This window comes from Trichocoleus sp. FACHB-6, from assembly GCF_014695815.1.
In the GTDB taxonomy this organism is placed as follows: Bacteria; Cyanobacteriota; Cyanobacteriia; order Cyanobacteriales; family FACHB-T130; genus Funiculus; species Funiculus sociatus.
Genome location: NZ_JACJOY010000075.1, coordinates 1 through 57444, shown reverse-complemented (window position 1 = coordinate 57444; position 57444 = coordinate 1). Strand labels below are relative to the sequence as shown.

Below are 57444 nucleotides of genomic sequence, written 5' to 3'. Positions count from 1 at the left end.
TTATGAGTTATTGCCAGAAACATCGGAGACTTTTATTTATCTGGCAATGATCCGTATCATGGTCAGGCGGTTGGCATAATATTTAACCCCTCACCACTTTTCAAACATCCTCTTAGACAAGGAGAGGGGGTTGTTCTTTGGAGCTACTATATATCTTTAAAATAACAGTAAAATCGAAAAGGCCCAGATTTTCTAATTCTTAGTAAGCAATTACACTTAATTATTATTAAGCTTAAGCCTTGTACTCTAAAGGATATTAAAATTGATAAAGGTACGTTAAAGAAAATGCTTTAATGTTTTGGCTCTAATTATTTTTATATCTATGGTCAAGGTAAAAAATTTTTTGTTACTACACAAATATAATTAAACTACAAATTTTCTTAAGAAAGGGCTAGAAAGAGCCATAGCTGAGTAGAGACAAAAGTTATTCATTTTTATGTCCTTTGCGTTCTCTAGCGGATGAGCATGAAGATATTTATATTTTTGAGGTTGGAGCAGTATTGACTAGGTTATAAATTGTGAGGAATCCTACGAATTATTTTAATCTTTCTACGCATTTTCACCGATATGATTAGTTCAAGAAAACCTATGATGACTAACCTGAATCAAGGGCAACGCACTCTGAAGCTGAACCGAGTAACTCAGATCGGGTTTAGTGCTGTTTTGGCAACAATGGTGGGAGTCGGAATCATTTCTAAACTCAGTATGGGCAGCCTAGTTGATGCTCTCAACTGGGTCAGCCACACCTATGAAGTGGAAGCCGAATTGAGAGCGTTAGAAAAAGTCTTGCTGGACGCTGAAACTGGAGAGCGAGGCTTTCTATTTACTAACAAAGAGGAATTCTTGGAACCTTACAATAGTTCCATTAAAGAACTTAAAGCTCATTTTTCCAAGCTAGAAATCCTGATCCGAGACAATCCAGAGCAATTAAAACGACTGGATCGCATAGAAGATTTGGCACAGCAAAAAATGGATAATCTGGCGCAGACCATTGCCCTCAAGAAAGCAGGCAAGGAGCAGATACTAAGAGAGCTAGTAGTATCTGGCACAGGTAAACAGATCATGGATCAAATCCGGGTGCGGCTTGATGAAATGATTGATGTAGAGGACGAACTACTCAATAAACGCAAGGAGGATGCGAGCCGGACTGAGCAACTCACAACACTCGTTTCTCTGGGTGGAACTGCTCTGGCAATTTTGCTAGGTATCCTGTGTTTATTGTTTATCGCCCGCAAAGTTATTCGGCCAATTAATCAGGTGGCGAATATCATTGCCAGTTCTTCGAGCGAAATCGCTGCGATGACTACCCAGCAGGAGAGCATCGCCGCTCAACAAGCTTCGTCCGTTCATCAGGCTACTGCCACAATGGACAAATTGGGCGCATCTTCTAAGCAGTCAGCGGAACAGGCGGAAGTAGCAGCCACTGGAGCTCGACAAGTGGCAGAGTTAGCAGAAACTGGAACCAGAGCTGTTGAATATACGCTGGAAGATATGGCAATTTTAAGGGAGAAGGTCTTAGCGATCGCCGAACAAATTCTGTGCCTGAGCGAACAAACCAATCAAATTCGCAGTATTTCTGGTTTGGTAAGCGATCTGGCCAATCAAACTAATATGCTGGCGCTAAATGCTGCCGTAGAAGCAGTGCGGGCAGGTGAACATGGCAAAGGCTTTGCAGTTGTTGCAAGTGAAATTCGCAAACTAGCAGACCAGAGCAAAAAATCTGCCGGGAAAATCAATATCCTGGTTGCTGAGATTCAGGGTGCGATTAACTCTACCATGATGGTAACAAACGAAGGCACCAAGACTGTTGAGCAGGGGGTAAAAACGGCTGAGGGAACTGCCGAAACATTTATGAATGTGGCAAATGCCATTAGCAGTGTAGTGATGAGTAGCCAGCAAATTTCGCTAACCGCTAAACAACAGGCGATCGCCGTTCAACAAGTTGTAGATGCCATGAATACACTGAATCAAGGTGCTACCGAAACGGCCTGCGGCATTAGCCAAACTAAAACGGGCACTCTAAAACTGAATGAAGCCGCATTGAATTTGCAAGCTGTGGTCTAAAAAAAGTTCGTTTGCTTACAAGTGTTTTAAGCCAAGCTATATCTAATTCATGAGGGAAACTTTATAGTACACAGTAGACATCTTGCAGAATCTATCTAGGCTTATCTGTATTGTAGCCGATTAAGTTTATTCTCTTGTTTCTTATTGTCCCAGTCCCAGCAGTGGGTAGGTTAAATCCAACCTGAAGTAAAGGACAAGCTCTTTGTCCAAATTGTAGTTCGGTAAAAATTTGGAATAAGGGTATCCGCTGTAATTCTTGTGGAAGGAAGCTAGACCGAAGCGATCATCGAAACAAACGCTAATCAATTAAAAAAAACCACAGTTTTCTACCAGGAGCTTTTTATTTTATGTCCCAAATGGGGCAAGCTAGAACTGGTTTAATCCATCTAGCTCCTTCCACAAAAATTACAGCTCCATCACTGCGAAGAACTACCATGCCGTGTTAAGTCAATAATCTATCTTGCAGACCGTGGCTTATCGCTCAATCTATCTTGTGGGACTGGCAAGGGGATAGCTAATGCGATCGCACTCTTGAAAAGCTCTCAACTGCTGACTATTCCACCTGTTGCATTTTCACTGTCTCCTGTTAGTCTTAGCTCACAGCAAAATTTTGTTTGAGGTGATAGGTGTATGAATATCGAAAAGCATCTGAGACTAAACAAGAATTTGTCTAGGACTCTACCAGGCATTCGGCCTCTGCGTACTCTAGCACTTTTCCTGTTCGTTTTATCTTTTTCTGCCGAAGCTATCGCCCTTCAGAAGACAACTACCCTTAGAACCTTTGCTGATTGGTGTTTAAATAAAGCCAATTTGAGCGAGGAGACAAAATACACTGTTGATGTCCTCTTGCAAGCGGCTAAAACTCAAGATTGTAATCAGGTTGACAAGTTTCTTTCGACTCTCAGTGAGCTGGGTATCTACGACAAGCGATTAACTGACCTTAGACCCTTATCAACACTCACCAACCTGACTGGACTCTACCTCCGGGACAATCAAATAACTGATCTTAAACCCTTGTCATCTCTGACCAACCTGACTCGACTCGACCTCGGTAATAATCAAATAGCCGACCTTAAACCCTTGTCATCGCTGACCAACCTGACAGAACTCTCCGTCAATAACAATCAAATAACTGATCTTAAACCCTTGTCATCGCTAACCAACCTGACAGGCCTTTACCTCTACAACAATCAAATAGCCAACCTCAAACCCTTGTCATCTCTGACCAACCTGACTGGACTCAACGTCAGTAACAATCAAATAGCCGACCTCAAGCCTTTGTCAACACTCACCAACCTGACTTTCCTCGCCGTCCACAACAATCAAATAGCCGACCTTAAACCCTTGTCATCACTCACAAGCCTGACTTTCCTCGCCGTCCACAACAATCAAATAGCCGACCTTAAACCCTTGTCATCTCTGACCAAGCTGGCTGCACTCGACCTCCATAACAATCAAATAGCTGACCTTAAACCCTTGTTATCACTAACCAACCTGAGTTCCCTCTTTCTTAACAGCAATCAAATAGCTGACTTTAATTCTTTGTCAACACTCACCAAGCTCGCTACTCTCTCTCTCGGTAACAATCAAATGGCCGACCTTAAACCCTTGTCAACACTCACCAACCTGACTTTTCTTGCCGTCCATAAGAATCAAATAGCCGACCTCAAACCTTTGTCAGCACTCACCAAGCTGACTTACCTCTCTCTCGGTAACAATCAAATAGCCGACCTTAAACCCTTGTCAGCACTCACCCAGCTGACCAGCCTCTCCATCCATAACAATCAAATAACCGACCTTAAACCCTTGTCAACACTCACCAAGCTGACTGACCTCTTTGCTTATAACAATCAAATAACCGACCTCAAACCCTTGTCAACACTCACCAACCTGGCTTACCTCTCCGCTTATAGCAATCAAATAACCGACCTCAAACCCTTGTCAACACTCACCAACCTGACTTACCTGTCCGTTTATAATAATCAAACGCTCACTGATAAAACTTGCCCTCTCAAACCCGCATCTATATGTAGATTCGTACCTTGATAAAGTGACTGAAACTCAGCTTTAATAAGCTAAGACTTTCCCAACCTGCCCAACAATTGGGGATAGTATTGATAGCGTTGCAGGGGCTCCCAAGATTTGTTTGTCCCTAACTTTTAGGTAAGCTGACAGATGGGATAAGTTCCGGTGTTCTGGGTAATAACGTTAAAACAGTGCCCTAGAAAGAGCCGTTTGTGGGAATCTACCCTGGAAGCGATCGCTTTGATATTGCGGAAACTATCGGACGAGTCTCTTGAAGAAACGGAATGCAGCAGCAAGATTGATGAGAGCTGGAAAGAAGGGTATTTGGATCATCTTTGCCCTAAAATTTCAGCGTTGGGCTGAAAAATTTCTAGCTTGAGAACTATTAGTTTCCCAAACTAGGCCAATTGGATATATTACGAAACAAAACTTATTGATGCTCAGAGTATAGGTAGTGGTAAGGGCGGTAATTTCGAGATTACTGCTGAGGGCTATTTTCGAGTTACTAATGCTTTCATAGCTTTGAATTCTACCAACTTTAGCATTGCTACTTCTGAAAGTGGTGGCGGTGGTGCAGTTACTAAGCATCAAGAGTGCGCCATCGCCATCGCCGAATCCTAGCGACAATTTCCAGTTAGATAAGGGAGCCGCAGACAGTCTCGCACAAGAAGAGCGCCGGGTTTTACAATTGCCACGCTGCCAAAATCCTCCAGAATTTCTCCCTAAGCCAGCCAAACTCAATAATCAGAAGCAATTAACTCCATAGCTGATGGTGGGGAAACTCTGGTATTTTGTACAATTGTCAATAATAAGAGGCGAGCGCCTCCGGGAGCATCCTTCCTTTGGTGTTGCCGGGAATACGTCCAGAGCTACTGCCAGATAAGCAAACAACGGATAAAATTACTGAGAATGTGACTTGCTGCACGCAGCTGGTTATTCTTTAAAAGCAAGCCATTCTAAATTGTGAGAAGGTATTGAACGTGTCGCAAGCCAAACAAACGATTTTAGTAACTGGTGGAGCTGGATATATCGGAACCCATGCCGTACTAGCTCTGTTAAATGCAGGCTATGAGGTGGTAGTGCTGGATAACCTGGTGTACGGACATCGGGAACTGGTGGAAAATGTACTCAAGGTAGAGCTAGTGGTTGGAGATACAAGCGATCGCGCTCTCCTCGACAACCTGTTCGCCACTCGCAACATTGCCGCAGTCATGCACTTCGCCGCCTATATTGCCGTGGGAGAGTCTGTAACCAACCCAGCCATATACTACCGCAACAACGTCAACGGCACACTCACCCTGCTAGAAGCAATGGTGGCGGCAAACATCAACAAGTTTGTCTTTTCTTCAACTTGCGCCATCTACGGAATGCCGCAGGAAGTGCCGATGACCGAACATCATCCCCAAAATCCTCTCAGCCCCTATGCGACGAGTAAGTGGATGGTTGAGAAAATTCTCGCAGATTTTGATTTCGCCTACGGCTTAAAATCAGTCGCTTTTCGCTACTTCAATGCCAGCGGTGCTAACCCCGACGGGTTACTAGGTGAAGATCATAACCCGGAAACTCACCTGATCCCTCTCGTGTTACAGACAGCTTTAGGGAAACGGGAAGCGATCTCAATTTTAGGCACCGATTACGATACACCCGATGGCACCTGTCTTCGAGACTACATCCACGTCAGCGATCTAGCAGATGCCCACGTTTTAGGCTTAAAGTATCTGTTGGAAGGGGGAAAAAGCGATGTGTTTAACTTAGGCAACGGCAACGGCTTCTCAGTCAGAGAAGTGATTAACGCAGCCCAAACTGTAACTGGACGTGAGATCAAAGCGATAGAATGCGATCGCCGTCCCGGAGACGCTCCTATTTTAGTCGGCAGCAGCGACAAAGCCAAAAAAATTCTCGGTTGGTGTCCTCAATACGCAGACTTGAGTAAAATCGTTGCTGACGCTTGGCAATGGCATCAGCAGCGACATGGATAATTCTGGAGTAGAAGTCAGATTAAGGCGGTTAGAATCGATTGTTGAACAAATCGCGGAAGCGGTACTTGCCACAACCGAGACAATTGACCGTCTTACTGACCGGGTGGATGCTCTGACAATTCAAGTACAAGAACAAGGGCATCAAGTGCAACAACAGCACTATCAAATCTTTGCCTTGAGTGACGCAGTGCAAACTCTAGCAGAAACTCAGGATGATTCTCTAATGCGGCTAACGCAGCTTACAGTGGCTTTACAACGCCTTGTCGATGCAATCGTTGCATCCGAAGACCATACCGAACCCTAAAATCGGTCAACTTCTTTACTACGTCCCGATTGGCACTGGGACAACGGGAAAAAAGTGGAAGTACCAATATACTCCAAATGGAGAGTTTTCATGCACTTTCTTCGCAGGTATGCTGTCATACTTCCTCTAACTGCTGTCGTTAGTTTTTTGAGTGTTAGTTGTAGCGGCAACAAAATTACCCAGTGTCAAAAAATCTTCCAGATCACCAATGGGACGGTTAATGAAATAAAAACCGTCACCGATGGTGGTAGAAATAGCTCTTCGGAAGCTCTACTCAAAACAGCGGATATCTGGAACAAAGCGGCTCAAGAAATGGAAGCTGTCAAAGTCAACAACGAGCAGCTAAAAAAGTTTAAAGCTGATTTTACCAAGATGTATCGAGATAGTAGTAAATCCACCCGCGACTATGTTGTTGCTCTTAAAAAAAGAGATTTTACCGCTGTTGATGTCGGGTTTAAAAACTTGCAAAAATCCTATAATCCAGAGAAAGATTTGGTGAATAGGATTAACAACTACTGTTCTGGTAGCTAATAATAAACCGTCCCTTATCGCACCAGATTCGGATGTCCCACGGTAAATATATAGCAATGTGGGCTTGATATGGGTTTCTAGAGGCGAATCTCAGTCGAATGTTCTTGTACTTTAGGCAGTAAAGAGGGTTTCCCATCACTCAAAAACTGATAAATCTCTTGATGAGTTGATAACTAGGTAGACATAATTAAACTAAACATGTGGTGTAGGCTGGTTTGCTGAGGGGCGGCGTGTCGTCCCCTTAGTTACCGTCACCTTGGTAGGGACATGGCATTGCCATGTCCCTACAGATGTATTGCACCTAACCCTTAAATTGCTATAAAACTATTAACTGTAAAAACTTATTAATTGAATCCCAGAATTTCTCCAATTGCTTTCACAATATCTAGATAAAAGTTTCCTTGCATTCCTCGAAATACTTCAAACTCTCCAGCAGAACCAAAAAATGGTCTAAGCGTCCAACCCAGTTGACAGCCCACTAAGGCATAAAGTACCAACCAAAATTTCAAAATGTTTGTCCGGGTATCTTGCCCTTCTTTATCTGGTTCAGACATTGACTGCATACCTTGATACAGGAAAGTAATGCCAATAAATCCGGTGACGGCAAACATGAAAACATTTAATAATTTAAAAAATTGGTAGTTGTAGGCGGTAATCATAAAAAATAGCGTGACTGGTGCCAAACTAAATAAGAGAACGCTAATTACCGCTACACACGTCATCAATATGGCAAAATACTGTCCAATACTTCTGCTGGAACCGAAAATAATACTAAAAAAGTACAATGTCGGCAAACAAAGTATCAGCGTCATCAAGTAAAGGCATGGGAGTTTGAAAGCTGAAGATAAGGCTTGTAAAACACTATGGGATGAACCAATAATCGCACCGTAGAAGGCAAAAAAGATGGAGCTACAGACGAGTAGGGAGATAATTTTGCTGGGAAGCCTTACGCCCTGGCGAATTTCTTCCATAAAACTGGAGCGATCGCGCAACAACTGCATTAACACACCAAAATATTGTGTTGCCTGAAATTTTCGCTGAATCATGTTCTTATCCCTTAAGCTCATAATTTTCCCTAGCCCTGTTATAACCGATAGACAAGAGGCGGCAAGAATATTTTATTCAACAGCAGCAAATAGGCTGATTCCGGTGATGACAACTATTTTCTGTAGTCGCTACCGGAACCATACTGCCAAGCTTGCACAAAGCGATCGCAGTAATATCTACCGAGGGGCGGCAACTTCTTCCGAAACGGTTCTAAGGCTGTTCCTAGCCTATCTAAGGCGGTATAGGCTCCCAGGTTAATGTAGTGAACCATCCAATCTAGCAGCATCACCAAGCCCACCTGGGGAATGATTTGAAGCACTATTCCCGGCTTGGTGAATAAGGTTTTAATTAGCGTTTTGGTCAAGGCGGGAAACTGGACGACATCTTGCAAAAATGGGCGTAAAACGTCGTCCCCTAATTGTTCCATCGCCTGAAACACTCCCGAAAGCAGCTGATTTATTTGATTCGGATCAACTTTTTGATCGACACCTACGCCCATCGTTCGCTGAAACAGCCACGTTACGGCAATGTTGGGCTGATAAGGTTGCAAAAGTGCCAAAGCATTCTGCGAAAGTGCATCTGTTTGTAAAGCTTCGTGAATGCCTTCTGTTAATCGTTTCAGATGCCGCACCATCGCCCCAAATCCGCCAAAGCTTACGGGAGATTGGTTTCCACTGCTATCTCCCACTGGCAAAATCCGATTCCAAGGCATTCTAATTGGGTTTTTGCGATAGGAGGGAAAGAAGCCAAACAGAACTCTTTCAAATTGCAGTTGGGAAAGTTCTACGCTTTGATATTCTGGCAACAAACGCAGGTATTCTTCAAAGAAAAATTCTAAACTGGGGCGGCTGTTGTCAGCATCCAGATAGGTAAATAAATACGTAGTTCTGCCGTCTCGTGCTGGAAAGGCTTCCCAAAAATACTGGCATTGGTTTTGAATTGGGGTGAAAGATGCGATCAGATCGCCTGTTTCATTGTGCGGATATCCTTTGGCGCAGCTACCTACAACTAAGCAAACACCATCCGGTTTTTCTCCTTGTCTCACTTGCTGGACAATGGGTGAAAAATTACCCATTGCATCTATTAGTAACCGCGTTTTTAAGCCGCCAGCAGCCTCTAGGATAACGCCATCTGGGTGAACAACTGCTCCTGAGAATGGGGTGTTTTCAAATAGTTTCCCACCAGCAGCTAGAAATTTTGATTTGAGGGTTCCCAAGAGAAAAACGGGGTCAATGCCGATGTTTAAAACGTCGCGCACCCAAACTTCAGAACCACCCAGGAAGCTGACGCGTGCGGGGTTATATTGGGTAGCGATCGCTTTCTCTAATTCTGCCTCTGAAAGCAGATTTAGTTCTATAAATACTTCTAATTCTTGGCGCGAAATATTCCATTCTTGCTCTCTACCCCGCAATATTCCCCTTTCAATTAAGGCAACTCGCCAACCTAATTTTGCTAAGGCTGTACCAATTAAAATTCCCAAGGTGCCGCCGCAAATTACCACGTCCCAGTCTACAGTTGTGAGAGGAGCTTGGCTTTCTTTTACTACCATTGGAATTGGTAGTGTATCTTCTTTGATTGCTTGCCAGAGGCTATCGGTTTTACGCAGTCCGTCCAGAGGATTGCCGGGTAGTTGAGATAATATTTGTTCTGTTAAGCTCATGGGGGTCTACTAAAATGCTCCGATTACATCATAATTGGTAAGAGTATTAAAGAGTTTTAATCGCAGAGGCAAGAGAGAACGCAGAGGAAGAGATCGCGTTTTTTGAGAAGTGGCCTGCTAGGCTAAATGCAAAGCTACTGGTATATTATTACGCAGTTAGCTTTGTTGGGAGTGATTCCACTGGAGGCGTTGGGAATTGAATTGGATTTACAAAATCAGCAGTTAATCGTCTTGCCTATGAGTCCGACTGCAAGTTATTTAAGAATTTAGTTAGGACAAAATGGGAAAGCGATCGCGCTCGGTATTTACCCGAACCGATTGCCAACGCCAATTTGAGTAAAATGATTGGCGATAACTAACACTCGAACGCGATCGCATAATGCAAAAGCCATTTCAAGAGCCTAAATTACCGCTTCCACCGCCACTAATGATGTCGGAGTCCGGCTCCTTTGCTCACTATACCCTTACCTCGCGGCTACCAGCGATCGCGCGGCGGGTAATTGCTGAAAATGACTTTACCCCAGAAATTGTCAATAATCTGGAAACGCTGATTCAAGAATTAGCTGATGGGAGTGTGCGATCGCTTACAGATGACAACTCACCAGATTTAACATCGTGGAATACATATTTAGAACCTTTTGTTGGGAAGCGATGGCTGGATATTCCCTGGTTTTTTGCGGAAGCATACTTTTTTCGTCGTATCCTTGAAGCAACGCATTACTTCCTACCAGACTCTTCCCAGAGTGTAGATCCGTATGCAGTGCAAAAATATAGAGGTTTGGAAACTGCAAATGATTCTATAAAAGCAATCAGCGCTAAGATTAACCATAGTGAAAAAGACACAACAAGTTTAATCGCACTGTTCTATTTTGTACTGTGGGGAAATCGAGCCGATCTCAGTCTTTGGCCTGTAGATGCTGTTGATTCTAACTATAATAGTCTGGAAAATCACCCCGAACAGACACACGTTTTAGTAGATGATACAGCAGTAATCTCAGATAAAATTGCCAAATTTGATAAAGTACGGATTGACTTTATCGTGGACAATGCTGGTTTGGAACTTGTCAGCGATTTGTGCTTAGCAGACTATCTGTTAGATACCAATGCTGCAAAGATTGTTTACCTGCACCTCAAGCCTTACCCTACTTTTGTTTCTGATGCGACAATTAAAGATGTCCGCAGCACTCTAAAAATTCTCGCTACTGATGAGAATAGGGAAGTGCAACACTTAAGCTTGCGCCTGCAAGATTACATTAATTGCAATCGTTTATGTCTTGTAGATGATTTATTTTGGACATCCCCTTTAGTCTTCTGGGAAATGCCAGAATCATTGCAACAAGACTTAGCGCAATCAAGTTTAATTTTTGTCAAAGGAGATGCTAACTACCGCCGCTGTTTAGGCGATCGTCAATGGGATTTTACCACCTCTTTTGCAGACATCACCTATTACTTCCCCGCTCCCTTTGTTGCTTTACGCACCCTGAAATCAGAAATCGTGGCGGGGTTACAACCAAGCCAATTAGAATCAGTATCGCGTCAAGATCCGCAGTGGTTGACAAATGGGCAGTGGGGGGTTATTCAGATTGGGAATTGGGGATAGGGAATATTAAATCCGGTTAATTATCCACAATTTCCCGGAACCCCATCCCGAAAGCCTCCCCACTCTTCGTGGAGAGGGGTTAGGAGGTGAGGTTTTTACCGCGATTTCATATCTGCGATCGCGCCCCTCGTAACTCCAGCAATCGCCGCATCTGTCGCCTTGGGTAAATGATAATATTTCCCTCCCGCCGACTTAGCTAGTTCCTTGGCGAAACCAGTGGAAATAAACTTATTTTCCGTGTCAATTACTAACAGTTGAATCCTCAAACCTCGAATCCGGGCAGCAATTTCCAACAGTTCCCCTTTAATATCCGGCTTTTCGCCAGCTTCAAGCGGTTCGCCCAAAGAACGAGCTAAAGGAATATTCCCGCGCCCATCGGTAATCGCTACAATTACCACCTGACCAATATCCCCAGACATCTGAGCATTCATCCCGACTCGCACCGCCTGAGTCAAACCATGCGCCAGAGGCGAACCGCCGCCGCAAGGCATTCTCTCCAAACGCCGCTTTGCAGAAGCGATAGAACGAGTCGGCGGTAGCAGCACTTCCGCCTGTTCTCCCCGGAAAGGAATCAACGACACTTGGTCGCGGTTCTGATAAGCTTCCGTCAGCAGTCGCATCACCGCACCCTTAGCTGACTGCATGCGGTTCAGCGCCATTGAACCAGAAGCATCAACGACGAAAACCACCAACGCCCCCGCTTTGCGTACCAAGCGTTTCGAGCGAATATCTGCTTGTTCGACAAATACCTGTTTTTGGGGGACTGAGGATTGGGGATTGCTCCGGCTCCTTTCCCGTCTTGCCTTTTGGTATGGTGCAGCTGCTCTGAGGGTGGCATCAACAGCAATTCGGCGCACCTTTCCTTTAGGCAACATCGGCTTAACGTAGCGCCCTCTATCTTCTGAGATGATCAAACTGCGACTTCCCGACTTACCCCGACGTTGCGCCATCTGAGCAAAGTAAAGCACAGTGGGGTCGAGAATTACACCTTCAGGATCGAAGACGAATTCTTCGGGAACACTCGCCTCTTCCTCTGGTGGTTCTTCCGGTTCTTCTTCCTCTTCTTCCTGCTCCTCCTGCTCCTGCTGAGATTCATCTTGGGGTGGTGGTGGCGGCGGTGGCGGTGGCGGCGTCTCCTCTGGAGGTGTCTGCACAACTGTCGCACGCGGCACAATTACCAATTCCACAGCACGACGCAAGTCGTCAGCGATAACATTTGTGCGCCCTTCCAATGCAGCAGCAGCTTTGGCAACTCGCACGGCGAATAATTCGGCTCGATGTCCCTGTACGCCGCCGCGAATTGCTTCATCAACTAGATAAGCGATTTGTTCGCGGGTGATGCGAACATCTTTGAGCCATTCTCGCGCTAAGACAATCTGAGTTTTCAGGTTGTCGATGTCTTCGCGATACATTTGCAAGAATTCTTGAGGAGATTTGGCATATTCGAGAGCTTGTTCTACTGCCTCCACTCGTTCATCTAAGCCTAGTACACTATCAGCCGAAAGCGCGATCGCAATTCTATCGAGCAAATGTTCTCGCAGCGGCCCTTCTTCCGGGTTGTAGGTGGCAATAAATAAAGACTTACAAGGATGCTGAAAACTAATCCCCTCCCGCTCAATCAAGTTGCGTCCCTCAGATATTACTGAGAGTAGTTGATTGCTAATTTGGTCATCTAGCAGATTAATCTCATCAACATACAAAACGCCCCGGTTTGCTGCCGCCAGCAACCCAGGCTGAAACACGGTTTCCCCCTGTTTCACCGACTTTTCCACATCCACCGAACCTAAAAGTCTGTCTTCTGTGATTCCTAGAGGAATTTGCACAAACGGGGCTGGAATTATCTCAGTTGTCACCTCCCCATCCACGGTTAGGGAGGGGTTCTTACTGGCAATTTCTGCCAAAAGTGTGTCATCCCACTCGCTGGGCTGATTCGGATCGCAGTTACTAATGGAACCCTTTACAACTTCAATTGGAGGTAAGAGCGAGTGTAAGGCGCGTGCCATAACCGATTTAGCCGTCCCGCGACGACCAGCGATCGCTACCCCTCCCAGTCCGGGATCAATTGCTGCCAACAGCAGCGCCATTTTTATTGCTTCTTGCCCCACAACAGCAGCGAGGGGGAAGGCGGGGATAGCTACAGATGCAGGCATAGTTTTAAAGCGATGCAAGTCCAATTTTTCAGCATAGCGCAAAGTTTGCCGCCTTCAACTTCAGCCAGCCAAATGTTCGCAGTCATCAGTTGCCAGCTCTAGTCTTTCAAATCAACTTGATAAACCTTGACAATTTTTTTGCTTTCTTTGCTATTATATTGAAATGCAGATGAGACATCAGCATTCGCAGGCGTAAAGCCTGGGTTTCCGTCTCACTTGCAGTATCTTATTTTCGCAAGTAAACATATAGTCAATTTCTTGACTATATATTTAGCTAAATCTTTAGATAGCTACTAAACATTTAGCTAAACATATATTCAACTTTTTGACTGTATGTCTATTTGCGAAAATAAGATACTGTTCGTGAGACGTTAACCCACACAGATAGTCACTTAGCAAGTCCTTACTAAGTGTCAGTTGTTCTCATATTCTGGTTTTCTAAGTAGAAAATCGTCCCACTATTATAAGTGACATTGTTGGCTACTTCTAACTTTGTGCGCTTGTAAGTGTTTATATTTTGGGAGATTGAGCAACATAATCTATGTGGGAAATGCGTGATGTTTCGCCGCTGTTGTCAAGAAATAGCGAAATGGAACATCGACAAAATGAACACAAAGCAAAAGCGTAATAAAAAGCAGCATCTCATCAAAACTTATGGTTCTAAGTGTTGGTGGTGTCAAGAAGGTCTACCAGAAAATAAGCTGACGATTGACCACCTTGTTCCCAAAAGTCATAAGGGATCTAATTCTTTGGAAAACCTTAGACTGGCTTGTCTTCCTTGCAATAATGATCGTGGAAATAGTCTCTATCCTCCAAAAGCTAAACCAATTAACTTCCCTCAAAAATATCAATTTTTAGCAATACTTCTTTTAGGTAGCCTGTTAAAAAATCAAATTGCAAAATGAGGAAATGTTGTTAGTATAGTTAAGCCGATTGCTGAAAGCTAGATAATCAAGCGATCGCTACATTCTTAAAAACCCGGTTTCCTTCAAACCGGGTTCATTCAAACAACCGCTAGCGGGCGGTTTTTTCGTGTTTACCTAGTTAATAGCCATCAATTACTGGTACTGATATTTTCATGCAATTAATTTACCCAGAACCAGGAGAAATAAAAATGAAATTGCCAACATTCCGAGATGAAAAACTCTTACTTCATGCGCTTACTCACCGTTCTTATGCCAATGAAAACCCCGGAGAATGTGAAAACAACGAACGTCTAGAATTTTTAGGTGACGCTTTGCTAACTTTCTTAAGTGGTGAATATCTCTATCGTCGCCATCCACAAATGGGAGAAGACCAAATGACTCGTAGGCGTTCCGCGCTGGTAGATGAAAAGCAACTAGCAAAGTTCGCTACCGAGATTGCTTTAAACTTCAAAATGCGGTTAGGTCAAGGTGCCATTCGCGAGGGAGGCTACTATAATCCAAATTTACTCAGCAGCACCTTTGAAGCCGTCGTCGGCGCTTATTATCTGGATAACAATTTAGATGTTGAGAAAGTCCGCGATTTTGTAGAACCCTTGTTTGATTCCGTTCCGGAGGATATTGTAGTGTCTCTCTCCAATGTGGACTCGAAAAATCGGTTTCAGCAATGGGTACAAGCAAACCCTGAGCTTGGCTCAACGCCACCTAAGTATGTCACACAACAAGCAGGCGGAACACCCCACGCCCCAGAGTTTATCGCCACAGTGTTTGTGGGCGATAAAGCCTATGGGGAAGGTAAAGGTCGCAGCAAAAAAGATGCTGAGAAAGCTGCTGCTGAAGATGCACTCTTCAAACTGAAAAAACGAGGGCTGATCTAAGCTGGAATTTTGGAGAAAGTCTAACTTTCGGGTCTTTTGACTTCTAGGTAAAGCATTGCAAACTCAAAGAAGAGTGGTAACGCAGGCTAGAAGTTAAAATTTATGAAGCCGAAAGATATAGTAGGACTGCTTAAAGAAACGTTTACCGAATGGCAAGAAGATAAAGCGTCGAGGCTGGCGGCAGCTTTAGCATACTACACCGTTTTCTCACTTGCGCCGCTGGTAATTATAGCGATCGCGATCGCGGCTTTGGTATTTGGGCAAGAAGCGGCTCAGGGTGGAATTGACGAGCAAATTGAAGGCTTGCTTGGCTCACAGGGTGCCGATGCCGTCCAAGATATGATCAAAAATTCTCGCAAGGCAGAGCAAGGCACAATTGCCACCGTGATTAGCGTTGGTCTACTCCTGTTCGGTGCTTCCGGCGTTTTTGGACAGCTGCAAGATTCACTTAACACCATCTGGGAAGTCGCCCCCAAGCCTGGACGTGGCATCAAAGGCTTTATCAAAGACCGATTTTTGTCCTTCTCGATGGTACTGGGAATTGGCTTTTTGCTCTTGGTTTCCCTCATCTTGAGCGCTGGCTTGTCAGCAGTAGGCAATTATTTCGGTCATTTGATGCCTGGTTTGCCCTTTCTGCAAGTCCTAAACTTTCTCCTTTCCTTCAGCATCGTAACGGTGCTGTTCGCGTTGATTTTTAGAATTCTGCCAGATGCGAAAATTGCCTGGGGTGACGTCTGGATCGGTGCCGCCATCACCTCGTTGCTGTTTACCGTTGGTAAGTACCTACTGGGGCTGTATCTAGGCAATGGCAGTGTTGGGTCAACTTACGGTGCCGCTGGCTCCTTTGTAGTGCTGCTGTTGTGGGTAAATTACTCCGCCCAGATTCTCTTTTTCGGTGCCGAATTTACCCAAGTCTATGCCAACAAGTACGGCTCCCGAATTGTCCCTGCTAAAAATGCCGTACCCCTTACCGAAGAAGCGAGGGCGCAGCAGGGGATACCCCGGACTGCGGATATCAAGGAGGCAGCAGGGGAGCAAAAACAGACAAGCGATCGCATATCCACCTCTTCTACAGGCACCATAGAACGAACGGAGCGCTCAAAATCCAGACACCCGATGGTTAACATCCTCGCCTTAATCATCGGTGTCACCCAAGGCTTTGCCCACTTGGTGGGAGGCAAACGGAGGCGGAACAACCGACCTAAATAAGGGCATCTCTAGCCTTTTGCATCTAGTTCTCAGACAAGCATTAATGGCGATCGCCATTAATGCTTTATATAACTTTTTGTAAAGTTAGTAATTCCTAAGAGTTAATAAATTTCAACCACAAAATTGTATTAATACCATTTACCTTTACACTGGCAATATTGGAGTTTTTGTCAATAGCTCCTTATAAACTTCCACAATTTAAACTCATTGCAATCGTTTGAAGTCAAACCAGTTACCGAAAAAAGATTTTTTATATTTCCGGTATAAGTAGCGCTAAGATTGGCAACTTGGATAAAGTTAGAGACCTTATTTTCAGCAACCAGATGGTGGAAACCGAAAAAAGTTTTAACCCCTTGGAGGAGCATCTGGATAAAAAATGCCCCAAATTGCCAGATTGCAGATACAACACTTCAATCTTGGGTTATTTTAGGCTTAAAATCTCAGTAAATAGCTGAATGGCTCCCACCCCCTCACCTAACGTAGCCAATTAATCTCAATAGTGAAACGGGGGATTTGAATAATGACTGACTCTTACACCCAAAATGACTCCAGCGAGACTCCAAACAATAATAATTCTGCATCGAATGAGGAGCTTGCTCAACTCCGCAGTCTGCTCCTTGGTCTTGATAAAAGCGAACTTGACAAACTGTATGACCGATTAAACAACCCCAACATTCAACCAGAGGATTTAAGCAAAATGCTTCCGGAAGCAATTATCCTGCGCTCAATGCAAGATAAACAGCTATCCGAAGCAATAGTTCCCACCATAGAAGAAGCCATTCAAACCTCTGTTAGAAAAGACCTCACTGTTCTTGCAGATGCCATTTTTCCCGTAATCGGGCCAGCCAGCCGCAAAGCTATTGCCACAACGCTTGAAGCAACCATCCAATCGCTTAATCAAAGCATTGAACACAGCCTATCCCCACAAGGTTTTAAATGGAGATTGGAAGCTTTACAAACTGGCAAATCCTTCGCCGAAGTTGTGCTTCTCCGCACGCTTCTCTATCGAGTTGAACAAGTCTTTCTCATCCACAAAAAAACTGGATTATTGCTGCAACACGTAGTAGCTAATTCGGTAGAGGCTCAGGATGCAGACTTGATTTCAGCGATGTTAACAGCTATCCGGGATTTTGTCCAAGACTCTTTCAGTGTGCAAACAGGTGAGTCGCTGGATACGTTGCAATTTGGAGAACTGACCATTTGGATTGAACAGGGGCCGCAGGCGATATTAGCTGGTATTATCCGGGGAAACGCTCCCAAAGAATTAAAGTTTGTTTTCCAAGAAGCGATAGAAAAAATTCACCGCCAGCAAAGAAAGGAACTTTATGCTTTCGACGGGGAGACTTCTCCTTTTGAAGCCAGCAAACCTTATCTTGAAGACTGTCTTCAAACTGATTATCAACTCAAAAAAGAAAAAACTTCCCCTTTTTTATTGATATTTTGGGGAGTTATCCTGTTAGCTTTGGGAAGCTGGGGTTTTATTTCCTTCCGAGAAAACAGACGTTGGGAAACTTATCTAGAAAAACTGAATGATCAGCCGGGAATCACTGTGAGTAGTGCCGAGAAGCATTGGGGTAAATATTATATTTCCGGGCTTCGCGATCCGTTAGCAGCAGATCCAACAGCCCTGATGAAACAAGCAAATATCAACCCCAAGGCAGTTATCAGCAAATGGAAGCCTTACCTATCCCTTGATTCACAATTTGTAGTTGCCAGAGCCAAGCAATTGCTCAAACCTCCTGAAACTGTCTCTCTGAAAATTGACGAAAATGGCATTCTTTATGCTACAGGTTCCGCCCCTCGTCAATGGATTGGGGAAACCCGAAAAATAGTGCAGTTTATTCCCGGAATTACTAAATACCAGGAAGAGAATCTGGTTGATACAGAATCAGCAAAGCTGCTCTCTGCAAAGGCAGAAATTGAAAACCAAGTGATACTTTTTGAAGAAGGAACTACACAACTTATAGCTGGGGAGGAGCAGAAACTACAGAACTTGATTCAAGCAATTAAAAACATTACAAATACTGCACGAGTTTTGGATAAGGCTGTCAGCATTGAAATTTTAGGACACTCGAACACGGGAGGTTCGGAACAGAGAAACATAATACTAAGCTCTGAGCGTGCAAGAGCGATCGCATCTATTTTGACATCACGAGGGATTGAAAAAGTCAATCTGAAAAATATAGCCGTGGGTTCAAGTCAACCTTTAGCCAACAGTTCTACAGATCCGAATCAAGCATTGAACCGCCGCGTTTCTTTCAAAGTAATTATAACCGATGTCCCCAACCGAGGGATTAACTAACCATGATCCAGAAAAAAGTTTGCATGGTGGGTGCCTTCGCTACAGGAAAAACCAGCCTTGTCGCCCGTTTTGTCCACAGCATTTACTCAGACATTTACCAAACTACCGTAGGCGTTAAAATTGATAAAAAATTAGTAAAAGTCGGACAACAGGAAATAAACTTTATTCTGTGGGATCTCTATGGAGAAGACGAATTTCAAAAGGTGCGAATGTCTTATTTGCGCGGCTCATCCGGTTATCTTGTAGTAGTAGATGGAACCCGTCGCACTACCCTTGATAAAGCCTTTAACCTCCAAAAAAGGGTAGAAGATACTATCGGGCCAGTTCCTTTTATCCTTGTCCTCAATAAATGGGATTTAAAAGACGAATGGGATATTGACGACAGCTCAATGGATGAACTAGCAGAAAGGAACTGGACGGTAATTAAAGGAAGTGCAAAAACAGGTTTAGGTGTAGAAGAAGCTTTTCTGACTCTTGGACAACAAATCATGGAGAGATAAATGCTTGACCTTCCGTATCCGATACTTGATTACCTTTATAAGCTAACAATACAAAATTGTTATGCTGCTTATCTTTTCGTGGAAAAGAATGGTTGCTTGTCTAATTGGGGAGGGAATTTGGCTGCAAGGCTGGAAAGCCTTGCACGTCCGAGGGAGATTCTTATCGATGAAAATACTTTTCAAAAGATTGATAGGGTACAACGAAAATTTTCAGGAACTAACCTGTCGTTAACAGGAATAGTTGAACCAGACACTACCCTATCAACGACAGGGATAGTTGAACCAATAAAAATATATTCTTGCTTGGTAAAGTTATGAATAAATCTATCACGGATGAACTTTTTGCAATTCTGGATACGGTAGTTTTAGAACATCTGAATGACTGTTATTTCAAAGTTATTGGCAATGTACCGAGATGGTTCCTCCAATTTTACCCGAATGTCACTTCGGAAGAAAATAAAATAAATCTACAGACAAAGTTTCCTTTTCTGGAAAATTTTCTCATCGACGCTGAGGATTTTTGGCATGATAATATCGCCCAACGTCTGAAGTCGGGATTGTGGAGTGAAGTTGATATGTCTGGGCAGGAATGCCATCTTGAGGCTTCAGCAGTTCGTTTGGAAAATAAGAAAATACTATTAATTGAATTATTAGGTGTTGCTTATGAAGAAAAACAGTCTCTTATACAAAAGGCTAGGCAAAATAATTTAACTTATCACTATTTGCTCAAAGAAACTCAGAAAAAAGAAATTTTACTTCACTGCATTTTGCACGATGTTGCGGGGCAATTAACGGGAATAAATTGCTGTTTTGCACTGCTAGCTATGGAAAATTTTTCACCTAAAGGAAGAGAGCGCCTGGAAATTGGTAAAAAGCAATCTATCAAGCAAGAAATGCTAATTCAGGAGATATTGAAGGCATTTTCTGCTGAGGTAAAATCCCTTGAGGATTTTACTGTTGATTCTGCCCAAGCTCCAGATGCGGTGAGGTGTGCAAGGGAGGTTGTAGAGGCTTTGTTGCCGACTTTTTCACTAAACAAAAGAATATTGCAGTTGGAGCCAAATATTGATATGGCTCAAGATTGGAAGGTAGTTGGTGAAAACTCACGTTTGGAGAGGGTGCTTTTTAATTTGGTGGAAAATGCTTTTCGTCACAGTCCGTTGGGTTCTACTGTGACGGTTGACGTGAACCAGGACGGCAAATTTATTCTGTTTACTGTGGACGATGAAGGGCCTGGGGTGCCGGAGGATATTTCTAAAAATCTATTTCAAAAATTTGCCCAAGGACGAGAGAAATCTGGCAAGGCTGGATTAGGGCTATATTTTTGCCGGATTACGGTTGAACGCTGGGGTGGTAGCATTGGTTATTCAACTCGTCCTAAAGGTGGTTCGTGTTTTTGGTTCCGCCTTCCTAGAGCAGTTTTGTAAGTAGCTTTAGGGGCAGAGAAGAGGTGATTCATGAATTCCTTCTAGGCTCAGGCTGGGAATCAGAATTGATTTTAGATTTGGACTTCTAAGGGAAAAATAACGGTGAAGGTGGAGCCAATGCCGATTTCGGAAACAAGTTCCATTTTGCCTTGCAATAGTTTGACTAACCGAGAGACTATTGCCAGTCCCAGCCCTGTACTGTGAGGGTGGTAGGATTGCTGGCTGGAACCAGCTTGAAAGTAGGGTTCAAAGATGCGGATTTGGTCTTCTGGTTCTATGCCAATTCCGGTGTCAGCGATCGCTATCGCCCATTCCTCTTGCGATACTGTTTGACAGGTTAATTTGATACTTCCCGTCTCGGTGTAACGAATCGCATTCGAGAGTAGATTTGTGATAATCTGCTGCAATCGCAAGGGATCTGTGAAAACCTGATCGGGAGCGGCTGTTGGCCGTAGCCCTTCTCGAAGAGTAGCGGAGCTATCGGCGGTAGCCGAATCGCACTCTACGATCATCTGTAGCTGTTTTGAGTTTGCCAAAGGCTGTACCATCTCGATAACGCTGTTAATTAAAGAGCGCACATTCGTGGATGATGGCTGCAATTTCATCTTCCCGGCTTCATAGCGGGAAATTTCTAAAGTATCGTTGATCAGACGAAGTAACTGTCGCCCGCCCCATAACACTTTATCAATGTGTTCCAAATTGCGAAGGTTGTCGTTCACCTGATCTTTATTTCTTTGTTGGCGCAAAAACAGCTCTGAGTAGCCAATAATTGAGGTCAAAGGGGTTTTCAGTTCGTGGGCTAGATGAGAGAGGCTTTCCTGATTAGCTCTCACTAAGCGAGTCAGTTCCTGATTGTTAAGTTGTAACTGACTTTGCAGCTGCTGTAATTCTCCTAAGCGCTGCTCCATGTAACTTTTAAAACATTGCGCGATCGCTTCATCCACTACAGCATCAATTAAACGAACCGCTCGTATCACGTCTATCGAAGATGCCTGCTTCAGATCCTCCTCTAAAGTAGAAAATGTCACCTGCCGCAGTAGACGATACTCCCGCGCAATTTCTATTGGCTCAAAGCCTTGTCCTGCTCGGAGAACGCCATGCTCCAAACTCGCCTCTACTAAAGTATTAATATCACTTTCCTGATATTTTGCCAGCACGGTTGCCATCGCCCTGAGAACATCGGGAAGATGATTCTGTATAGCCGTGCGGGATAGATCGTCGGCACTTTGAATCTGTCTATCACTGCGAACAGCTTCAATCCATTTATCTGTAATTGTTTGAGATTTATCGATGAGTAGTTGACTAAAATCCATTATGGCTTAGGCGCTCTTGAGTCTTTAAGCGTAGCACTTCCTAAATTTACCTTATCTTAAGGAGTACACGAGTTGAATAAGCCCAATCTTTTTGAGCACCTACCTAGCCATTGAAAACCCAGCTTCATGCCTCTAATTCATAATCAATTTTAGGGTTAGTTAACTGATTGCTTTCATTCCAAGCCAGTGCTCTTTTCATAAACGCGCAGGAGATCGCATCTGATTTTATCAACTAATTTTGTACTTCCTTTCATGCCTTTCTCAATTTCAAGTTGAGCATCTGGCATGGCATCAAAAAATAAACGCTCTCCCGGAAAAACTATTTTTTCAAAATTAAACTTTTCAATATTAGTAAGGCGTGCAATTTGAATTTGGCTAGTAGAGTTGGTATAGAAGCAAAGAATTTGCTCACAGGATTCAGAAGCCAGAGGGGAAAGTGTTTCAAGCATAGTTGCCACCTTATAACTCCTATAATGTTTAGTTATCTCTACTATTTTTAACATAATGTATTTGGACTTCGCCACACTATCTGCCTAAAGAAAGGTGATAGGTTAAGCATCAATGTATAGATGTATTCAAAATTACAAAACTTGAGAATAAATGACAGTCAACTTTTAAGTACAAATACGGAGGGAATAAATATAAAAAATTATATGCCGTGAGTAAGATAGACGAATCATCAGAGGAGTGTTAGACTCGACAAAGGTTTGAGTAAGTCAGCCTAATCCAGTGTTTCGCAGCCTATAAGTCCGCGTGGAAGCTGGAGCGGAGGAACCAAATTTTGGGGCATATCTGGAACAAGGTGATAGGTGAAAGGCGCAAGGTGGAATAAAAAAGATTATTCATCCTTCCTCTTTGATTATTCATCCAAGTTCTAGAAGGGCATCTCTCAGCCCTAGCCCGTCAGCTAACTTCGTAGGCATTGAGAGGAGACTGGTAAAGTCAGCATTTTTCGGAATGTTCTGAACTTGTCAGTGTCCCCGGCTGGTACTGCTCTGGTTTCGTGTACCAAAAAGAGTGACTCTGAGGAGCTTCATAATGATATTGCAGCTGAATCTGTCTGCGATCGCTGTTGCTGGGCAGGTAGCCTGGAAACGAGCGAAACCTGTGATAGTCCGGGATGTAGTTATACTGCCTGCGCTTGGTTTTTTGGGGTTGATATTACTGTGGTGGATGGTAGCCTTGTGGCGAAGCGATTTGATGCCCACCCCAGCCCAGGCTTTAGTTGCCAATTTGGACTTTATTCTCAACCCGTTCTATGAACGTGGCCCCGGAGATTTGGGGATTGGATGGTTATTACTAGCCAGTTTGCGACGGGTATTAATTGGTTTTGGACTGGGTGCACTGGTTGCAATTCCCATTGGTTTTCTGATTGGGATGTCCAAACCAGCAATGATGGCGCTAAATCCCGTTATTCAAATTCTGAAACCCGTATCGCCGCTAGCTTGGCTACCTATCGCCTTAGCCATCTTCAACTTGGCAGAACCCTCAGCGATTTTTGTTATCTTCATCACCTCTTTGTGGCCTACGATTATCAACACCGCACTGGGCGTTTCTAGCGTTTCCAAAGATTATATAGATGTAGCGCGAGTGCTGGAAATGCCACGCTGGCGACGGATAACGAAGATTATTTGGCCTGCAAGTTTGCCATATATTTTTACTGGTTTGCGGATTAGCTTAGGTATTGCTTGGCTGGTGATTGTTGCTGTAGAAATGCTCACTGGTGGAATTGGAATCGGCTTCTTTGTTTGGGATGAATGGAGTCGCTTAAACCTGAGTTCCGTGTTTCTGGCAGTGCTAGTAATTGGCTTAACTGGGTTACTTTTAGACTACGCAGTTGGTCAACTTCAGGTTTTAGTGACTCACCGCCGTCCTAAAGCTTCTTAGAAACACCTCGCGAATAGAATTCGCAGCTACACAAACAAAACTCGCCTAGGCTTGCGGTTTCAACATACTTAATACATACATAGTCTTGCATTCTGCGGACTTAACTTGCATCGCTGCAAATTATTTTCGCTAAGGCTAAGGTTTGCTTTCTACAGGAATTGTTGTTAAATACTCAATTCCTGTGGTGACTAATAGGTAACTGTTAAACCCAGTGGCGTTTGGTTGAGTTAAAGCATTAAAAAACCAAAACTATGAGTTACACCCCAGATTGGACGCGACGAAAATTTCTTGAAGGCATGGGTGCCACCGCAGCAGGGATGGCATTATCTTCATGTGCAATTAGCGGCGATCGCTCTGCCAAAGGACTCACCGAAGAAGCTAGGGCTATCAAACAAATAGTAAACCCTGGCGATTTAGAAAAATCTGACATTACCGTTGGTTACGTTCCCGTTAATGACTGCGCGCCGTTTGCGATCGCATGGAAAAAAGGATTTTTCCGCAAATACGGCCTTAACGTCAAACTCGTCCGCGAAGCTAGCTGGGCAACCTCACGCGACGGATTAATATTTGGGCGCACCGATGCCGCGCCTGTTGTCTCCGGAGCCGTAACTAATGCCAGAATCGGAGCCGAAGGCGCGCGCCACGCCCCCATGTGTGCGGCTATGGTAATTCACCGTCACGGTAACGCCATGACGATGAACAAAGCTATGTGGGATTTTGGGTTGCGTCCCTGGCATGAGTACCAACAACAGTATGGAGATCGCGCTTTAGAAGAATTTGGCAAACAATTTAGAGCCTTCTTTGACAGCCAACCGCCAGAACAGAGAGTTTGGGCTGTTGTACTCAGTTCATCCATTTACGAATACTTCGTCCGCTATTTATCTGCCGCCGCCGGAGTCGATCCCCTCAAGGAATTTCGCGTCATCATCGTTCCCCCGCCGCAGATGGTTAGTAACGTGCGGATTGGTGCAATGCAAGCCTACATGGTTGCAGAACCTTGGAATACACGAGCCATTTACGAAAAAGCAACTACTGGCGAACAGGGAATCGGCTTTACCTTCGCTCAAGGTAAAGAAGTTTGGCTCGGACACCCAGACCGACTTTTGGGAGTGATGGAAGATTTCATCAACAAGAATCCCAAAACCTATAATTCGCTAGTCAAGGCAATGATTGAAGCCTGCCAGTATTGCAGCAACCCTCAAAACCATCAAGAAGTTGCCACACTACTTACCGAGCGCTCGTTTACGGGTGCAAAACCTAAAAAAGGCCCAGTGGATAAGTTCACTCGCCCTGCGATTATTGGTGAATACAACTACGGCGGCTTTGATGGCAAAGACCGCACTATAAAAGCCACTGACAACACAATTTTCTTCGATATTCCTAATGGCATTCCCAAACAGCCAGGAGAACATTCAACGTTTCTCTGGCGCTCTAGAAGCATTTGGTTGATGACACAAGCAGCTCGTTGGGGACAAATTAAGGAATTTCCTAAAAATGCCGAAGAACTGGCAAGCAAAGGCTGGCGAACCGACCTCTATCGCAATATTGCCGCAGAAATGGGAATTGAGTGTCCCAAAGATGATTACAAAGTAGAATCACCTGATGTATTCATCGACAACAAAGGCTTTGATCCGAGCAATCCAGTGGGCTATCTCAACAGTTTTGAAATTCGGGCGAACCGTCCTACTCGTTTCTTTATGTCTTAATTAATAGCCATTAGGTAATTAGGTAGACAATTAAAACGCAATTACAAATTACCAATCAACTAAGATTCAGGAGGCTTTCATGACTAAATCTACTTCTTACCCAACAGGTGCCAATGAAACCTTACCAGGTACTGGGTTTCTGGAGATTGAAAATATCGTCAAGTCCTACCCAACTGCCGATGGAGGTGAGTTTGTAGTTTTGGACGGTGTAAATCTCACCATAAAGGAAGACGAATATATTTCTGTGATTGGTCACTCTGGCTGCGGCAAATCAACGCTACTCAAGATGGTAGCTGGTTTAGAAAAAGCCACTTCCGGCTCAGTGCGGCTGGAGGGCAAAGAGATTCGTAAACCCGGAGCGGAGAGAATGATGGTATTTCAACATTACTCTCTGTTGCCGTGGTTAACGGTCAAAGAAAACATCCGTTTGGCTGTGGATGAAGTGCTGAAAAAAGCAACCCGTGCTGAAAAAATCAGCATTGTTAATGAACACCTAGCAATGGTAAATTTGAATACCGCTGCCGACAAATATCCCGATGAAATTTCCGGCGGGATGAAACAGCGGGTAGGAATTGCACGAGCCTTAGCAATTCGCCCTAAAATGCTGTTAATGGATGAACCTTTTGGGGCATTAGATGCGCTGACGAGAGGTAAATTGCAGCGACAGGTACTCGATATTTGGGAAAAACAACGGCAAGCGGTAATGATGATTACCCATGATGTGGATGAAGCGTTGTATATGTCAGATCGGATTGTGCTGATGACGAATGGCCCTCACGCCAAGATTGGGGAAATTTTGGAAGTGCCTTTTCCTCATCCACGCGATCGCCAACAAATCCGCGAATCTAAGGAATACTACGAGCTACGCAACCATGCTCTAAATTTCCTAGATCGCTACTTCACCCAAGACGAGTAAATTCCACCCACCTCTTATCCATCATTTGTTTCATTTGCATGAGGTAAAAGCTGTGAATATTAAGCCAATGTTGGTACGCCTTGAAAGCGCAATCGGTCGAAATGATTTAATGGAACAAATGATGTTGCTGCCTGGGCCAGCTTCATCATTTTCTGTTAACACTGAATCTAAAAAATCAGTCAACTTAATCGTTGGCTACAACAGATCCCCCAGCAGTCAAACCGCTCTGGATGTCGCTCTGTGGATTGCTCATCAAACTCGTTTAGTCACTAAGAAGCAAGTCACAGTTCAAGTTGTCTATGTTGTAGATGACAATTCCAGCAATAATCATCCAAATTTCTTCAACTTTAAGCCTGCAAGTAACCCATCAATTGAATACACTCCATTAAAGTTTTCCAAAGCATCCGCATTCAAGTCTGCCACACCTGTCTTTACTCAACCAACACATCAGCCAGTAGCAGCAAGCCCACGGGTGACATCGGTAGATCCTTCCTATTTCAGAGCAATGTTCTATCAGGATCAATTCCAGCAAGCAAACCGAGTCTTATCACAAGCAAGAAGTCTTGCTGAAGAATGGAGCAGTTCTTTCAAGGCTCATCTCCGATTTGGTTGCCTTGCAGCCGAACTAAAGAAAGCTGTTGAATCTGAAGCGGCGGCGGCATTGCTGCTAGGCTGTAATTCTGCCAATCATCCGCTTGTCCAAAAACTAGGTGATGATTTCCCTTGTCCGGTATTGGGTATTCCTACTATGCTAAATTTGCAGGAGGATTTTAACCAAGACCAGTAGCCATAGTTGTTGTGAAAACTCGCTACTACTTTACTACTTATACCGAGTTGCCCTCAAACACATTACTGTTAACTCTCTTAGGTTAGGCGATAGGGAAACCCAACCTGCTATCAATGAATGCAACTTGGGTATCAATGCAATTGAGTAGGGTGGGCAATCACGATCCATTTACACGGATCTTGATTGCCCACCCTCCTTAATCATTCTTTGAATGTGCGACACTACAATTATTATTTACTAACTAATTTTTCCAGTAAGATGCAAGCAGTAATAAAATCTAGCCCTTGAGGTATTGTGTGGAAAACTGGCAAGGCATTATTGCTACCGTAACATTTATAAGTGTCATTGTATTAATAATGACCGAATGGCTGCACCTAACCATTGCTGCCTTTCTGGGAGCATTACTACTGGTGTTTGCCAACGTCATGACTTTGACAGAAGCTATTGACTACATCAGTAAAAGTCATGGAACGCTGGGCTTATTCTTCGGAGTCATGGTACTCGTGCGGGCATTTGAGCCAACCAAGATATTTGACTACTTAGCAACTCAAATGGTGCTGCTAGCTAAAGGGGAAGGCAAACGCCTATTACTAGGTATTGTAGGCATTACTACCCCAATCTGTGCAGTTTTACCCAATGCTACAACAGTAATGTTGTTGGCACCTTTAATTCCCCCAATGGCACAAGAAGTAGGGGTGGATTTTGTTCCCTTACTGATTTTAATGGTATTTGTTGCTAACAGTGCTGGACTATTAACGCTAGTTGGAGATCCAGCAACATTTATTGTGGGTGATGCAGTCAATATCAGCTTTACAGATTACTTAACTCGCCTCAGTTTAGGTGGATTAATTTCTGTTTTGACAGTTTGCATCATGTTACCTTTCTTATTCCCCAAAACTTGGCGCAAAAAGTTAGACGATTTGGAGCATCTGCCACACCCTAAAATTAATCATCCGCGGGTTTTGGCTGTAGGTGCCTTAATCGTAGCTTTCGTGCTGATATTTTTTGTGGTAGGAGAAACGCTACCAATTCCTATGTCACCTGCCACAGTTGCTTTATTAGGAGCAGCTTTGGCAATGCTCCTTTCTCACCATAGCAAGATTGATACAGTCAACAATATATTGCGGGATGTTGACTGGAGTACCTTGCTATTTTTTATGTGTACTTTTGTACTAATTGGGGGTTTAGAAAAAACCGGAGTTATTAACGGATTATCAGGAGTATTAGCAACAATATTAGGACGCAATATTTTCTTGGGTTCCCTACTTTTGCTATTTTTAGTAGGTATATTATCGAGCGTTGTCCCTAATATCCCGCTAGTGGTGGCAATGGTGCCGTTACTCAAACAGTATGTCGTTAACGTTGGCTTTGTAGGATCAGAAGTGCTAGAACCGGGCTTTCAAGGTCAGTTTCCACCAGAAGTTCTACCCTTATTTTATGCCATGATGTTTGGTGCAACTTTAGGAGGAAATGGCACTTTAGTTGGAGCATCTTCCAACATTGTAGCGGCGGGAATCTCTGAGTTACACGGGCGGCGAATTTCGTTTAAAACTTTTCTGCGTTACGGCATCCCAGTAATGACAGTACAACTTATTGCCGCTGCTTTGTATGTGATAGTGCGATTTTTACTGTAGAGGGTGCAAATTTAGTATATTAGCCAGTAAAAATAAAAAGGCAAAAATAAAGAATCATTTTTGCCTTTTTATTTTTACCTTTTTAGTGGGTGTATGAAACCAGGTGCAGCACGTCGCGGAGTACGCTGTAGCCAGCCAGATCCCAAAGTAAGTAGGCAAGAAAACCGATCATAGCTAAGCGTCCATTCCACAGTTCGGCTTGGGGATTCCAGCCAAAGAGGAAAGCATTACGATCTTTACCATTGAATTCGGTAGCAACAGGTGGAGTTGTAGTTGTAGGGCGAGATTGCATTGTTTTTGACTCCTGAATAAAGTGTGTAGTGAAGGATTTAATTGTTATTTAATGATTGGCAGTACATCACGAAGGAAGCTAACGCCAGCAATATCCCACACTAGGTAGGCAATAAAACCGATGGCAGCTAAGCGTCCGTTCCACAGTTCTGCTTGGGGATTCCAACCAAAAATAAAAGCGTTACGGTCAACGTTGTTGTAAGCTTTAGCAACAGGAGGTAAATCAAGGGTGTTTTTTTCCATTGTTTTTGCTCCTAAAGGTGGATCAAAATGCAAACTTGAGAAATTTAGTATCCAACCAGGTTCAGCACGTCGCGAAGTACGCTATAACCAGCTAAATCCCACAGTAGGTAAGCAAGAAAACCGATCATTGCTAAGCGTCCGTTCCACAGTTCGGCTTGGGGATTCCAGCCAAAGATAAAGGCGTTACGGTCAATACCATTAAATGCTTTGGAAGTTGTAGGTAAATCAGTAGGGCGAGTTTCCATTGTTTACAGTCCTTAATAAATCTTTGTACTTTTATACTAAGCATCCTCACTGGATAGGCTCTCTGCCTGTAGTAGCAACCTGCACACCCTTCTAAGGGAGGATTTTGAGGTAATTTGGGAAAGGTAAGCCTATCGAAAGAGGGCAAGAAAGAGTCAGGGCGACAAAATTGTTTTCTCGGCTAAGATAGGACGCTTTTGAGGTATTTTGGGAAAGGTAAGCCTATCGAAAGAGGGCAAGAAAGAGTCAGGGCGACAAAATTGTTTTCTCGGCTAAGATAGGACGCTTTTGTTGCTAACGGCGGCTGCGAATATCGTTTGTGTAGAGATTTGATGGACTACCAACCAATTCCTCCAACCAAGCAAAAAAGAGGGCTAATATGTAGCATTACTAATAAAAATAGGTATAAATTGAATCAGGTGTTAATACCTATAAAATTTAGCTTATCGACAATAATTTCCCAGTTGTAAAAACTTGAATTAGCTATAAATTACTTCTGGGTGTTTTAAGCAAACAAATTAAATAGAGAAAGCTAGACTTTCGTTAGATATTATTGTTTTACTACTTAAATTGAACTGTCAGTCGCGATCGCATCCTCTCCCTCTAGCTGCTCTTTTGAGCAGCTATCCTCCTGTAGCCTATGCCCCTCATCCTACCAAAGGCATATATTTCAGACCTCAGGAGGATGCTGTAACCTGCCGTAGTCGGCGATTCTGACGTACATAGGCGATTTTTGCCACAAATGCCACAAATACAGAGTTCCTGCTTAAGTAGGTGAGTACAAAGAAGCCAAAAACACAAAAAACCCGTTTTTTTGAAAAAAGCGGGTTATGTCGTGGTCATTATACTCTTAGATTGACCAGCATAACTTGACCAAGACTCAAGAATGAGTGAAAAAGTGGCAGAAAAAAAGTAGGTTAAGGGTGCCAAAAACGCAGATTTTCATGGCTGATAGTCGAGGCAGTTCATAATGACTACTTACTTAATTTATAATTTGCGCTGGCTTTAAGGTTCTGGGAAGGAAAAACCATGTTTGAAACTACGTCAGGAATAATGGAACTGGACAAAGCGCTATTTTGGATAGGGCAAGTTACGCCAGTCGATCCAGCAGTGAACACGCCAGAACGAGCGGCACTTGTATTTTCAGGGCCAGAGTTTTTTGTGGCGCTGATTGCTGGGGTGGTGCTAGCGTTTGCATTGCAATTACTGTTAACAAACCTCTCCGTCGCCGCCGGGATTTCTTACTTAGGTCATCAATCAGATTCAAGTTCTAATGATAATGAATCTGGCAGCTTGGGCGGGACAATTCGCAAGATAGGGACAGCAGTCGGAATTTGGACGCTGGTGACAGTCACTATTGCGTTAGCGATCGCGTGTTTCCTGGCTGTGAAACTCACCCTGGTTAGCAGTAGCGGTTTAGGTGCCATTATTGGTTTGGTAATTTGGGCAACCTACTTCTGCCTGCTATTTTGGGTAAGTTCAACGACAGTGGGATCGTTAGTTGGTTCAGTCGTTAATACTGCAACCAGTGGCTTCCAAGCAATTGTCGGCACAGCAACCGCCGCCATAGGTGCACAAGCTGTTAACAATCAAGTTGTATCAACCGCAGAGGCGGCAGCAGCAGCAGTGCGGCGAGAACTGGGATCGGGGATAGATCCTTCCAGCATCCGCGAAACGCTGGAGGATTATTTAGGCGCTTTGCGTCCCCCAGAACTCGATATGCAAAAGATTCGAGGTGAATTTGAAAGATTGCTGAGTGACCCGCAACTAAAAGCGATCGCTAACACCGACAATCTCCGCAACATCGACCGCCAAACCTTTATAAATTTGGTAAGCGATCGCACAGACCTTTCAAAACGCGACATGAACCGCATCGTCGATCAACTCGAAGGCGTGTGGCGGCAAGCTGTGGGATCGCGAGAGCAACAACCAGATCGGATGGGCGAACTGCTCAACTATCTGAAGTCTGCACAACCTGGTCAAGTGAAGTCAGATGATATCAACGCCAAACTCGACCAGCTGATTGCAGAGATGCGGGACTCTAAGAAATCCGATCAAAAATCAGCTGACGAAGCAGCTCCTGGCCCAATTCAGCTAACCATTCAGCAGGGTTTAACTAGCCTCATGGGATTGGCAATGGGACGCACGGATCTCTCAGATTTAGATGTGCAAACCATCTTAAGTTCGCTCTCGAAAGCTAAAAACAAAGTAACCGAGCAAACTGACAAACTAGCGACACAAGCAGGAGTTAAACCAGAACTCCCCTACAGCACCATTCGAGCCGATGTAGAAAACTACCTGCTCAACACCTACTCCTGGCAGATCACCCGACCAGGACTCAACCGGGAATTCAAAGAAGTCATCTACGATCCCCAAGCCGATCCGGGGACAATTCGCCGCGAATTAGAGCAACTAGACAGGGGATATTTTGCCAGCCTGCTGCAACAGCGGGGCGTATTTACCCAAGACAAAATCAACGACATTGCCGATCAATTAGAAGGCATCCGCCAAGAAGTTTTGGTGACAGTGCGCGCAGCTGAGGAAGAAGAAAAGACGCAGGATCTGCGTCGCCGAGTGGAAGAATATATCCAAACGGCTCCCACAACTGAACTCACTGCACCAGGCATCAACGACAATTTCAAAGGGGTGCTAGAAGATCCAGATGCCGACCACGAGACACTTGAGCGTCGCCTTGCTTTGTACGATCGCTATGCCTTAATGCAATTGCTCCGGGGACGTACAGACATCACCGAGGCACAAGCCGATGAAATCAGTACCAATCTGGAACAATCACGCGATCGCGTCCTAATTGAATCCCAAGCCCTCCAAGACCGGGTAAAATCCGAGACCGAGGCGCTGTGGGTGAATTTAGAATCCTATCTGCGGAACACAGGTAAAGACGAACTGAATCCCGAAGGCATCCAGCGGGATCTAAAAACTCTCCTTTCCGACCCGCAAGCCGGACTATCGGCGCTACAGACAAGGGGTTCTCGCTTTGACCGCGATACCTTAGTCCAGCTACTGAGTCAGCGGCAAGACTTGAGCGAAGATCAGGTAAATCAAATTATCGATCAGGTGCAAAATTCTTGGAGCAACGTTGTCCACGCACCACAAATGGTCATGGATAAAGCCAAACAGCAGGTAGACAAAACCAGCACTGCTCTAACAGATTACCTGCGAAACACAGGCAAGGATGAACTGAATCCCGAAGGCATCCAGCGGGATTTGACCAGACTGCTCTCTGACCCCAAACAAGGTGCGACAGCACTGCGGCAACGGTTATCTCAAGTAGACCGCGATACCCTGGTGAAGCTACTGAGTCAGCGGCAAGACCTGAGTGAGGAGCAAGTAAACCAGGTAATCGATCAGGTGCAGGGTACGATCAAAAACATCGTCAAAGCGCCCCGTCGGTTCGCCACCCGGACGCAGGCACAAATTCAAGATTTCCAAAGCACCCTGGAAGACTACCTGCGGAATACTGGCAAAGACGAACTCAACCCAGAAGCAATTAAGCGCGATTTGCAGTTGTTGCTGCACGATCCGCGCACCGGAGTTGAGAGTATAACAGATCGCTTGTCGCACATCGACCGCGATACGATGATCTCCCTAGTGTCGCAACGGCAAGATATCTCTGAGGAAGAAGCTACCCGAATTGTGGATCAAGTCCTCTCGGTACGCGACCAATTTGTTGAGCAAATTCGCAGCATTCAGCGGCGAATTCAAGACACGGTTGACGGCATTTTTGCCCAGATTCGCAACTACCTCAACTCGTTGGATCGCCCGGAACTCAACTATGACAGCATCAAGAAAGATGTTCGCCAGTTGTTTGACGATCCGCAAGCTGGGTTTGATTCGCTTAAAGATCGCCTCTCCCATTTCGATCGCAATACTCTGGTTGCGATTATGTCTTCCCGCGAGGATATCTCCGAGGCAGATGCTAACCGACTTGTCGATCAAATTGAAGGCGCACGCAACAACGTACTGCAACGAGTGGATCGCCTCCAACAGCAAGCCCAACGTCGCTTAGACGAAGTTAAGTATCAAGCGCAGCGACAAGCGGAAGAAACCCGCAAAGCTGCCGCCTCTGCTGCTTGGTGGCTGTTTGGGACTGCGGCAGTTTCAGGTATTGTCAGCGCGATCGCTGGCGCTTTAGCAGTCGCCGGAACCCGTTAAAAGTAGAGACCTTCTATACTTCCCAGGCTCCCGTCTGGGAATGAGATGAATCAAATTTATTTCAGCCTCTCTTAGAGAGGCTTTTTTTTGTATTAATTACACCTTTAGGCAGATTTAGTATTATGCCAAAAGCGAAGTAAGTATATGCACAAATAGCCATGAGCTTGACAGCATCTTCTGTTTGGGCGATCGCTATCTTTATCCTCACCCTTACCCTCGTCATCTGGCAGCCGCGAGGTTTGGGAATCGGCTTTAGCGCCGGGGGAGGAGCATTGCTGGCACTTGCCACAGGTGTTGTCAGCTTGCAGAACGTCCCCCAAGTCTGGCAAATTGTCTGGAACGCCACCTTCACTTTGGTGGCACTGATTATAATTTCCCTAATTCTGGATGAAGCTGGATTTTTCCTTTGGCTGGCACTTCATATCGCCCGGTGGGGCAGGGGTAGAGGCAATTTACTTTTTGCCCTGATTGTGCTGTTAGGAGCAGCTGTTACAGCAGTATTTACCAACGATGGCACGGCCTTAATTTGGACACCAACTGTGATGGAAATGCTGCTAGCACTGGGGTTTGGCAGTCAAGCTATCCTTGCCTTTGTCATGGCTTGCGGCTTCATTGCCGACGCCACCAGTCTGCCCCTATCCGTCAGTAACCTGGTTAATATCATTTCCGCCGACTATTTCCAGATTTCCTTTTTGCGCTACGCCTTGGTTATGGTGCCAGTGAATGTTGTCGCAGTTGTCAGCAGTTTAAGCGTCCTCTGGTTCTACTTCCAGCGAAACATCCCCAGTAGTTATAGTGCCACTCTGCCAAACCCGTCTACTGCCATACGCGATCGCCTAGTGTTTCGTTGGAGTTTCCCCATTTTAGGCTTGCTACTAAGCGGATACTTCCTAGCCGAACCCTTAAACATACCCGTTTCCTTAGTCGCTGGGTTGGGCGCATTTGTCATGCTAGCTTTAGGGGGGCGATGGTTCCAACCCTCAGTCCGCCCAGTCATTAACCTCCGCCAAGTTTTGCGAGTTGCCCCTTGGCAAGTAGTTCTCTTCAGCTTGGGAATGTATCTAGTCGTCTTCGGGCTGCGGAATGCTGGCTTAACGACTTTCCTCAGCTTGAGTTTAGAAAATCTATCTCAGTGGGGAATCACCCTTACCACAATAGGTACAGGCTTTTTGGCAACACTGCTGTCGTGCGTAATGAACAATTTGCCCAGTGTGTTAATTAATTCCTTGGCAATTAAAGATATCAGTAGTTCTCCCCCAGAGATCCGCGAGGCAATGATATATGCAAATGTCATAGGCTGCGACTTGGGGGCAAAGATAACGCCCATCGGCAGTCTGTCTACTCTGCTATGGCTGCACATTCTAGCTCGTAAAGGACTCTTCATCAGCTGGGGTGAGTATATCCCCGTTGCCTTGATCCTGACATTGCCAGTGCTATTTGTAACACTCTTAACTTTGGCAATCTGGCTACCCTGGCTACTTGCCTAATTATCCCAGAGATAGAGGCTTAGTTCATGAACGCTTCGTAAAGTTTAAGCAAGTTTAAGTAAATTTACTTTGTTGATCTTCATCACAAAATCCGGAACGTCAGATCGCAAGACTGTATTGATCAGTGTCAACACGCAGTTTTTGAAAAAGCTGAATACTAGCATAGCGATTCAGTAAATTTAGAGAGGTGCTTATGGTACTGATGCCTAAAAGTTTTCCAGAAAACACTTCTAACTGGCGCATCTACTCAGAAGAAGCGCGTGGCTGCCAAAAGCAAGCAACGCCGTTGTCATGGACTAATAAAGCATCAGAAACCCTACTAGCCTGCCAACCAACTCAAGAGTTTGAACAACGCCCACTAGAAGCGTCCCTCCAAGCATCGCCTCTAAATTTGGATTCTACATTGGAGGAATTAACTCTCCACGACGCTTGCATCGATTTGGAATGTACCACCGAGGAAGTAAGTAAGCTTTTTGAAGCTAACCCGTTGCTTCCAGGGATCATTATTGCCGACGGGGGGAATTTCGTAGGGATGATTTCGCGGCGGCAGTTTTTTGAGTGCATGAGCCGTCCCTACAGTTTAGAATTATTTTCCAAACGTCCTGTACTGGCGCTATACAGCTTTGCCCAGAGCAAAACATTAGTATGCGATCGCAACGCCTCAATTGTAGAAACAGTGCAGCATTCATTAGAGCGATCGCCTGAATCAATGTGCGAACCGATTGTAGTGCAACTATCAGGAGCCTACAAACTCTTAGACGTGCATCAGTTACTATACGCCCACTCGCAAATTCATCAGTTAGCAACAGAAGCTCTGCGGTTATCAGAAGCGCAATCTAGACAACAAGCAACCAAACTAGAACAAACCCTGTACGAACTCCAGCGCACCCAAACCCAACTAATTCAAACAGAAAAGATGTCCAGCCTGGGGCAAATTGTTGCAGGTGTCGCCCACGAAGTTAATAACTCCGTCAACTACATACACGGTAATTTAGCTCATGCCAGCGATTACGCCTACGATTTGCTGCACCTAGTGTATCTCTATGCCAAGCATTATCCCGAACCTGTGCCAGAAATTCAAGAAGAAATGGAGGCAATTGACCTTGATTTTCTGATATTGGACTTGCCGAAACTCTTATCATCAATGCAACTGGGATCAGAACGCATTTGTGATATTGTTCTTAGCTTGCGAAACTTCTCTCGACTCGACGAAGCCGAAGGTAAGCCAGTCGATATTCACGAAGGCATTGACAGCACACTACTATTTTTGCAAAACCGGCTCAAAGGACAAGGACAACGCCCCGACATTTCTGTGCATAAAGAGTATGGCGACCTTCCGTTAGTAGCTTGCAATGCTGGAGAACTCAATCAAGCATTTATGAATATCCTCTGCAATGCCATTGAAGCTGTGGAAATGAGGACTGAGGACTGGGCGCTAGGGAGTGGGGACAAGGGACAAGGGACAGGGGACAAGGAATTGGGTAAGAGTCCTTCCAATTCCCAATCCCCAATCCCTAATCCCCAATCCCTAATCCTCAATCCCCAATCCCCAATCCCACAGATTCAGATTCGCACCGAAGTAGGAGACAACAATCAAGTATTAATTCGCATTACAGACAACGGCGTTGGGATGACATCAGAAGTGCAGCAACGTCTATTTGACCCCTTCTTTACAACGAAACCTGTAGGCAAAGGTAGTGGTTTAGGGTTATCAATTAGTTATCAGATTGTAGTGGAAAAGCACTGCGGTAAATTGACCTGTGTTTCCGAACCAGGGATTGGTACAGAGTTTTTAATTGAGATTCCCATTCAGCAGTCCAATTGTGAATCTACTCTGTCTCGGTGCGCGTGAAATTTGAGTATTAGTATTAGTATAAAACGAGGGATACCACCTGCCGCCTTAAAAAGGAACTAGCCCACCCAAGAATATAAAGAGTTATATCAAAATTTGGTTAGAAGCTCATCAACTACTATTTTGACTAAAAAATTGCTTCAGCAGCGTTACGATGCTAATCAGTTGCTCAAAAGCGGTTGTGATATATCTCCCTTTAGGCGATCGCATATTGAAGACATATTATTTACCCATCCCTGAGATTGAGAGCGATCACGTCCTAGCCTCCCGTTGCACGGACGAGAGTTTGTTCGCCCTTTTACTAGCACCCCGCGCAGGCTGCGCCAATCGTGGCGGAAAACCCTTGCCAAAGCTTGTTCTCTGATGTTAGATCAAATGCGATCGCGATTTTCCTTTGAGATGAAAATCCTCATCCTCTCCAACCGGGCAGCAGGGATTTTTCAGCAAAATCCGAATAGTTTATATAATTTTCGTTAATAATTGTCAAGGCATCCATAAAAAACTATATTATGTGTAAACTCCACATAAAGATGTCAATTTAGTAAAGACCTAAGTCTCAGTAGAAATCAGGGGAAGCATGGAGGAGTGCATTTAAGGAAAATAGGTAGGTGAAAAATGACAATGCAGGCGGCAAAACCCCGAATCAGCGATAGCAGAGGATTAGAATTCAAGAAAAATCGTTTTTTTACGCTCTCTCTGGATATGTTTTTCGTAGCCGGTTTCGACGGCTACTTTAAGCAACTTAACCCGATGTGCGAAAAAACACTGGGATTCACAACCGATCAGCTTTCGGCTAAACAGTGGATCGAATTTATCCATCCCAAAGACCGTCAAGCTACCATCGCTCAGTTGCAGGAAATTTCCAGTAGCACAGAAACTATTTCCTTTGAGAATCGCTTTCGCTGCAAGGATGGCTCCTACAAGTGGCTTTTGTGGAACGCCGCCGTCTGCCATGAAGAACAACTGATTTACGCCACCGCCCGTGATATTACTGAGCGCAAACAATCAGACGAGGCGCTGCGGGAAAGTGAGGAGCGCTTCCGCTTGTTAGTCAAGAATGTCAAAGACTATGCCATTTATATGCTGGATACCAGCGGCAAGATTATCAGCTGGAACAAAGGTGCAGAAGGCATTAACGGCTATCAAGCCAGTGAAATCATCGGTCAGCATTTCTCCAGCTTTTTCCCCAGCGAAGATATCCAAAAAGGCAAGCCAGAGCAAGTCCTGAAGAAAGCGGCAATAGAAGGCCGGGTTGAATGCGAAACATTGCGCTTACGCAAAGACGGTTCGCAGTTTTGGGCAAATGTCGTAGTAACAGCCTTGCGAGGCGAAGACGGATGGCTGCGCGGCTTTGCCACTGTGACGCGCGATATCACTGAGCGCAAACTTGCACAAGTTGCACTGGAAAAAGCTAACGACGATTTAGAAAGACGAGTCGAAGAACGCACCACTGAGCTAAAAGCAGCCAACGAGCTTCTTTTAAAAGAAGTTGTCGAGCGCAAAGCCGCTGAGGAAGCCAGAGGGCAATCAGAAGCACAATTGAGAGAAAAAGCGGCCAAGCTAAAACAAGCCTTGAGCGAATTAAAACAAACTCAGGCCCAGCTGATTCACAGTGCAAAAATGTCCAGTTTAGGGCAGTTGGTGGCAGGTGTCGCCCACGAAATAAACAACCCCGTCAGCTTCATCCACGGAAACCTGGAATACGCCAGTCACTATATTGAAAGCTTGATGGAGTTGTTGCAGCTGTATGGAAAGCATTATCCCAAACCAGCTGCGGAAATCGAAGATTTCCTCGAAGAATTCGACCTAGATTTTGTGATGGCAGATATGCCCAAACTGCTGTCGTCAATGAAGTTGGGGGCGGATCGCATCCGTCAAATTGTCTTATCATTGCGCTCCTTCTCGCGCCACGACCAAGCAGAGAAGAAGTCTGTCAATATTCACGAAGGCATTGACAGCACTTTGAAATTGATGCAAGACCGCTTAAAGGCTACTCCAGGGCAGAAAGCGATCGCAATCATTAAAGAGTATGGCGACCTGCCACCCATAGACTGTTATGCTGGTCAGCTCAATCAGGTATTGATGAATATCCTTAGTAATGCCATTGATGCTTTGGAACTGGGGAATCGGGAATCGGGAATCGGGAATGGACAAGATTCTTCCCATCCCACCCCAGAGATTCGGATTTGCACCGAGGTTGTAGATTCAGATCATGTCCTCATCCGGATTATTGACAACGGTTGCGGGATGACCGAGGAAGTACGTCGAAAGCTATTTGACCCTTTCTTCACCACAAAATCAGTGGGCGCAGGTACAGGACTCGGCTTATCTATTAGCTACCAAATTGTTGTAGAAAAGCACGGCGGTCAATTAACCTGTGTTTCCGAACCTGGGAAGGGTGCAGAATTTTTGATTAAAATTCCCATTCACCAATACCGCTCTCAACCAATTCTGTCTCGGTGCGCGTGAAAAGAAATCAAAAGTCCTCATTCCCAGTCCGAGGCTGGGAACGAGAGAATTTTATTGACAAACCCACTTCCAAAGTGGGTGTGTTTTCCCCTGTCGGCGAATTTGACAGACCTGTTGCTCTAAGCGTTGTTGTTCCCGATGAGGCATTCCCAACAAAATGTTACGACTTTGCCAGACTAAAACGGATACGGTCATGCCAACACAGAAGGCGAGTCCCAGTGTCGGCAGCGGATTATAAAAAAGACCATATCGCAATGCCGCCCAAGTAAAGTGTTCCCATATCAGAGAAATTGGGTAACGCAAGCCCCACAAGCTTAAGGGGCCAACAGTAATCCAGAGTAACCCGGCAACTAACCATCTGCCGTAGACAGTAAGCTGGTGTAACCTTTGCACTTGTTGCCCAAAGCTAGGGTCATCCGAGGGATGAAGGATGAAGGATGAGGAATGAATTGGTTGCTCATCTGGCTTGTGGTCTGATTGATCGCCGCTTGGCTGATTCATTCTTTTGCCTCACCCAATTCAGATTTCATCGGAAGTTCTTGGTTCAGTGGCGGGAATGCCCTTGGATTGACCTGTGCGCTCTCGCCACCATGCCAATAGGGTACTGGCAACGAAGATACTGGAATAAGCACCAGCAACGAATCCAATAATCAAGGCTAAGGCAAAGTTTTTCAGGGTATCGCCGCCAAAGAAGAAGAGAGCAAACAAGGTCAGCAGCGTAGTTAAGGTGGTGTTGATTGACCTCGTTAGGGTTTGATTAACTGCATCATCGACAATCTGATTAATATGCAGCTCTGGATTGAGTTTGACAACTTCCCGAATTCGGTCATAAATCACTACGGTATCGTTGACGGAGAAACCGATGATGGTTAACAGCGCCACGACAAATAAGCTATCAACTTCAGTACCTAGAACCAAACCTAAAATGGCGAAGCTACCCACGGTAATCAAAACATCGTGAAAAAGGGCTGCAAAGGCGAAGAAGGCATAGTCTAGCTGGAACCGAAACGTTAGGTATATAGTGATGCCAGCGAAGGATAGGATGAGTGCCAGGAGTCCAGAGGCAAAAAGTTGTCGTCCGAGGGTAGGGCCAACAGTGTCTATCTGAGTTTTTTGGGGGTCGAAGGCTCGGAGTTCGCTTAAGGCATTTTGCAGCTTGGTGCGTTGTTCAACATCCAGTGCTTTGCTGCGAATTGATAAACCATACTGGGTTTCACCGCCAACGTTTTTGGTTAAAACTTGGATGCTGCTGTCTGCCAAACCTTGAGCGGCTAAAACTTCCCGAACTGCGGGAATGTCGATGGGTTGGTTGCAGTTGTCCGGCTTAGAACAGTCGAGTTCAAATTGTAACCGCGTGCCGCCGACAAAATCCAGACTGGGACGTAAGGGCGCACCTATCTGCGTCCAGTTGATTGCCATCGCAATGATGCCCGCGAGCATGAAGACGGCGGAAATTGTCCACCAGAGCGATCGCCTTTTGATTACACTTATTTTCATTGTCCTGCCCCTGCCTGAGATTTTCCAAATGCTTGCAACTTCGGAGCATACAGTTCCGGTTTGCGTAATTGTGGAAATCCTATCGCTGTCATTAGCAGGGTACGACTACAGGTAATCGCTGTAAACATACTCACCAAAACTCCAATAGCCAGAGTGAAGGCAAAACCCTTCACCAAACCTGAACCCAGCCAAAACAAGGCTCCACACGCAATCAAGGTGGTCACGTTACTGTCTAAAATGCTGGAAAACGCGCGGTAAAAACCAGACTCTACAGAGCGATATAAACTCTTTCCGGCTCTTAATTCTTCCCGCGTCCGCTCAAAAATCAGGACGTTGGCATCAACTGCCATCCCGATACTGAGAATAAACCCAGCAATTCCCGGTAGGGTTAAAGTGACACCTAATAAAACAAAGGTAGCTAATGTCAACAGCGAGTAGATAACCAAAGCGACATCAGCAATTACGCCTGGTAGCCGATAATAGACACCGATAAAAATCAGTACCAAAGTCAGACCCCCAACACCAGCGTAGATACTGCTTTGGATACTATCTCGTCCCAGCGTTGCTCCTACTGTGCGGTTTTCGATTATTTCTACTGGGAAGGGTAGGGAACCGCCTCGCAACTGAAGGGCTAATTCGTTAGCGGTTTCTAAGGTAAAGTCGCCGGAAATTTCGGCATTTCCGCCTGTAATTCCAGTTTGGGCATATTTTGGATCAACACCGGGAGCGCTAATCAGCTTATTATCCAGAAAGATGCCCAGCCTGCCGCCATTTTTGGCTACATCTTTGGTTAATTGTGCAAATTTTTCGGCTCCGTCAGGATCAAACCTGATACCTACAGCCCAAATGTCACCATTTGGTGTGGGTTGAGGAAGGGCATTTTTCAGGTTTTTGCCTGACAGCCCGGTGGGTTCAAATGCTTCTCGTTCGAGTTCAGCGATTTGTTGTTGCTTTTGTGCGATCGCTTCTTTATTTTGGGCGATCGCTGTCGCATCTCCTTTCGCCTGCAACTGCTGTTGTTTTAGCAGTAATTCCTGCAACTCGGTTTCTCTGACACCCAATTGCGTTCCTACTACCAGGTTCTGGCGGCGAAAATCCAGCACCGCTGTACCACCTAGTACCCGTTCCGCCTGTTGCGGGTCGCTCACCCCCGGCAACTGTACCAAAATTTGGTCTTGTCCGACAGTTTGCACCACGGGTTCCGACACCCCAAGACCGTTAATTCTACCTTCTACTATCTTCAAAACCGCGTCTAAATCTTCGCGCTTGATTTCCTTGACCTCTTTTGTGGGTTTCACCTGAATTGTCAATTGTGACCCACCCTGGAGGTCTAATCCCAGCCGAATAGGTATTCTGGTAAGCACGGTGATGGAAGCAATCACCAAAACCAGGATTAGGGCTAATAAGGAACGCTGTCTCTGCATACCACAACTTGCTCAAACAAATGCTATGATAATCCCTTTTGGGCGAATCCAGCAGTTTTGATGGTTAGTCTAGTAGGACAGGCGAGATACCTGTCCTAGACAAATTAAACTTGTAGGGCCATCATCTTCTGCACAGCTTCGACAATTTGCTCTGGTTGCACAATTGTCAGCCGTTCCAGATTTCCGTTGTAAGGTGTCGGGATATCCTGCGAAGAAAGTCGCAGCACTGGTGCATCTAGCTCATCGAATAAGCGATCGCTAATTGATGCTGTCAATTCCGCAGCAATTCCACCAGTTTTCATACATTCTTCCACGATGATTACCCGGTGGGTTTTCCGCACGGAAGCACCAATGGTATCAAAGTCTAAAGGCTTGAGGGAAATCAGGTCAATCACCTCTGGATCGAAACCTTCCTTTTCCAAGCTTTTCACAGCTTGCATGACGTGGTGACGCATCCGCGAATAGGTAAGAATTGTCACATCTTTACCTTGTCGCACCACTTCTGCCTTATCCAAAGGCAACACATAGTCTTCCTCTGGCAAATCTTCTTTCAAGTTGTACAGGAGGACGTGTTCAAAGAATAAAACTGGGTTATCGTCGCGGATAGCGGCTTTTAGTAGCCCTTTGGCGTTGTAAGGTGTGGAACAAGCGACAATTTTTAGACCAGGTACTGCCTGAAAATAAGCTTCTAATCGCTGAGAGTGTTCTGCACCCAGCTGACGACCGACACCGCCGGGGCCGCGAATCACCATCGGGATTTTGAAGTTACCGCCGGAGGTATAGCGTAGCATTCCGGCGTTATTGGAGATTTGGTTGAAGGCCAAGAGCAAAAAGCCCATGTTCATGCCTTCAATAATCGGTCTTAGTCCGGTCATAGCGGCACCAACTGCCATCCCTGTGAAGCTGTTTTCCGCAATGGGGGTGTCTAGTACGCGCAAGTCGCCATATTTTTTGTATAAGTCTTTGGTAACTTTGTAAGAGCCGCCGTAGTGACCAACGTCTTCACCGAGAACGAATACAGCTGAATCGCGTGCCATTTCTTCGTCTATGGCTTCGCGGAGGGCGTTGAAGAATAAAGTTTCTGCCATTTCTAGGGTAAGGAGGAGTGAGATTTAGGTTCAGACTAGGATTTTACCGTTTTGGGGCAGTGAATTTTGCAAGCGATCGCACATCACAAGCATTTGCAATCAGGATGCACCAAGCGACCCAGTATCTAAGACATAAAACCCGTTTTCGAGAGAAAACGGGTTTTATATTTCTGTTTTATGTGTCTACTTAACTATAGCCACGAAAGATTTAGCGATCGCAACAGCCTAAAGACTACAGTAAGCGAAAAATAAAGGCATAGCGGTAAGCTTGGTCAGTATTGCTCAAACTATGGGTAATTGCCAAAATTGTTAGCCCCCAGTGGAGAAGAAACCCTAAAGGCACCAGGATAGGGCCCAGTAAACCAAGGGTTAGAAAAACTAACACTCCAATAATCGCCCCATACAACCATACATTGAAGTGGAAGTTGATGGCTTCCTTCGCATTTTCTTTCACAACTGGGTCTTCGGATACGAACCAAATCGCAATCGGTAGCCCGATAGACACAAGTGCAGTGCTAAAAAATATTGAGCCATGAGCTAGTGCCGATAGCAACTTCCGCTTGTCTGTGTCGTACATCCTTCCCCCTAATGCAGATAATTCTTTTCTGTTGACTTGAATGTAACACGCGATCGCCGGGGGTGAGCCGCACTCTTAAAGCGGCTTCCCGTACCTGAAAAAGGCTCTCCTGCGAAAGTAAATAAGCACAAATAAATTTTGCTTATTTTTTCGCTAATTACCGATTAGCAATTACCAATTCCCACTTTTTGCTGAATCGGAATCTGGATGGCGAATTCCGTCCCTTGAGTTGGTGCGGAAACACACTGCAAGATACCGCCATGCTTTTTCACAATTTGATAGCTGATTGACAACCCCAAACCAGTTCCCTTGCCAACGGGTTTAGTGGTAAAAAATGGGTCAAACAGCCTACGGCGCACCTCTTGGGTCATGCCACAACCATTATCAGCAATCCGAACCACTACCCAATCGTTTCCCTGAAATTCGGTGCTAATCCGAATCTCTGGGATTGGGGATTGGGGATTGGAAGGACTCTTACTTAGCCCCAAATCCCCAGCCCCTTGTGCTTTGTCCCCAGTCCCCAGCCCCCAGTCCCCAGCCTTCATATCCAGCGCATCAATGGCATTAGTGAGGATATTCAAAAATACCTGATTCAGCTGCCCTGCATAACACTTGACTGGCGGTAGCTTCCCATACTCTTTAATTATTTTAATTTCGGCGTGTCTTGCTCCTTTTTCCCAAGCTCGCGCCTGAGAATGCAGGCGGTTTTGCAAAATCAGCAGTGTGTTGTCAATACGTTCGTGGATATTGACAGCCTTTACCTCCGCCTCATCTAGCCGCGAGAAGTTCCGCAAAGATAAGACAATCTCGCGGATGCGGGTTGCTCCATTCTTCATTGATGACAGAATTTTGGGAAAATCTTGTGGGAGAAAATCCAAATCGAGTTCCTCACTCAAAATCTGAATTTCAGCAGATGGTTGAGGATAATGTTGCTGGTAAAGGCGTACCAAAGAAACCAATTCTTGGGCATACTCGCTGACGTGAGTAAGATTGCCGTAGATAAAGCTGATTGGGTTGTTAATTTCATGAGCCACACCCGCCACCAACTGTCCCAAACTGGACATTTTTTCGCTTTGAATCAGTTGTTCTTGTGTGCGTTGGAGTTCTTGGAGGGTATGTTCCAACTGTTGGTTTTTTATCTCTCAACTCTGCTTCTGATTGTCGTAGAGCGTTTTCTGCTCGTTTGCGATCGCTAATATCAGCTACGATGGCACCAATAGCCATCGGTTTGCCATCCTCTCCGGGTATGGCAAATTGAGAAGCCACCCAATGACACATCACCCCTAGTTGATCCGCTTTTTCACTACACCCTTCAACGTTGAGAACCGATTCCCCGGTTGTCAGTATCCGGCGATAAATCGGCTCAATTACTGATACAACATGGGGAATAACTTCACCAATTGGTCTTCCGATAAATCTTTCCACATCCAAGCCACAGATTGTTTCTGCCAACGCTTCGTTGACTTGCAAATACCGCAGTTGGTCATCTAAAATACATAGTCCTACAGGTGCCGCTGTGATAAAGGAATTTAACAATTGCTCGCGCATTGCTAATTCTTTTTCTAGTATCTTGCGCTCGGTAATATCTCGCGCCACAATGATAACCGAGTCTTCCTGAATTGGTGAAATGCTATTTGCAAACCAATATTCATTGTCTCCAATTATCATGCTGTATTCTGTATTCACCATCTGCCTTTGTTCCAAGGCGCGGCGGATATTGGCCAAAAAGGCATCAGCTTCTGCTTTAGGAAAAACGTCGTGCAGGGTTTTGCCTAGTAACTCTATCGGTGGTTTGTAAGATAGGGAAGGATTTGTTGGAGAAATTTTTAGATAGCTACCTTTAGCGTCCATAACTATAATTACATCAGACATTGCTGCAAACAATGCTCTCAGTTCAGCGACTGTAGCTTGCAATTCTTGTTCTGCTAGTTTGCGAGCCGTAATATCTTCGTATGTACCAAGAATTCCAATTACATTACCTTCCGCGTTATGTAGCGGGACTTTATTTGTATCTACCCAAACTTCTGTACCATCAGCTCGAAGTTGGGTTTCGATTATGTGATACTCAGCTGTATCTGTTTCCATCACCCGTGCATCGCACTGGCGGAAAAAGTCAGACTCCTCGCGCTTCCAAGCCAATTGGTAGTCTGTAAGCCCAACAATATCCTCTGGATTTTTTAAGCCAGATGCGAGGGCAAAGTTGCGATTACAACCCTGGTAAACTGAGTTTCTATCCTTCCAGAACATGAACTGGGGGGGATATTGTCCATTGCCAGTTGGAGCTTTTCCTCGACAAGATAGCGCTCCTTAACTTCCTTTTCCAGCTTCCGATTGGCTTCCTCTAGCTGGGCGGGGCTGGGCAAGGTTAAGATTTTCGGAATCAACGACATCAGCACAATTCCAGTAGCAACGGACACTAGAGCCGTTAGTGCTTTCACTAACCCCGAAATCCAATATATCGGGTGCCACAGCGTCCATATCTCCAAAAGATGCCCTGTGCTACAAGCAACAATAAACGTGCCAAATAAGATGAAAATCCAGTCGAAGGGCAAATCGCCTCGCTTGCGGACAATTGTCACCAGTAGCAAGGGAATTGAATAATAAGCTAGCGCAATCAAAGAATCTGACAGGATATTTAGCCCCACTAGCCCTGGTTTCCAGAGGTAGCAGTGTCCGTGAGGAATAAATTGATTTGAAGTAAAAATATTTTGTAAAATTTCTAACATAAAATTTTCTTATTTTTGGCGCTTTTACCCAGATAATAAGAACCCGTATCGAGCCAATGCTTGGGGCTGCATGGGTAATTCATTTTTTTGTAGAGGGTAGATAGGGTCTCTTCAGAAGAATTGCCCAATTATCGACCGTAGCCATAGTTATAACTGCTGACGGCTGAAGCTCCTAAAGTGCAGTAATGGGATTCATTTTAATTTTGCTCATTACAGCAGGGCTGTTAATCCGAAAATATACGGAAAGTAGCGATCGCAATATCCCTGATAACGTTAAAAATACGGGCAGTTTAGGTGGTTAATGGCACCTACATGATATAGTAAATATATAAAGAGAAACTTAAAGCTTTATAATTATTAGCTTTGATAATTATTATTTTTGCAAAGTAACGAACAAATTATCAGAATGGTAACTGATTCACATCTCCAAGAAACGACGATCAAAGCCGAATTACAACAAGCAGTTGAGCGGCGGCGCAACTTTGCGATTATTTCTCACCCCGACGCGGGTAAAACGACGCTGACGGAAAAGCTTTTGCTGTACGGAGGCGCAATTCACGAGGCGGGAGCAGTCAAGGCGCGACGGGCGCAAAAAAAGGCAACATCTGACTGGATGGAAATGGAGCAACAGCGGGGAATTTCGATTACCTCGACGGTGTTGCAGTTTGAGTATGAAAATTGTCAGATTAACTTGCTGGACACTCCTGGACACCAAGACTTCAGTGAAGATACTTATCGCACTTTGGCAGCAGCAGATAATGCCGTGATGCTGATTGATGCGGCTAAGGGTTTGGAACCGCAGACACGGAAACTGTTTGAAGTGTGTCGGATGCGAAATCTCCCCACTTTTACTTTTGTAAACAAACTCGATAGACCAGGACGCGAACCGTTGGATCTGCTGGATGAAATCGAGCGGGAGTTGGGGTTGGAGACGTATGCGGTAAACTGGCCGATTGGGATGGGCGATCGCTTCAAAGGTGTCTACGACCGACGAGAGAAAAAAATTCACCTGTTCGAGCGCAGCGAACACGGTAAGCGCGAAGCCATTGATACGGTTGTAGAATTAGGCGATCCTCGGATTGAAGAACTTTTAGAGCCAGAGCTTTACTACCAACTCAAAGACGATTTAGAACTCATAGAAGGCGTGGGGTCAGAACTTGACTTAGATTTGGTTCACGCTGGCAAAATGACACCCGTATTCTTTGGTAGCGCCATGACCAACTTTGGTGTGGAGCCGTTTTTAAACGCCTTTCTCGATTATGCCTTAAAGCCCGGTTCGCGCAACTCCACCAACGGCGAAATTCCCCCGACTTATCCAGAATTTTCTGGCTTTGTCTTCAAACTCCAGGCGAATATGGATCCGAAGCATCGCGATCGCATTGCCTTTGTGCGCGTCTGTACTGGTAAGTTTGAAAAAGATATGACGGTAAATCACGCCCGTACTGGCAAAGCTGTTCGTCTGTCTCGTCCCCAAAAACTATTTGCCCAAGACAGAGAATCAATTGAAGAAGCGTATCCCGGCGATGTGATTGGTTTGAACAATCCCGGCGTATTTGCGATTGGTGACACAATTTATACTGGTCAAAAGCTGGAATATGAAGGGATTCCCTGCTTCTCGCCGGAAATCTTCGCTTATCTGAAAAATCCCAACCCTTCCAAGTTCAAGCAATTCCACAAAGGCGTTTCCGAATTGCGGGAAGAGGGTGCAGTACAAATCATGTACTCGGCGGATGATGCCAAACGCGACCCAATTCTGGCAGCAGTGGGACAACTGCAATTTGAAGTGGTGCAGTTCCGGATGCAGAATGAGTACGGCGTTGAGACTTTGTTGGAATTGTTACCTTATAGTGTGGCGCGTTGGGTTGATGGTGGTTGGGAAGCGTTGCAAAAAGTTGGGCGATTGTTCAACACTGTCACGGTGAAGGATAGTTGGGGTCGTCCGGTGCTGTTATTCCGAAATGAATGGAATTGTCAGCAGGTGCAAGCAGATCACCCAGAGCTGAAGTTGAATGTCGCAGCGCCTGTAGTTGCGGGACAACAACCAGTGGAGTTGTAAGGTAAGAATAATTTGTGCGGTAGGGGCATGGCATTGCCATGCCCCTACAAAATGTCGCAATTTTCTAAGGGTTGTATGAAACCACCCTGCCTCCCTGCAAGCCCAGAGGGAGAGAATAAATGATACAAATTGTAGCCAAGATGCTACGGATATAGGAAAGATTTTGGGCGAGGCAAAATCCCAAATTTTGATACTTGAGAGCAGAAGTATGGGTATCTTGGAAGGACGCCGAGTGAAAGAATTTTTATGGCTTCTCTACCTGACCCATCTCTGGACGATGGTCTAACAGCCCTGAAACAGGGAAATTACCAAGATGCGATCGCTCACCTTGAAGGTGTCTGCGAAGTTGATCTCAGTTCAAAGTCAGTCGTCCGCGCTCAGATGGGACTGGTGGTTGCTTACGAACGCACTGGCAAAATTGAGAAAGCGCGATTGCTTTGTGTCGCCCTCAGTCAAAGCAAATATCCCAAAGTTAAAAGCTGGGCGGAGCCTATCAAAGCTAAGTTGGATCAACGTTATCCTCAACCGCCGCAAAAATCTGAACCTTCACCAGAAACGGTAGATTTCACGGGGTTTGCCCCTCTCAACGAAACAACGCCAGCGCTAGAACCACTACCAGCATCCGATGTCACGGGGTTTGTCCCTCTCAACGAAACCCTATCTCCACAAATCCGCACGGGGACGGGTTCTAATATTGCTGATGTGCCTTTACAAACAACTGCAAGTCCGACACCAAGGGACACATCCCAACCTGATAAAAAAGACGTAAGTGCACCTGTACAAAAGGCAGTAAAGGGGAATACACAAGCAGAGTCTCCCCGATCTGCTTCCCGGTCAGATGCGAACGAGAATAAACCACTCTTAGCGGCGGCAATTTCTGAGACACCTTCTACTGATAACAGCAGTAAAGATGCGGATGAATTGCCTGTTGAACAGACCCGATCGCCTGCGTCTTTACAATGGAAGCAAGCTGGACGCGCCCAAGGATGGAAAGCTATGAAAGCAGTACAACAAGAGCGTTTGTGGTTGCTTCAGGCTGGAGTTGCGATCGCTTTATTTTGGGCGATTTCGCTTTTACTTCAGTTCGTGATGACGGCGACGAACAACTTCTTGCTCAATATTCCCTTTTTGCAACCTATCCAAGCTTTTTACGAACAACCAACCGGGGTTGTAGTAATAGCGCTGCTGTTGCTTGCGTGTCTGTCGCCTTGGATACTCGATCTTATACTCAAGCACTTTTATGGCATCCAACCCCTGTCTCTTTCTGGGCTGTCTAAATTCAGCCCAGAGGCAGCTAAAATGTTACCGCGCTATTGCGGACAAAAGCGCTTAAAGTTGCCAACTTTAAAGATATTACCTAGTAGCGCTCCAGTTGCACTCACGTATGGAAATTTGCCTCAAACTGCCCGCATCGTAGTTAGTCAAGGGCTATTAGATCAACTGGCAGATGAGGAAATTGCCGCCATCTATGCAGGTGAGTTGGGGCATATTGTCCAAAATAGGCTGGTAGGGATTGCGATCGCATTTGGGATGTTTCTAATCGGCGGCTTTTTCTACTTGTTAGGAAACGCAGATTGGGCGTTTAATTGTTGGTGGATTGCTTTAGCGTGTTTGCCGTTGGGAGCGAATTTGGCAGTAATTTCCCTGGTCGTCTTAGTCGCACAGCTTGCTTACATAGTTTATTGGCAAGTAGCGCGTTGGGGGGACAGCAATCAAAGCCCTGTACTAAAAATACCTGCGGCAGTTATTTCGGCTTTGAGTTACGGCTTATTTTGGTTAATTCGCGCTTTAGGTTTGTGGTTGTCGCGATCGCGATTTAATTATAGCGATCGCGTGGCGACAGATATCACTGGCAACCCCAATGGACTTACCCGTGCTTTACTTAAAATTGCCATTGGCATTGCCACTGATGTCAAACAACATCAATCAACTAGCTGGCTTTTAGAAAGCTTCGACTTACTGATGCCAGTGGGACACCGACAGGCGATCGCTTTGGGCAGTGTCACGCCTCTTACTACCTTTGAATCAGTTCTGCAATGGGATTGTCTCAACCCGTCTCGTCAGTGGATGACGATTAATAACTCTCATCCTTTAATAGGCGATCGCTTGTACTTAATATCCCTCTACGCCCGTCACTGGAAGCTGGAAACAGAACTAAACTTCACTCAAATACCCTCACTCAAAACCCCAAAAACGAAGCTAAGAACTCCAAACTCCAAACTCCTCTTACAAGGTGCGCCCTTTTTTGGCATCTTGTTCGGTTTAGCCTTGGGATGTTTATTTTGGCTGTTGGGTTGGATTGGTAGTTTCTTCGGAATCCGGCAACTCGTCTGGATGCTGGACGATTACTGGACTATTCTTATCGGTTGCTTACCGATAGGTTTTGGCCTTGGCACCTTTTTGCGGATTAATGCCTTCTTCCCGGATATCAAACCAGGCAACTTGCAAGACCCTAATCTGCCAAAGCTCTACGCCAGTACCGCCACTCTCCCTGTGGATAGTAAGCCAGTACGTATGCAAGGAAAACTCTTAGGGCGGCGAGGGATGAGTAATTGGCTGGGACAGGATTTAATCTTGCAAACCGACACCGGTTTAATCAAGTTACACCATTGCTCCCAACTAGGCCCAATTGGCAATCTTTTACCCTCATCTCGTCCTGGCGACCTGATAAACCTTCCTGTCACCGCCATCGGCTGGTTTCATCGGGGGGCAACTCCCTGGATCGATTTGGAAACCCTGCGATCGCAAAGCGGTATAACCACTCGCTCCTACCATCCTATCTGGTCAACGATTTTGGCGTGTGCAGCTGCGGCTTGGGGAATTTACATTATTTGGCGCGGCTAGTAAATATCTCAGGTTTTTGTGCATCTAAATTTCTATAAATCTACACTTGGGGAGAGTCGTCGGTTGTCTGCGATCAAGTAAAACAGACGACAACGATTGACAAAAAACAATTAATTGGTACTAATTTGTAACGAAAAATTGCGATTTTCCTAGTAAGTATGTTACATTTATTTACATAGGAAAGTCATTATGCTAGACGCAGCTTCGCTTTTGGAACGATCGCAAGGGCCGCTTTTCCGTCTTGGCATCAGGTTTTCCTCCTCCCAACACAGCAAGCTTGACCAGCCCACGCGAGTGGCTGGTTTTTTTTTGCAGATTGGTTGTGTGTATGCTGTGTATGAGGATGGAATCCAAAATTTTAGTCACGTAGGGACATGGCATTGCCATGTCCCTACAGATGTATCGCACCCAACAAGTCAGACAAAAATGAATCTAATCGGGTTTCTTCTGCGTGAGTCTTGGGTTACAGTAGCGATCGCAGCCTTTACAGGTTCCATCAGTGGAGCTTGTAGTGCTTTCCTCATCGCCTCGATCAACAACGCCCTCAGCAGCAACAACACATCCACAAATCAACTACTCTGGGGTTTTGTGGGATTAGCAATCGTCACCCTTGTAAGTAGCTTAATATCCGGATTTTTGCTGGTTAGTTTATCGCAAGAAGCCGTTTATAAACTGCGACTGCACTTGAGCGGTTTAATTTTATCATGCCCCTTGCGCCACCTAGAAGAACTAGGAGCGAACCGGATTTTAGCAACATTAACAGAAGATATACAAGCAATCTCTACCGCAGTCTTCACCATTCCTTTCCTTTGCATTGACATTGCCATAATTTTCGGCTGTTTAGTTTATTTAGGCTCGCTTTCCTGGGTAGTATTACTAATAACGCTAGTATTTTTAGCTGTCGCCATTGGTAGTGTTCAATTTCTATTATCTAAAGCCGAGCGTCTTCTAAAACTTGCTCGTGACGAACAGGATCGGCTATTCAAGCACTTTCGCGCCATCACAGACGGAATTAAAGAACTCAAACTAAACGTTCGTCGCCGCGAAGCCTTCCTCACAGAAGAACTCCAAGTCACTGCTGCATCGTCACGAGATTACAGAGTCACCAGTTTAAGGATTTTAGCGATCGCTTCTAGTTTTGGCGACCTTCTCTTTTTCATCCTTCTTGGCTTATTAGTATTTGGTCTTCCCCAACTTACAACAATTAACACATCCGTTCTATCCGGATATGTCCTCACCCTTACCTTTATAATGCGGCCGATTCAGAGCATCTTACAAATACTACCCGGACTCAGCCAAGCCAGCGTTGCTTTACAAAAGATTGATACCTTAGGCTTATCTTTAGCCAGCCGTTCCGAAAATATTCCCAATCAACCTGACCCGCAGCCATTTTTCAAAAGTGTAGAACTCATCCAGATCAGCCACACTTATCGTAGAGAACAGGAAGAAAGTAATTTTACCCTTGGCCCAATTAACTTAACTTTTCATCCAGGCGAACTGGTTTTTATTGTTGGTGGTAATGGCAGTGGTAAGTCCACCCTTGCTAAAATTATTGCTGGTTTATACATTCCCGAATCCGGGGAAATTAGTCTGAATGGAGAAAAAATAACTGATAATAATAGAGAATCATATCGTCAGTTATTCGCCACAGTATTTTCGGACTTTTATTTATTTGAGCGAATTTTAGGAATTAATATTAATAACCTCGATACCCAAGCCCAAGAGTATTTAAGGCAACTTCAGTTAGAGCATAAAGTCCAGATAAAAGATGGCGTACTTTCGACCACAGACCTTTCCCAAGGACAGCGTAAGCGTCTTGCTCTCCTCACCGCTTACTTGGAAGATCGCCTGATTTACCTATTCGATGAATGGGCATCAGATCAAGACCCTTTCTTTAGGGAAATCTTCTACAAACAACTTTTACCCGAACTTCAAAGTAAAGGTAAAACCATACTGGTAATTAGCCACGACGATCGCTATTTTCATCTAGCAGATAAAACGATAAAACTAGACTACGGAAAATTAGCGTAGGTTGACTAACAGAACCCAACTACCAAAAGCATCAGATACGATAAATCGCCTGTGGAACAACTGCTAACTCTTCCATATAGGGATGCTTTTAAGCCTCTTACCTGAAAATCTCTGTATTTATAATAACAATTGAACTTCACACAAGGCTAACTCCTCTGGCAGAACTACTCTCCACGCTAAGGTAGTTCTTAAGAACGAGGTAGCCCAAGAGCAGTTTCTCGAAGATAGATAGCAGGAGAGTTATGTAGGACGCAAATAGAACCGCCAATGGAACCGAAACACGGCAATACAAATACAGCACGGGATCTGGTAAAACCGGAAGACAAGAACTCTGATCCAATTACTCAGGTACAACGGGATAGTGTAATTACCTCTGAAGACTTGCCCCCAAAACCATTTCGTATCAGCATTACCCTAATTACCCTGTTGCTTATTTTGCTTTTTGCTGGCTTTTACTTCGGTATCATTAACGTCTAGAACATCAGCAGCAACAATGACCTATTTGGCGTTTCACCTTGTCTTTATCCTGCCACCGCTCCTCCTACTGGCATGGCTTCAACGGCAACCCCTGGCTGGTATCGGAGGACTCAGAGCCTGGTTAGGGCTACCCCTGATTGCACTGGTTGCACTGATTTATACCACCCCGTGGGACAACTACCTCGTTTGGCGAGATGTGTGGCACTACGGCACGGATCGTGTGGTGGGTACGATTGGCTACGTGCCCGTTGAAGAATATTTATTCTTCATCCTTCAGCCACTCCTAACGGGTCTGTGGCTGTACTGGCTGTTTCCTCGCACCAGTGAACCAGCACAGCAGGAGGATTCTCCTTGGATGCGAGCCTCTGGCATCGTTTTCTGGCTCGTTCTCAGCATTTCTGGAGCTTTGATGTTGCAGTCAGATAAGACTGTGTACATGGGGCTAATTTTAGCTTGGGCAGGCCCCATACTGGCGCTACAGTGGGGAGTTGGAGCAAAGCAACTCTGGGCGAGAAAGGATGCTTGGCTGATTGGCACTCTGATCCCGACAGTTTACCTGTGGATAGCCGACCGCATCGCCATCGGACAGGGAATTTGGAGCATTTCTGAAGTATACAGCACGGGATTTAAGCTGTTTGGATTGCCGATTGAGGAGGCGACGTTCTTTTTAGTCACCAACCTCCTAGTAGTGCAAGGACTTTTACTATTTCTATTGGTGGGGAATGTGCGATCGCTTCTACCACTCATCTCTTTTCCCATTCTCAATAATGGGCGACCAGAACTTCCAAAAGCTCTTGCTCAGGTAGAGTCTGTAAACGATACGGTTTGAGACGGTTGCCTCTATTTTCCACACACCTTTTAGGAGTAAAACCGAGATGCCTATTAAGGAATTTCTAGAAAAAATTTCTGACACGGTATGGGAAATTCCGGTGTCCTACAAGGAAGGGATGCGCGTTCCCGCCCGGATTTATGGGACAGAAAAGATAATTTCCGAATTAGATGAAGCGGTTTACGACCAAGTTACGAATGTAGCGACGCTTCCAGGGATAACCAAATATGCGATGTGTATGCCTGACGGACACTTTGGCTATGGTTTTCCCATTGGTGGCGTGGCGGCGATGGATGTGGAAAAGGGAGGTGTGATTTCCCCCGGCGGGATCGGTTTTGATATCAATTGCGGAATGCGCTTGATGGTTACAAACCTCACCTACCATGAAGTCAAACCCTATATCAAAAAGCTGGTAGATAGGCTCTACGAAAGGGTTCCGGCTGGAGTAGGAAGCAGTGGCTTTGTGAAATTGTCGCGGAATGACTTTCGCCAAGTCGTCGAACAAGGCGCTCAGTGGTGCGTCAATAATGGCTATGGTTGGGAAGAAGATTTAGAACTCATTGAAGAAAACGGCTGCATTAAAGGTGCTGATTCTGCAAAGATTAGTGATAAGGCAATTGACCGGGGTTTCAATCAAATTGGAACTTTAGGATCTGGCAATCATTATTTAGAAATTCAAGTTGCGCGAAAGCTAGATATTTTCGATCCAGAGTTAGCCAAGACGATGGGAATTACCATGCCAGATCAGGTGGTGGTGATGTTCCACTGTGGTAGTCGGGGATTTGGTCATCAGGTGGCAACTGACTATCTGCAAAGATTTTTAAAGGTAATGGATAGCAAGTATGGAATTAAAATACTAGACCGAGAATTAGCTTGTGCGCCTTTTGATTCGCCGGAAGGACAAGCCTATTTTTCGGCGATGAAATGCGGCATCAATATGTCTTATGCCAATCGTCAAGTGATTCTGCATCGCATCCGCGAAGTATTTTCGGAAATTTTTGAACGTTCGGCGGAAGACTTGGGGATGCACATGGTTTATGATGTCGCCCATAATACCGCCAAGCTAGAGAATCATGTTGTGGATGGGAAAAAGCGATCGCTCCTCGTCCATCGTAAAGGTGCAACTCGCGCTTTCGCACCGGGAATGGCAGATATTCCGGAACGCTACAAGAATATTGGTCAGCCAGTTATCATTGGCGGCAGTATGGAAACCGGATCTTATTTATTAGTCGGCGTACCCACCGGCGACCAAACTTTCTTCAGCACTGCACACGGAAGCGGACGCACAATGAGTCGTACCAAGGCGCGAAAAGCTTGGAAGGGAGAAACACTCCTGAAGGATATGCAAAAGAAGGGTATTTATGTCCGCAGTACCTCAATGTCTGGGCTGGCGGAAGAAGCGGGTGCGGCTTACAAAGACATCGATGATGTGATTGAAGCGGCGGAGTTAGCGGGGATTAGTAAAAAGGTGGTGCGGTTGACACCGATTGGAAATATTAAAGGATGAAGCAAATTTAACATTTGCGCGATCGCCATCTTCTACTAAATTTCTGGCTTTTTAGGTTGCTCTAAAAACTCCAAATCTTTACAAAAGCTGGGCTTACCTTTTTTGAAGTCACTCAGCTTGTATTTGTAGAGCGTTCCTTGTTTGGCAAACACTAAATTACCCAGAAAATCCCAAGTAGCCGAGTCAACTGTAGAATCGAGAACATCGGGATATTCATCAAGCTTAAACTCAAAAGTGTATCCATGTTCCAAAAAACCTCTGTAATACATTTTTAATCTGGGATGATTTCGACTCGGCTGCCAATACCAGCCGTCGTCATTTTCGCATTTAACGATATAGTTTTTAGAATTCTCAACTTTTACATTCTTGCCGTAATTGTCTCCAGCTCTCATCCAACCATCCCGCTCTAACCTGGGGTATAGTACGCCTAAATCTTCTCCTCCAAACTGAGACTTTAACTCTCCCAATTTAAAAGGAATGCTTCCTTTTGGCTGTCCCCAACCATTCAATAACAGTTCTTTCTCATCTTTCCAATACCCCCCTCCAAACCACGTTCCTATATTGTCTGCCTCTAAGTAGGTCAGGAGTTACGCAGTTGGTACAAGAGTCAGCCAAGGAGCCGCTAAGTAGGAACGCACCGCCTCCCGAACAATACTGGCTTTGGACTCATACCAACTAATGCCAGTATTAAACCAATGCATCTCCAGGCGTAGAAACGCTCGAATCGCCAAACCAATGTGATTGCGTTGAGCACGAGAAGAACGCACTTGGGCTTTTTCAACCCCACA

The 57444-nt window shown here is 45.1% G+C and carries 47 protein-coding genes, 2 pseudogenes and 1 riboswitch; of the genes and pseudogenes, 31 read left to right on the top strand and 18 right to left on the bottom strand.

Annotated elements, in window-relative coordinates:
* Positions 1-588 precede the first annotated feature (588 nt).
* The 7 genes from H6F66_RS14410 to H6F66_RS14380 all read left to right on the top strand — a co-directional run bounded on the left by H6F66_RS14410 (position 589) and on the right by H6F66_RS14380 (position 6903).
* A complete protein-coding gene (locus tag H6F66_RS14410) occupies positions 589-2064 on the top strand; it encodes a CHASE3 domain-containing protein (RefSeq protein ID WP_242019191.1) in 1476 nt (491 codons plus the stop codon).
* A 630-nt stretch (positions 2065-2694) separates the two neighbouring features.
* A complete protein-coding gene (locus H6F66_RS14405) occupies positions 2695-4110 on the top strand; it encodes a leucine-rich repeat domain-containing protein (RefSeq protein WP_190422395.1) in 1416 nt (471 codons plus the stop codon).
* 189 nt (positions 4111-4299) lie between these two features.
* Positions 4300-4452: a hypothetical protein gene (locus tag H6F66_RS14400; protein ID WP_190422393.1), complete on the top strand. Its 153-nt coding sequence runs from the start codon at positions 4300-4302 to the stop codon at positions 4450-4452.
* A 181-nt stretch (positions 4453-4633) separates the two neighbouring features.
* Positions 4634-4855 (top strand): hypothetical protein, encoded by a 222-nt coding sequence (locus tag H6F66_RS14395; protein ID WP_190422391.1) that lies wholly within the window; start codon positions 4634-4636, stop codon positions 4853-4855.
* A gap of 214 nt (positions 4856-5069) precedes the next feature.
* Positions 5070-6068, top strand: coding sequence for a UDP-glucose 4-epimerase GalE (gene galE / locus H6F66_RS14390; RefSeq protein ID WP_190422389.1), 999 nt, complete (start codon positions 5070-5072; stop codon positions 6066-6068).
* Positions 6061-6372: a hypothetical protein gene (locus H6F66_RS14385; protein ID WP_190422387.1), complete on the top strand. Its 312-nt coding sequence runs from the start codon at positions 6061-6063 to the stop codon at positions 6370-6372. The genes galE and H6F66_RS14385 overlap by 8 nt, the downstream gene beginning before the upstream one ends.
* A 90-nt stretch (positions 6373-6462) precedes the next feature.
* Positions 6463-6903: a hypothetical protein gene (locus H6F66_RS14380; protein ID WP_190422385.1), complete on the top strand. Its 441-nt coding sequence runs from the start codon at positions 6463-6465 to the stop codon at positions 6901-6903.
* Between the two features lie 344 nt (positions 6904-7247).
* Here the strand turns inward: H6F66_RS14380 and H6F66_RS14375 are convergent, their stop codons facing one another.
* Both H6F66_RS14375 and H6F66_RS14370 read right to left on the bottom strand, forming a co-directional pair.
* The gene (locus H6F66_RS14375) at positions 7248-7949 is read right to left on the bottom strand and encodes an actin-binding WH2 domain-containing protein (protein WP_190422383.1); all 702 of its coding nucleotides are present in this window, start codon (positions 7947-7949) and stop codon (positions 7248-7250) included.
* 113 nt (positions 7950-8062) lie between these two features.
* Entirely contained in the window at positions 8063-9610 is a 1548-nt protein-coding gene (locus H6F66_RS14370) for an FAD-dependent oxidoreductase (protein WP_190422381.1), read from the bottom strand.
* Between the two features lie 162 nt (positions 9611-9772).
* Between H6F66_RS14370 and H6F66_RS14365 the strand changes: the two are divergent.
* Both H6F66_RS14365 and H6F66_RS14360 read left to right on the top strand, forming a co-directional pair.
* Positions 9773-9880 (top strand): annotated as a pseudogene (locus tag H6F66_RS14365) (aspartyl protease); the annotation flags it as partial.
* 109 nt (positions 9881-9989) lie between these two features.
* Positions 9990-11210 (top strand): damage-control phosphatase ARMT1 family protein, encoded by a 1221-nt coding sequence (locus tag H6F66_RS14360; RefSeq protein WP_190422379.1) that lies wholly within the window; start codon positions 9990-9992, stop codon positions 11208-11210.
* Between the two features lie 95 nt (positions 11211-11305).
* Here the strand turns inward: H6F66_RS14360 and bchD are convergent, their stop codons facing one another.
* Complete coding sequence (bchD, locus tag H6F66_RS14355; protein WP_190422377.1) at positions 11306-13360, bottom strand: magnesium chelatase ATPase subunit D; 2055 nt, start codon at positions 13358-13360, stop codon at positions 11306-11308.
* A 605-nt stretch (positions 13361-13965) separates the two neighbouring features.
* Between bchD and H6F66_RS14350 the strand changes: the two genes are divergently transcribed.
* From H6F66_RS14350 to H6F66_RS14320, 7 genes are all read left to right on the top strand, one after another.
* Positions 13966-14265: an HNH endonuclease signature motif containing protein gene (locus H6F66_RS14350; RefSeq protein ID WP_190422375.1), complete on the top strand. Its 300-nt coding sequence runs from the start codon at positions 13966-13968 to the stop codon at positions 14263-14265.
* 209 nt (positions 14266-14474) lie between these two features.
* Positions 14475-15161: a ribonuclease III gene (gene rnc, locus H6F66_RS14345; RefSeq protein WP_206755377.1), complete on the top strand. Its 687-nt coding sequence runs from the start codon at positions 14475-14477 to the stop codon at positions 15159-15161.
* Positions 15162-15263: 102 nt separating this feature from the next.
* Positions 15264-16370 (top strand): YihY/virulence factor BrkB family protein, encoded by a 1107-nt coding sequence (locus H6F66_RS14340; protein ID WP_190422371.1) that lies wholly within the window; start codon positions 15264-15266, stop codon positions 16368-16370.
* 520 nt (positions 16371-16890) lie between these two features.
* On the top strand, positions 16891-18672 hold the full coding sequence (locus H6F66_RS14335; RefSeq protein WP_190422369.1) for an OmpA family protein: 1782 nt from the start codon (positions 16891-16893) through the stop codon (positions 18670-18672).
* A gap of 2 nt (positions 18673-18674) precedes the next feature.
* Positions 18675-19172: a Rab family GTPase gene (locus H6F66_RS14330; protein ID WP_190422367.1), complete on the top strand. Its 498-nt coding sequence runs from the start codon at positions 18675-18677 to the stop codon at positions 19170-19172.
* The gene (locus H6F66_RS14325) at positions 19173-19490 is read left to right on the top strand and encodes a hypothetical protein (RefSeq protein WP_190422365.1); all 318 of its coding nucleotides are present in this window, start codon (positions 19173-19175) and stop codon (positions 19488-19490) included.
* Positions 19487-20599: an ATP-binding protein gene (locus H6F66_RS14320; protein ID WP_190422363.1), complete on the top strand. Its 1113-nt coding sequence runs from the start codon at positions 19487-19489 to the stop codon at positions 20597-20599. The genes H6F66_RS14325 and H6F66_RS14320 overlap by 4 nt, the downstream gene beginning before the upstream one ends.
* Positions 20600-20670: 71 nt before the next feature.
* Here the strand turns inward: H6F66_RS14320 and H6F66_RS14315 are convergent, their stop codons facing one another.
* Entirely contained in the window at positions 20671-21912 is a 1242-nt protein-coding gene (locus H6F66_RS14315) for a sensor histidine kinase (protein ID WP_190422361.1), read from the bottom strand.
* Positions 21913-22085: 173 nt separating this feature from the next.
* The gene (locus H6F66_RS14310) at positions 22086-22361 is read right to left on the bottom strand and encodes a DUF1830 domain-containing protein (protein ID WP_190422359.1); all 276 of its coding nucleotides are present in this window, start codon (positions 22359-22361) and stop codon (positions 22086-22088) included.
* Between the two features lie 259 nt (positions 22362-22620).
* Positions 22621-22849, top strand: a riboswitch (cyclic di-AMP (ydaO/yuaA leader).
* A gap of 101 nt (positions 22850-22950) precedes the next feature.
* On the opposite strand from H6F66_RS14310, the gene ntrB reads away from it, so the two are divergent.
* The 5 genes from ntrB to H6F66_RS14285 all read left to right on the top strand — a co-directional run bounded on the left by ntrB (position 22951) and on the right by H6F66_RS14285 (position 28842).
* Positions 22951-23799: a nitrate ABC transporter permease gene (gene ntrB / locus H6F66_RS14305; protein WP_190422357.1), complete on the top strand. Its 849-nt coding sequence runs from the start codon at positions 22951-22953 to the stop codon at positions 23797-23799.
* Positions 23800-24050: 251 nt separating this feature from the next.
* Positions 24051-25505 (top strand): ABC transporter substrate-binding protein, encoded by a 1455-nt coding sequence (locus H6F66_RS14300; protein WP_190422355.1) that lies wholly within the window; start codon positions 24051-24053, stop codon positions 25503-25505.
* Between the two features lie 79 nt (positions 25506-25584).
* Complete coding sequence (locus H6F66_RS14295; RefSeq protein WP_190422353.1) at positions 25585-26421, top strand: nitrate ABC transporter ATP-binding protein; 837 nt, start codon at positions 25585-25587, stop codon at positions 26419-26421.
* A gap of 52 nt (positions 26422-26473) precedes the next feature.
* Complete coding sequence (locus H6F66_RS14290) at positions 26474-27208, top strand: universal stress protein (protein WP_190422343.1); 735 nt, start codon at positions 26474-26476, stop codon at positions 27206-27208.
* Positions 27209-27504: 296 nt separating this feature from the next.
* Positions 27505-28842, top strand: a complete 1338-nt coding sequence (locus H6F66_RS14285) for an SLC13 family permease (RefSeq protein ID WP_190422341.1) — start codon at positions 27505-27507, stop codon at positions 28840-28842.
* Positions 28843-28924: 82 nt separating this feature from the next.
* Here H6F66_RS14285 and H6F66_RS14280 read toward each other — a convergent pair whose 3' ends face one another.
* Genes H6F66_RS14280 through H6F66_RS14270 form a run of 3 tightly spaced genes read right to left on the bottom strand, consistent with a single transcriptional unit; the run spans position 28925 to position 29621 of the window.
* On the bottom strand, positions 28925-29134 hold the full coding sequence (locus tag H6F66_RS14280) for a chlorophyll a/b-binding protein (RefSeq protein ID WP_190422339.1): 210 nt from the start codon (positions 29132-29134) through the stop codon (positions 28925-28927).
* Positions 29135-29178: 44 nt separating this feature from the next.
* The gene (locus H6F66_RS14275; protein WP_190422337.1) at positions 29179-29376 is read right to left on the bottom strand and encodes a high light inducible protein; all 198 of its coding nucleotides are present in this window, start codon (positions 29374-29376) and stop codon (positions 29179-29181) included.
* A 44-nt stretch (positions 29377-29420) separates the two neighbouring features.
* Positions 29421-29621 (bottom strand): chlorophyll a/b-binding protein, encoded by a 201-nt coding sequence (locus H6F66_RS14270; RefSeq protein ID WP_190422335.1) that lies wholly within the window; start codon positions 29619-29621, stop codon positions 29421-29423.
* A gap of 1027 nt (positions 29622-30648) precedes the next feature.
* On the opposite strand from H6F66_RS14270, the gene H6F66_RS14265 reads away from it, so the two are divergent.
* The 4 genes from H6F66_RS14265 (at position 30649) to H6F66_RS14250 (ending at position 39600) form a co-directional block, all read left to right on the top strand.
* The gene (locus H6F66_RS14265; RefSeq protein WP_190422333.1) at positions 30649-33792 is read left to right on the top strand and encodes an MFS transporter; all 3144 of its coding nucleotides are present in this window, start codon (positions 30649-30651) and stop codon (positions 33790-33792) included.
* Positions 33793-33950: 158 nt separating this feature from the next.
* Positions 33951-35279, top strand: a complete 1329-nt coding sequence (locus tag H6F66_RS14260) for an arsenic transporter (RefSeq protein WP_190422331.1) — start codon at positions 33951-33953, stop codon at positions 35277-35279.
* Positions 35280-35472: 193 nt separating this feature from the next.
* Positions 35473-37131 (top strand): ATP-binding protein, encoded by a 1659-nt coding sequence (locus H6F66_RS14255; protein WP_199295228.1) that lies wholly within the window; start codon positions 35473-35475, stop codon positions 37129-37131.
* A 615-nt stretch (positions 37132-37746) separates the two neighbouring features.
* Positions 37747-39600 carry a PAS domain S-box protein gene (locus H6F66_RS14250; RefSeq protein ID WP_190422329.1) on the top strand — a complete coding sequence of 618 codons (1854 nt, stop codon included), beginning with the start codon at positions 37747-37749 and terminating at the stop codon, positions 39598-39600.
* A gap of 51 nt (positions 39601-39651) precedes the next feature.
* Here the strand turns inward: H6F66_RS14250 and H6F66_RS14245 are convergent, their stop codons facing one another.
* The 8 genes from H6F66_RS14245 to H6F66_RS14210 all read right to left on the bottom strand — a co-directional run bounded on the left by H6F66_RS14245 (position 39652) and on the right by H6F66_RS14210 (position 46912).
* Positions 39652-40101, bottom strand: a complete 450-nt coding sequence (locus H6F66_RS14245; RefSeq protein ID WP_206755375.1) for a hypothetical protein — start codon at positions 40099-40101, stop codon at positions 39652-39654.
* Positions 40102-40119: 18 nt separating this feature from the next.
* Entirely contained in the window at positions 40120-41097 is a 978-nt protein-coding gene (secF, locus tag H6F66_RS14240) for a protein translocase subunit SecF (protein WP_190422328.1), read from the bottom strand.
* Complete coding sequence (gene secD, locus H6F66_RS14235; protein WP_190422326.1) at positions 41094-42521, bottom strand: protein translocase subunit SecD; 1428 nt, start codon at positions 42519-42521, stop codon at positions 41094-41096. The genes secF and secD overlap by 4 nt, the downstream gene beginning before the upstream one ends.
* Positions 42522-42625: 104 nt before the next feature.
* Positions 42626-43609 (bottom strand): alpha-ketoacid dehydrogenase subunit beta, encoded by a 984-nt coding sequence (locus H6F66_RS14230; RefSeq protein ID WP_190422324.1) that lies wholly within the window; start codon positions 43607-43609, stop codon positions 42626-42628.
* A gap of 232 nt (positions 43610-43841) precedes the next feature.
* On the bottom strand, positions 43842-44186 hold the full coding sequence (locus tag H6F66_RS14225; RefSeq protein WP_190422322.1) for a DUF4870 domain-containing protein: 345 nt from the start codon (positions 44184-44186) through the stop codon (positions 43842-43844).
* 164 nt (positions 44187-44350) lie between these two features.
* Complete coding sequence (locus tag H6F66_RS14220) at positions 44351-45250, bottom strand: ATP-binding protein (protein ID WP_190422320.1); 900 nt, start codon at positions 45248-45250, stop codon at positions 44351-44353.
* Positions 45210-46433, bottom strand: a complete 1224-nt coding sequence (locus H6F66_RS14215; protein ID WP_190422318.1) for a PAS domain-containing protein — start codon at positions 46431-46433, stop codon at positions 45210-45212. Before H6F66_RS14215 ends, H6F66_RS14220 begins: the two co-directional genes overlap by 41 nt.
* Positions 46364-46912, bottom strand: a complete 549-nt coding sequence (locus H6F66_RS14210; protein WP_190422316.1) for a hypothetical protein — start codon at positions 46910-46912, stop codon at positions 46364-46366. The genes H6F66_RS14215 and H6F66_RS14210 overlap by 70 nt, the downstream gene beginning before the upstream one ends.
* Positions 46913-47318: 406 nt before the next feature.
* Between H6F66_RS14210 and H6F66_RS14205 the strand changes: the two genes are divergently transcribed.
* From H6F66_RS14205 to H6F66_RS14180, 6 genes are all read left to right on the top strand, one after another.
* Positions 47319-48968 (top strand): peptide chain release factor 3, encoded by a 1650-nt coding sequence (locus tag H6F66_RS14205; protein WP_190422314.1) that lies wholly within the window; start codon positions 47319-47321, stop codon positions 48966-48968.
* Between the two features lie 246 nt (positions 48969-49214).
* Positions 49215-51812, top strand: a complete 2598-nt coding sequence (locus H6F66_RS14200; RefSeq protein WP_190422312.1) for a zinc metalloprotease HtpX — start codon at positions 49215-49217, stop codon at positions 51810-51812.
* 426 nt (positions 51813-52238) lie between these two features.
* Complete coding sequence (locus H6F66_RS14195) at positions 52239-53843, top strand: cyclic peptide export ABC transporter (RefSeq protein WP_190422396.1); 1605 nt, start codon at positions 52239-52241, stop codon at positions 53841-53843.
* Positions 53844-54110: 267 nt separating this feature from the next.
* On the top strand, positions 54111-54320 hold the full coding sequence (locus H6F66_RS14190) for a hypothetical protein (protein WP_190422303.1): 210 nt from the start codon (positions 54111-54113) through the stop codon (positions 54318-54320).
* Between the two features lie 16 nt (positions 54321-54336).
* A complete protein-coding gene (locus H6F66_RS14185; RefSeq protein WP_190422301.1) occupies positions 54337-55149 on the top strand; it encodes a lycopene cyclase domain-containing protein in 813 nt (270 codons plus the stop codon).
* Positions 55150-55195: 46 nt separating this feature from the next.
* Positions 55196-56656 carry an RtcB family protein gene (locus tag H6F66_RS14180; protein ID WP_190422299.1) on the top strand — a complete coding sequence of 487 codons (1461 nt, stop codon included), beginning with the start codon at positions 55196-55198 and terminating at the stop codon, positions 56654-56656.
* Positions 56657-56691: 35 nt separating this feature from the next.
* On the opposite strand, the gene H6F66_RS14175 is transcribed toward H6F66_RS14180, so the two are convergent.
* Both H6F66_RS14175 and H6F66_RS14170 read right to left on the bottom strand, forming a co-directional pair.
* Positions 56692-57165, bottom strand: a complete 474-nt coding sequence (locus H6F66_RS14175) for a hypothetical protein (RefSeq protein ID WP_190422297.1) — start codon at positions 57163-57165, stop codon at positions 56692-56694.
* Positions 57166-57243: 78 nt separating this feature from the next.
* A pseudogene (locus H6F66_RS14170) lies at positions 57244-57444 on the bottom strand (IS701 family transposase); the annotation flags it as partial.

Coding starts and splice junctions, on each gene's coding strand:
- H6F66_RS14410 (WP_242019191.1), top strand. CDS start 589: ATGATGACTAACCTGAATCAAGGGCAACGCACTCTGAAGCTGAACCGA.
- H6F66_RS14405 (WP_190422395.1), top strand. CDS start 2,695: ATGAATATCGAAAAGCATCTGAGACTAAACAAGAATTTGTCTAGGACT.
- H6F66_RS14385 (WP_190422387.1), top strand. CDS start 6,061: ATGGATAATTCTGGAGTAGAAGTCAGATTAAGGCGGTTAGAATCGATT.
- H6F66_RS14380 (WP_190422385.1), top strand. CDS start 6,463: ATGCACTTTCTTCGCAGGTATGCTGTCATACTTCCTCTAACTGCTGTC.
- H6F66_RS14375 (WP_190422383.1), bottom strand. CDS start 7,949: ATGATTCAGCGAAAATTTCAGGCAACACAATATTTTGGTGTGTTAATG.
- H6F66_RS14370 (WP_190422381.1), bottom strand. CDS start 9,610: ATGAGCTTAACAGAACAAATATTATCTCAACTACCCGGCAATCCTCTG.
- H6F66_RS14360 (WP_190422379.1), top strand. CDS start 9,990: ATGCAAAAGCCATTTCAAGAGCCTAAATTACCGCTTCCACCGCCACTA.
- bchD (WP_190422377.1), bottom strand. CDS start 13,360: ATGCCTGCATCTGTAGCTATCCCCGCCTTCCCCCTCGCTGCTGTTGTG.
- H6F66_RS14350 (WP_190422375.1), top strand. CDS start 13,966: ATGAACACAAAGCAAAAGCGTAATAAAAAGCAGCATCTCATCAAAACT.
- rnc (WP_206755377.1), top strand. CDS start 14,475: ATGAAATTGCCAACATTCCGAGATGAAAAACTCTTACTTCATGCGCTT.
- H6F66_RS14340 (WP_190422371.1), top strand. CDS start 15,264: ATGAAGCCGAAAGATATAGTAGGACTGCTTAAAGAAACGTTTACCGAA.
- H6F66_RS14335 (WP_190422369.1), top strand. CDS start 16,891: ATGACTGACTCTTACACCCAAAATGACTCCAGCGAGACTCCAAACAAT.
- H6F66_RS14330 (WP_190422367.1), top strand. CDS start 18,675: ATGATCCAGAAAAAAGTTTGCATGGTGGGTGCCTTCGCTACAGGAAAA.
- H6F66_RS14325 (WP_190422365.1), top strand. CDS start 19,173: ATGCTTGACCTTCCGTATCCGATACTTGATTACCTTTATAAGCTAACA.
- H6F66_RS14320 (WP_190422363.1), top strand. CDS start 19,487: ATGAATAAATCTATCACGGATGAACTTTTTGCAATTCTGGATACGGTA.
- H6F66_RS14315 (WP_190422361.1), bottom strand. CDS start 21,912: ATGGATTTTAGTCAACTACTCATCGATAAATCTCAAACAATTACAGAT.
- H6F66_RS14310 (WP_190422359.1), bottom strand. CDS start 22,361: ATGCTTGAAACACTTTCCCCTCTGGCTTCTGAATCCTGTGAGCAAATT.
- ntrB (WP_190422357.1), top strand. CDS start 22,951: ATGATATTGCAGCTGAATCTGTCTGCGATCGCTGTTGCTGGGCAGGTA.
- H6F66_RS14300 (WP_190422355.1), top strand. CDS start 24,051: ATGAGTTACACCCCAGATTGGACGCGACGAAAATTTCTTGAAGGCATG.
- H6F66_RS14295 (WP_190422353.1), top strand. CDS start 25,585: ATGACTAAATCTACTTCTTACCCAACAGGTGCCAATGAAACCTTACCA.
- H6F66_RS14280 (WP_190422339.1), bottom strand. CDS start 29,134: ATGCAATCTCGCCCTACAACTACAACTCCACCTGTTGCTACCGAATTC.
- H6F66_RS14275 (WP_190422337.1), bottom strand. CDS start 29,376: ATGGAAAAAAACACCCTTGATTTACCTCCTGTTGCTAAAGCTTACAAC.
- H6F66_RS14270 (WP_190422335.1), bottom strand. CDS start 29,621: ATGGAAACTCGCCCTACTGATTTACCTACAACTTCCAAAGCATTTAAT.
- H6F66_RS14265 (WP_190422333.1), top strand. CDS start 30,649: ATGTTTGAAACTACGTCAGGAATAATGGAACTGGACAAAGCGCTATTT.
- H6F66_RS14260 (WP_190422331.1), top strand. CDS start 33,951: ATGAGCTTGACAGCATCTTCTGTTTGGGCGATCGCTATCTTTATCCTC.
- H6F66_RS14255 (WP_199295228.1), top strand. CDS start 35,473: ATGGTACTGATGCCTAAAAGTTTTCCAGAAAACACTTCTAACTGGCGC.
- H6F66_RS14250 (WP_190422329.1), top strand. CDS start 37,747: ATGACAATGCAGGCGGCAAAACCCCGAATCAGCGATAGCAGAGGATTA.
- H6F66_RS14245 (WP_206755375.1), bottom strand. CDS start 40,101: ATGAATCAGCCAAGCGGCGATCAATCAGACCACAAGCCAGATGAGCAA.
- secF (WP_190422328.1), bottom strand. CDS start 41,097: ATGAAAATAAGTGTAATCAAAAGGCGATCGCTCTGGTGGACAATTTCC.
- secD (WP_190422326.1), bottom strand. CDS start 42,521: ATGCAGAGACAGCGTTCCTTATTAGCCCTAATCCTGGTTTTGGTGATT.
- H6F66_RS14230 (WP_190422324.1), bottom strand. CDS start 43,609: ATGGCAGAAACTTTATTCTTCAACGCCCTCCGCGAAGCCATAGACGAA.
- H6F66_RS14225 (WP_190422322.1), bottom strand. CDS start 44,186: ATGTACGACACAGACAAGCGGAAGTTGCTATCGGCACTAGCTCATGGC.
- H6F66_RS14220 (WP_190422320.1), bottom strand. CDS start 45,250: ATGTCCAGTTTGGGACAGTTGGTGGCGGGTGTGGCTCATGAAATTAAC.
- H6F66_RS14215 (WP_190422318.1), bottom strand. CDS start 46,433: ATGTTCTGGAAGGATAGAAACTCAGTTTACCAGGGTTGTAATCGCAAC.
- H6F66_RS14210 (WP_190422316.1), bottom strand. CDS start 46,912: ATGTTAGAAATTTTACAAAATATTTTTACTTCAAATCAATTTATTCCT.
- H6F66_RS14205 (WP_190422314.1), top strand. CDS start 47,319: ATGGTAACTGATTCACATCTCCAAGAAACGACGATCAAAGCCGAATTA.
- H6F66_RS14200 (WP_190422312.1), top strand. CDS start 49,215: ATGGCTTCTCTACCTGACCCATCTCTGGACGATGGTCTAACAGCCCTG.
- H6F66_RS14195 (WP_190422396.1), top strand. CDS start 52,239: ATGAATCTAATCGGGTTTCTTCTGCGTGAGTCTTGGGTTACAGTAGCG.
- H6F66_RS14190 (WP_190422303.1), top strand. CDS start 54,111: ATGGAACCGAAACACGGCAATACAAATACAGCACGGGATCTGGTAAAA.
- H6F66_RS14185 (WP_190422301.1), top strand. CDS start 54,337: ATGACCTATTTGGCGTTTCACCTTGTCTTTATCCTGCCACCGCTCCTC.
- H6F66_RS14180 (WP_190422299.1), top strand. CDS start 55,196: ATGCCTATTAAGGAATTTCTAGAAAAAATTTCTGACACGGTATGGGAA.